The 57,671-nt window shown below is 71.9% G+C and carries 44 protein-coding genes and 1 pseudogene (2 of these 45 only partly in view); 23 read left to right on the top strand and 22 right to left on the bottom strand.

The window, feature by feature from the left end; translation table 11 throughout:
• Both B072_RS0140300 and B072_RS0140295 read right to left on the bottom strand, forming a co-directional pair.
• Window positions 1–934, bottom strand: partial view of a protein phosphatase 2C domain-containing protein gene (locus B072_RS0140300; protein WP_026246838.1) — the 5' portion only. It extends 788 nt beyond the left edge of the window; the window shows 934 of its 1,722 coding nt (coding positions 1–934); the start codon lies at window positions 932–934; its stop codon lies beyond the left edge, outside the window.
• A 139-nt stretch (window positions 935–1,073) separates the two neighbouring features.
• Window positions 1,074–4,826: a S8 family serine peptidase gene (locus B072_RS0140295; RefSeq protein ID WP_026246837.1), complete on the bottom strand. Its 3,753-nt coding sequence runs from the start codon at window positions 4,824–4,826 to the stop codon at window positions 1,074–1,076.
• Window positions 4,827–5,017: 191 nt separating this feature from the next.
• Between B072_RS0140295 and B072_RS0140290 the strand changes: the two genes are divergently transcribed.
• From B072_RS0140290 to B072_RS0140275, 4 genes are all read left to right on the top strand, one after another.
• The gene (locus B072_RS0140290) at window positions 5,018–5,998 is read left to right on the top strand and encodes a winged helix-turn-helix transcriptional regulator (protein ID WP_018535683.1); all 981 of its coding nucleotides are present in this window, start codon (window positions 5,018–5,020) and stop codon (window positions 5,996–5,998) included.
• A gap of 48 nt (window positions 5,999–6,046) precedes the next feature.
• Complete coding sequence (locus tag B072_RS0140285; protein WP_018535682.1) at window positions 6,047–6,529, top strand: DUF456 domain-containing protein; 483 nt, start codon at window positions 6,047–6,049, stop codon at window positions 6,527–6,529.
• A 312-nt stretch (window positions 6,530–6,841) separates the two neighbouring features.
• Window positions 6,842–7,513 carry a DedA family protein gene (locus tag B072_RS0140280; protein WP_018535681.1) on the top strand — a complete coding sequence of 224 codons (672 nt, stop codon included), beginning with the start codon at window positions 6,842–6,844 and terminating at the stop codon, window positions 7,511–7,513.
• A gap of 83 nt (window positions 7,514–7,596) precedes the next feature.
• Window positions 7,597–8,280, top strand: coding sequence for a 4'-phosphopantetheinyl transferase family protein (locus B072_RS0140275; protein ID WP_063746492.1), 684 nt, complete (start codon window positions 7,597–7,599; stop codon window positions 8,278–8,280).
• 2 nt (window positions 8,281–8,282) lie between these two features.
• Here B072_RS0140275 and B072_RS0140270 read toward each other — a convergent pair whose 3' ends face one another.
• The 7 genes from B072_RS0140270 to B072_RS48910 form a co-directional block, all read right to left on the bottom strand.
• Window positions 8,283–8,792, bottom strand: coding sequence for a methylated-DNA--[protein]-cysteine S-methyltransferase (locus tag B072_RS0140270; protein ID WP_018535679.1), 510 nt, complete (start codon window positions 8,790–8,792; stop codon window positions 8,283–8,285).
• 5 nt (window positions 8,793–8,797) lie between these two features.
• Window positions 8,798–10,186, bottom strand: coding sequence for a bifunctional transcriptional activator/DNA repair enzyme AdaA (locus tag B072_RS0140265; protein WP_018535678.1), 1,389 nt, complete (start codon window positions 10,184–10,186; stop codon window positions 8,798–8,800).
• A 200-nt stretch (window positions 10,187–10,386) separates the two neighbouring features.
• The gene (gene rsgA / locus B072_RS0140260; protein ID WP_018535677.1) at window positions 10,387–11,496 is read right to left on the bottom strand and encodes a ribosome small subunit-dependent GTPase A; all 1,110 of its coding nucleotides are present in this window, start codon (window positions 11,494–11,496) and stop codon (window positions 10,387–10,389) included.
• A gap of 227 nt (window positions 11,497–11,723) precedes the next feature.
• Window positions 11,724–12,998 carry an MFS transporter gene (locus tag B072_RS45110; protein WP_051127400.1) on the bottom strand — a complete coding sequence of 425 codons (1,275 nt, stop codon included), beginning with the start codon at window positions 12,996–12,998 and terminating at the stop codon, window positions 11,724–11,726.
• Window positions 12,995–13,507 (bottom strand): hypothetical protein, encoded by a 513-nt coding sequence (locus B072_RS0140250; RefSeq protein WP_018535675.1) that lies wholly within the window; start codon window positions 13,505–13,507, stop codon window positions 12,995–12,997. Before B072_RS0140250 ends, B072_RS45110 begins: the two co-directional genes overlap by 4 nt.
• Window positions 13,508–13,536: 29 nt before the next feature.
• The gene (locus B072_RS0140245; protein WP_018535674.1) at window positions 13,537–14,787 is read right to left on the bottom strand and encodes a hypothetical protein; all 1,251 of its coding nucleotides are present in this window, start codon (window positions 14,785–14,787) and stop codon (window positions 13,537–13,539) included.
• Window positions 14,788–14,966: 179 nt separating this feature from the next.
• Entirely contained in the window at window positions 14,967–15,122 is a 156-nt protein-coding gene (locus B072_RS48910) for a hypothetical protein (protein ID WP_018535673.1), read from the bottom strand.
• 428 nt (window positions 15,123–15,550) lie between these two features.
• On the opposite strand from B072_RS48910, the gene B072_RS0140230 reads away from it, so the two are divergent.
• Window positions 15,551–16,285 carry a hypothetical protein gene (locus B072_RS0140230; RefSeq protein WP_018535671.1) on the top strand — a complete coding sequence of 245 codons (735 nt, stop codon included), beginning with the start codon at window positions 15,551–15,553 and terminating at the stop codon, window positions 16,283–16,285.
• A gap of 45 nt (window positions 16,286–16,330) precedes the next feature.
• On the opposite strand, the gene B072_RS0140225 is transcribed toward B072_RS0140230, so the two are convergent.
• On the bottom strand, window positions 16,331–16,780 hold the full coding sequence (locus B072_RS0140225) for an Lrp/AsnC family transcriptional regulator (RefSeq protein WP_018535670.1): 450 nt from the start codon (window positions 16,778–16,780) through the stop codon (window positions 16,331–16,333).
• 161 nt (window positions 16,781–16,941) lie between these two features.
• Here B072_RS0140225 and B072_RS0140220 point away from each other — a divergent pair, with 161 nt between their 5' ends.
• A complete protein-coding gene (locus tag B072_RS0140220) occupies window positions 16,942–17,964 on the top strand; it encodes an asparaginase (RefSeq protein ID WP_018535669.1) in 1,023 nt (340 codons plus the stop codon).
• A 39-nt stretch (window positions 17,965–18,003) separates the two neighbouring features.
• On the opposite strand, the gene B072_RS0140215 is transcribed toward B072_RS0140220, so the two are convergent.
• From B072_RS0140215 to B072_RS45105, 6 genes are all read right to left on the bottom strand, one after another.
• On the bottom strand, window positions 18,004–19,326 hold the full coding sequence (locus B072_RS0140215; protein WP_026246834.1) for a radical SAM protein: 1,323 nt from the start codon (window positions 19,324–19,326) through the stop codon (window positions 18,004–18,006).
• A gap of 60 nt (window positions 19,327–19,386) precedes the next feature.
• Window positions 19,387–20,082 (bottom strand): pyridoxamine 5'-phosphate oxidase family protein, encoded by a 696-nt coding sequence (locus B072_RS0140210; protein ID WP_018535667.1) that lies wholly within the window; start codon window positions 20,080–20,082, stop codon window positions 19,387–19,389.
• A gap of 156 nt (window positions 20,083–20,238) precedes the next feature.
• A complete protein-coding gene (locus B072_RS0140205; RefSeq protein WP_018535666.1) occupies window positions 20,239–22,242 on the bottom strand; it encodes a beta-galactosidase in 2,004 nt (667 codons plus the stop codon).
• Window positions 22,243–22,433: 191 nt separating this feature from the next.
• Window positions 22,434–23,561, bottom strand: coding sequence for a glycoside hydrolase family 53 protein (locus B072_RS0140200; protein ID WP_026246832.1), 1,128 nt, complete (start codon window positions 23,559–23,561; stop codon window positions 22,434–22,436).
• A gap of 134 nt (window positions 23,562–23,695) precedes the next feature.
• Entirely contained in the window at window positions 23,696–24,862 is a 1,167-nt protein-coding gene (locus B072_RS0140195; protein ID WP_043245573.1) for a glycoside hydrolase family 53 protein, read from the bottom strand.
• A gap of 84 nt (window positions 24,863–24,946) precedes the next feature.
• Window positions 24,947–26,965, bottom strand: a complete 2,019-nt coding sequence (locus tag B072_RS45105; RefSeq protein ID WP_018535665.1) for a beta-galactosidase — start codon at window positions 26,963–26,965, stop codon at window positions 24,947–24,949.
• 313 nt (window positions 26,966–27,278) lie between these two features.
• On the opposite strand from B072_RS45105, the gene B072_RS0140185 reads away from it, so the two are divergent.
• From B072_RS0140185 to B072_RS47185, 9 genes and pseudogenes are all read left to right on the top strand, one after another.
• Window positions 27,279–28,616 (top strand): ABC transporter substrate-binding protein, encoded by a 1,338-nt coding sequence (locus B072_RS0140185; protein WP_018535664.1) that lies wholly within the window; start codon window positions 27,279–27,281, stop codon window positions 28,614–28,616.
• Window positions 28,613–29,611, top strand: a complete 999-nt coding sequence (locus tag B072_RS0140180; RefSeq protein WP_018535663.1) for a carbohydrate ABC transporter permease — start codon at window positions 28,613–28,615, stop codon at window positions 29,609–29,611. The genes B072_RS0140185 and B072_RS0140180 overlap by 4 nt, the downstream gene beginning before the upstream one ends.
• Window positions 29,608–30,495: a carbohydrate ABC transporter permease gene (locus B072_RS0140175; RefSeq protein ID WP_018535662.1), complete on the top strand. Its 888-nt coding sequence runs from the start codon at window positions 29,608–29,610 to the stop codon at window positions 30,493–30,495. Before B072_RS0140180 ends, B072_RS0140175 begins: the two co-directional genes overlap by 4 nt.
• A 113-nt stretch (window positions 30,496–30,608) precedes the next feature.
• Window positions 30,609–31,646: a LacI family DNA-binding transcriptional regulator gene (locus tag B072_RS0140170; RefSeq protein WP_018535661.1), complete on the top strand. Its 1,038-nt coding sequence runs from the start codon at window positions 30,609–30,611 to the stop codon at window positions 31,644–31,646.
• A 259-nt stretch (window positions 31,647–31,905) separates the two neighbouring features.
• Entirely contained in the window at window positions 31,906–33,159 is a 1,254-nt protein-coding gene (locus tag B072_RS0140165) for an FAD-binding protein (RefSeq protein ID WP_018535660.1), read from the top strand.
• A 146-nt stretch (window positions 33,160–33,305) separates the two neighbouring features.
• A complete protein-coding gene (locus B072_RS0140160; protein ID WP_026246830.1) occupies window positions 33,306–34,511 on the top strand; it encodes an ROK family transcriptional regulator in 1,206 nt (401 codons plus the stop codon).
• A gap of 72 nt (window positions 34,512–34,583) precedes the next feature.
• Window positions 34,584–37,427, top strand: a complete 2,844-nt coding sequence (locus B072_RS0140155; RefSeq protein ID WP_018535658.1) for a glycoside hydrolase family 2 TIM barrel-domain containing protein — start codon at window positions 34,584–34,586, stop codon at window positions 37,425–37,427.
• A complete protein-coding gene (locus tag B072_RS0140150; protein ID WP_018535657.1) occupies window positions 37,424–38,614 on the top strand; it encodes an MFS transporter in 1,191 nt (396 codons plus the stop codon). Before B072_RS0140155 ends, B072_RS0140150 begins: the two co-directional genes overlap by 4 nt.
• A gap of 155 nt (window positions 38,615–38,769) precedes the next feature.
• Window positions 38,770–39,672, top strand: a pseudogene (locus tag B072_RS47185) (phosphotransferase family protein); the annotation flags it as partial.
• 13 nt (window positions 39,673–39,685) lie between these two features.
• On the opposite strand, the gene B072_RS0140140 reads toward B072_RS47185, so the two are convergent.
• Window positions 39,686–41,170, bottom strand: coding sequence for an MFS transporter (locus tag B072_RS0140140; protein WP_043245571.1), 1,485 nt, complete (start codon window positions 41,168–41,170; stop codon window positions 39,686–39,688).
• A gap of 110 nt (window positions 41,171–41,280) precedes the next feature.
• On the opposite strand from B072_RS0140140, the gene B072_RS0140135 reads away from it, so the two are divergent.
• Together B072_RS0140135 and B072_RS0140130 are read left to right on the top strand one after the other, a co-directional pair.
• The gene (locus B072_RS0140135; protein ID WP_026246828.1) at window positions 41,281–41,847 is read left to right on the top strand and encodes a TetR/AcrR family transcriptional regulator; all 567 of its coding nucleotides are present in this window, start codon (window positions 41,281–41,283) and stop codon (window positions 41,845–41,847) included.
• A 45-nt stretch (window positions 41,848–41,892) separates the two neighbouring features.
• The gene (locus B072_RS0140130) at window positions 41,893–43,944 is read left to right on the top strand and encodes an NAD(+) synthase (RefSeq protein ID WP_018535653.1); all 2,052 of its coding nucleotides are present in this window, start codon (window positions 41,893–41,895) and stop codon (window positions 43,942–43,944) included.
• Window positions 43,945–44,002: 58 nt separating this feature from the next.
• Here B072_RS0140130 and B072_RS0140125 read toward each other — a convergent pair whose 3' ends face one another.
• Complete coding sequence (locus B072_RS0140125) at window positions 44,003–45,001, bottom strand: GlxA family transcriptional regulator (protein ID WP_018535652.1); 999 nt, start codon at window positions 44,999–45,001, stop codon at window positions 44,003–44,005.
• Window positions 45,002–45,070: 69 nt separating this feature from the next.
• Here B072_RS0140125 and B072_RS0140120 point away from each other — a divergent pair, with 69 nt between their 5' ends.
• The 3 genes from B072_RS0140120 to B072_RS0140110 all read left to right on the top strand — a co-directional run bounded on the left by B072_RS0140120 (window position 45,071) and on the right by B072_RS0140110 (window position 48,387).
• A complete protein-coding gene (locus B072_RS0140120; RefSeq protein ID WP_018535651.1) occupies window positions 45,071–46,063 on the top strand; it encodes an NADP-dependent oxidoreductase in 993 nt (330 codons plus the stop codon).
• A 168-nt stretch (window positions 46,064–46,231) separates the two neighbouring features.
• Window positions 46,232–47,152 (top strand): SAM-dependent methyltransferase, encoded by a 921-nt coding sequence (locus tag B072_RS0140115; RefSeq protein ID WP_018535650.1) that lies wholly within the window; start codon window positions 46,232–46,234, stop codon window positions 47,150–47,152.
• Window positions 47,153–47,229: 77 nt separating this feature from the next.
• The gene (locus tag B072_RS0140110; RefSeq protein WP_018535649.1) at window positions 47,230–48,387 is read left to right on the top strand and encodes a serine hydrolase domain-containing protein; all 1,158 of its coding nucleotides are present in this window, start codon (window positions 47,230–47,232) and stop codon (window positions 48,385–48,387) included.
• 12 nt (window positions 48,388–48,399) lie between these two features.
• Here B072_RS0140110 and B072_RS0140105 read toward each other — a convergent pair whose 3' ends face one another.
• The gene (locus tag B072_RS0140105) at window positions 48,400–49,461 is read right to left on the bottom strand and encodes a rhamnogalacturonan acetylesterase (protein ID WP_018535648.1); all 1,062 of its coding nucleotides are present in this window, start codon (window positions 49,459–49,461) and stop codon (window positions 48,400–48,402) included.
• Window positions 49,462–49,672: 211 nt separating this feature from the next.
• Between B072_RS0140105 and B072_RS0140100 the strand changes: the two genes are divergently transcribed.
• Complete coding sequence (locus B072_RS0140100; protein ID WP_018535647.1) at window positions 49,673–51,370, top strand: rhamnogalacturonan lyase B N-terminal domain-containing protein; 1,698 nt, start codon at window positions 49,673–49,675, stop codon at window positions 51,368–51,370.
• Here the strand turns inward: B072_RS0140100 and B072_RS0140095 are convergent.
• On the bottom strand, window positions 51,367–53,079 hold the full coding sequence (locus B072_RS0140095; RefSeq protein ID WP_026246826.1) for a stealth family protein: 1,713 nt from the start codon (window positions 53,077–53,079) through the stop codon (window positions 51,367–51,369). The two genes, B072_RS0140100 and B072_RS0140095, sit on opposite strands and share 4 nt — an antisense overlap.
• Window positions 53,080–53,344: 265 nt before the next feature.
• Window positions 53,345–54,040, bottom strand: coding sequence for a TetR/AcrR family transcriptional regulator (locus B072_RS0140090; RefSeq protein WP_018535645.1), 696 nt, complete (start codon window positions 54,038–54,040; stop codon window positions 53,345–53,347).
• 166 nt (window positions 54,041–54,206) lie between these two features.
• Between B072_RS0140090 and B072_RS0140085 the strand changes: the two genes are divergently transcribed.
• Both B072_RS0140085 and B072_RS0140080 read left to right on the top strand, forming a co-directional pair.
• A complete protein-coding gene (locus B072_RS0140085) occupies window positions 54,207–55,124 on the top strand; it encodes a carbon-nitrogen hydrolase family protein (protein ID WP_018535644.1) in 918 nt (305 codons plus the stop codon).
• On the top strand, window positions 55,121–56,500 hold the full coding sequence (locus tag B072_RS0140080; RefSeq protein ID WP_018535643.1) for an APC family permease: 1,380 nt from the start codon (window positions 55,121–55,123) through the stop codon (window positions 56,498–56,500). The genes B072_RS0140085 and B072_RS0140080 overlap by 4 nt, the downstream gene beginning before the upstream one ends.
• Here the strand turns inward: B072_RS0140080 and B072_RS0140075 are convergent.
• Window positions 56,472–57,671, bottom strand: partial view of an RICIN domain-containing protein gene (locus tag B072_RS0140075; RefSeq protein ID WP_026246825.1) — the 3' portion only. Its footprint extends 210 nt past the window's final position; 1,200 of the gene's 1,410 nt are visible here — the last part of the coding sequence; the start codon falls outside the window, past its right edge — the gene reads right to left on this strand; it ends in the stop codon at window positions 56,472–56,474. The genes B072_RS0140080 and B072_RS0140075 overlap by 29 nt on opposite strands.

Raw genomic sequence — 57,671 nt, 5'->3', positions numbered from 1 at the left:
GCTCGCCGCGGTACCGCGCGGAGTCGCCGCGCACGGAGGCCGCCCGCAGCACGCAGGCGCCGTAGCGGGCCCCGTCGAGCACGGTGTCGGCCACGAGGTCGTCCAGGTCCTCGGGGTCGGCGGCCGGCAGCGCGGTGGGCTCGGCGTCGTAGGTGGGCGGCCCGTCGCCCACGTACGGAACCGTGCGCGCGGCGGGCTGCGGTGACGGAACGGTCGACCGCTCCGGCTGAACGGGCGCAGCGGCCGGGACGGGCGGGACCACCGGGACGGGTGGTGTGGTGGGCGGGGCCGGGGGCGGGTCGGCCGGCGGCCGGGTGGGGAGCTCCGGGGCGGGACTCCGGTCGGGTGGACCGGTGACGGGCACGGCGGACGCGAGACTCCGGCCCGGTGGACCGGTGACGGGCACGGCGGACGCGGGACTCCGGCCCGGGCCGTCGTCGGAGCCTCGGCCCGCCGTGGGCCCTTCGGGTGCCGGAGGGGCGGCCGGGATCTCCCTGCCCGGCAGGGGCTCCCAGCGGGTGGGCTCGGAGGCGACGGCGTCGGAGACCTCGGGTTCGGCCCTGTCGGGCGTCGCCGGAGGGCCGGTGCCGTCCGGTGCGCCAGCAGGTCCGCGACCGCCCGCCCTGGGCGGTCCGACCGTGCCGGGACGCAGCGGTGGGAGAACTCCGGTGTCGTCCTCGACCGCGCGTGGGCCGCCGGAGGCCGGGCCGGGATCGTCCGGGGTGAGAGCGGCCGTCTCCGCCGGATCGGTGGCCCGCTCACCGGGTGGTGTCGCCACCGCCCCGGCCGAGGCGAACCGGTCGTCCAGGGTGTCGCGCGCCGGAGTCGCTCCGGTGTCGGCGGCGGCGACGGCTTCGTCGTGCTCGTACAACTGCCCCCACCAGTCGTCCTCCTGGGTCCGGCGTCCGGTGGGCCTGTCCCCCTGCTGACTCATGCCCTTATTGTCCACGGCACGGGCCGTACGAAAACGGGGCATCGGGAAAATCCCTGGCACGAAAGATCCGCCGGGCGGCGCCACCCCCACGGGAAGGCCACCCGGCGGACCGGATCAGGTGATCGTTCGAACCCGCGAACTAGCGCACGTCGTAGGCCCGTTCCACGGTCTGGCTGACCGCGTTCCCGTGGCTGTCCGTGAGCTGCGCCCTGACCGTGACCTGCTCGCCGGAGGCGCCTGCGTGGTCGACGGTCGCCGTCCACTTCCCGTTCCGTCGCGAGGTCGTCGCCTCGGTCCAGGTCTCTCCGCCGTCGTAGGAGTAGGAGAGGGACACCTTCGTCAGGTCGCCGGGCCGGTAACCCGCGTGGCCCGTGACCGAGACACCGATCCGCTGGCCGTCGCGTGCCGCCAGCGTCTTGAGGCCGTCCTCGGGGAGCGTCAGGTGCGGGAAGAGCAGCGGGATGCCCTGCGAGTAGACGTCCTCGTCGAGGTGGGAGCGGAACGACCACGTGGTGGCGGTCTGCGGCGAGCGGCTCCACACCTTGGAGCCGATCTTGGCGGTCGCCAGGGTGAGTTCGTACGCGGAGTCGTCGGCGGGGACGTCGAACACTCCGAACGGCCAGCCGCTCTCCCCGATCACCTCGCCGTCGCGCTTGAGCTGCACGCTGCCGATGTCACCGAACGAGCCCTGGAACCCCTGGTGCTGTCCGTCGCCCCAGAAGCCGGGCGCGACCCCGATCAGGTTGCCCTGCCGTTCGGCGGCGAGGGCCTCCTCACCGGTGGCCGTCAGCGGGGTCGTGGGCGCCATCACGCCGCCGTACCACTCCTCGGTCCGCCGCTCGCCCTTCTCGTACGTGCGCGCGGGGTCGCTCATGAACTCGCCGAACGGGAAGGAGCTGGACACCTCGTGCCCGAAGCCGGTGTCGCCCGTGGAGTACAGCTCGGTGCGGGTGGACGGCGCGGCGATCGTCATGAGGTCGCCGAATCCGGCGGACAGGCCGGTGGGGCGGGTCGCCGAGGGGTAGTCGATGTAGTCGGTGGCGGTGCCCATCGCGCGGTACGTCGCCGTGTTCGCGGCGAGGTCCTTGTCGGCGACGCGGTAGGTGCGGTCGCCGCGGATCTGGCCGCTCTCGGGGAAGGCCAGCGTGTAGGTGTACGGGCTGTTCGCCGTGGCCTTCCAGTGCAGCGTCGTGGCGCCGGAGGCGACGCGCGCGGCGAGCGCGGTGCCCTCGGCCGTCTCCAGGGCGAGCATCGGCAGCGGCGCGCCGGTGAAGCCGACCGCCGGGTACCAGCGACCCGCGGTCCCGCGGTACAGGACGACGCCCTTGACGCCCTCCTTGGCCGCGGCCTGCGCGACGGCGGAGGCGCTGCCCCCGTCGGGCAGCTTGACGAGGGCCAGCTTGCCCTTGGCCGCCGCCAGTTCGTCGGCCGTGCCCGCACCGCCGGAGACGATCTGGGAGCTGCCGGTGCCGTCGAGGTTCGCGGAGCTGGTGGAACCGGTCAGCGGGTGCAGGTCCGGGCCGCCGCGCACACCGAACTCGCTGATCTGCGGAGCGGCGGCGCGCCAGAAGCTGTCGAACTCGAACGCGCCGTTCTTCGCGCGGCCCTGGACGTCGGCGTAGTAGGCGCCGACCGTGCGCGAGCCCTGGATGGTGGCCGCGTGCACCCAGTTGTCCGTGCCGAAGGTGCGGGCGAAGCCGAGCGAGGCGCCGCGCACCTCGCTCGCCCGGTCCGTCCTGATGTCCAGCCGGTGGGCCTTACGGGCGTCGAGGACGACGGTGGTGTCCTTGGTGAGGTCCACCTGCGGGCGGCCGAGGAAGGTCGCCGAGTCGACGAGCGTGCCCTGCGCGTCGGGGGTCGCGACGAAACTCGACACGAAGTAGGCGCCGGGGCGCAGTCGGTAGGTCTGGTCGGTGGCGCCGTCGTTGACGCGTCGCTCGCCGGAGGCGTCGTCCAGGCCGATGACGTCGAGCGAGGAGGCGCCGGATGCCGGTTCGCCCTTCCGGTCGACGACCTTGACGCGCAGGGTGACCGTCTCGGGCTGCACGTACAGGGAGAACGGGGTGCTCAGGTGCACGCCGCCCGGCCCGGTGGCCAGGACGCGGCCGGTGACGTCGCCGTACTGGGCGGCCTTGAGGTGCGCCGCCGGGTCGAGCTTCAGCGGGACGTGGACGGTGCCGCCCGCGGGCACGGTGACGGTGCGCGCGTCGAGTCCGGCGACGTTCGAGCGGACCGTGGAGCCGTCGTTGCCGGTGACGCGGGCGACGGACAGGCTCAGCTTCACCGGCTTGCCGGTGGTGTTGGTGTACGGGACCTGGACGGTGGTGCGGTCGCTCTTGTCCTGCGGCCAGTTGAAGGTGCCGCCCTGGACGGCGTCGGCGCCGAGGACCGTCTGGTCGATGGCGGCCTTCACGTCGAGGCGGCCGCCGCCGGTCTCACGCACGTCGCCGGGTATCTCCGCGTCGGCGGAGGAGACGAGCGCCTGCTTGATCTGCTGGGCGCTCCAGTCGGGGTGGCGCTCCTTGACGATGGCGGCGGCGCCCGCGACGTGCGGGGTCGCCATCGACGTACCGCTCATGGACTGGTACGCGTACACGCCCCGGCCGCCCGCGGCGGCGGCGGAGATGGCGACGCCGGGGGCGGCGATCTCCGGCTTGAGGGTGTGGGTGCGCTGGACCGGGCTGCGGCTGGAGAAGCTCGCGGTGGAGTCGTCGCGGTCGACGGCGCCGACGGTGAGCACCTCGGGCACGCAGCCGGGCGAGGAGACCGAGTTGAGGGTGGGTCCCGCGTTGCCCGCGGCGATCACGAAGAGCGTGTCCTTCGCGGACCGCGCGAGTTCCTGGGTGGCCTCCGCCATCGGGTCGGAGCAGTCGAGCTCGGAAGGGTTGCCGAGGCTCATGGAGACGACGTCGGCGCCCTCGTCGACGGCCCACTGCATGCCGGCGATGATCCACGAAGTGGCGCCGGAGCCGCTGTCGTTGAGGACCTTGCCGTTGAGCAGGGTCGCGGCGGGCGCCACGCCCTTCTTCTTTCCGCCGCTCGCGGCGCCGGTGCCGCCGACGGTGGAGGTGGTGTGGGTGCCGTGGCCCTGGTGGTCGTCGGCGTCGGCGGAGTCGGTGAAGTTCTTCGACTCGGCGACCCGGCCCTTGAGGTCGGGGTGTTCGGTGTCGACGCCGGTGTCGAGGACGGCGACCTTGGTGCCCTTGCCGTCGTAGCCGGCGGCCCACGCCTGGTCGGCGTGCACCTGCTTGGTCGACCGGTCGAGCAGCGCCTTCACCTTGGCGTCGAGCCAGAGCTTCTTCAGGTCGCCCGCGGCGCGGGAGCGGGGGCTCGTGACGTCGGCCCAGAAGTCGGCGGCCTTCTTCTTGTCGGCCTTGAGCGCGACACCGCCCACCGGGTCGAGGACGAGTCCGCGCTCGGCGCCGCGCGGGGTGGCGGGCACGCCGCGGGCGACGTCGACCGAGGAGTCGTAGGTCGCGATGAGCGGCAGGGTGGCGCTGTGCGCGTCGTCGTAGCCCTGCCGGATCAGGCCGGTGACGTTGAAGAGTTCCTCGTCGACGCGGCCCGCGGCGAGCGCCTGCGCGGCGCCGTCCGGGTAGACGTACAGGTCCTTGCCCGTGCGGCGGGTCTGCAGCAGCGGCACGGAGCCGTCCTCGGCGGGCAGGGCCGTGGCGGTGGTCCGGCCGTCGGCGCCGGTGGTGACCAGGACGCGGTCGCCGGTCACCAGAGTCACCGTCGCGGTCGTGGACTTCGCGGCCGCGGCGGCGCTGCCCACGAGTGGACGGCCGCCGTCCGGGGCGCTCCCCTCCACTGCCCCGGACGGCACGGCCACCGTGACGGCCAGGGCGGCGGCGGTCGCCGCCACCAGGGCCGTACGCGATATCGGGCGCATCGCTCTCCCCAAGTGAATGCGCAGGTGAATACAGGGCAAAGCCCGTATTCCCGGCGGGTGTTGGTGCTGCGGTGGCGCCACATTGGCAGAGTGGCGGAAGGTACGGGGAAGATGAGCGCGGCGGGAATGTGCCGTGGCTGTTTCCCGCCACGGGGGTGACGGAGTGCGCGATCAGGGAGGGGCGTCACCGGATGCTGGGTGCGATAGGTCTGGACGAGGTGGACGAGTCGGCGTACTGCGCCCTGGTGGCGGTGGGGGCCGCCGACGTACCGGATCTCGCGCAGCGGCTCGCCCACGCCGAGTACGAGACCGAGCGGATCCTGCGCCGCCTGGAGCGGCACGGTCTCGCCGCGCAGTCGTCGGCCCGGCGCGGGCGCTGGGTGGCCGCGCCGCCGGGGATCGCGCTCGGCGCGCTGCTCGCCCAGCACCGGCACGAGCTGGAGAAGGCGGAGCTGACGGCGGCGCGGCTCGCCGAGGAGTACCGGGCGCAGGCGTCCGAGCCCACGGTGCACGACCTGGTGGAGGTGGTCACCGGAGCGGCCGCCGTCACCCAGCGCTTCCTGCAGATCCAGCTCGGGGCGACCGAGGAGGTGTGCGCCCTGGTCACCGACAACCCGGTCGCGGTCACCGGCACGGACAACGCGGCGGAGCAGCAGGCCGTCAGCCGGGGGGTGGGCTACCGGGTCGTCGTCGAGCGCGAGGTGCTCTCGCTGCCCAGGGGTCTGACGGAACTGTCCACGGCGATCGGCCGCAACGAGCGGGTGCGCATGGTGGACCGGGTACCGACGAAGCTGGTGATCGCCGACCGGTCGCTCGCCATGGTGCCGCTGACCTCACGCTCCGCCGAGCCCGCCGCCCTCGTCGTGCACGCGAGCGGACTCCTCGACTCGCTGAGCGGGCTCTTCGAGGCGGTGTGGCAGCAGTCGCTCCCGCTGCGCCTCGGTGAGGACGGCGGGGTGATCGAGGACGGCCCGGACGGGCCCGACGCGACCGACCTCGCGATCCTCTCGCTGCTGCTGGCGGGGCTGACCGACGCGAGTGTGGCGAAGCAGCTGGACCTGGGCCTTCGGACGGTGCAACGGCGGGTGAAGAGACTCATGGAGCTGGCGGGGGTGACGACCCGGCTGCAGCTGGGGTGGCACGCGTTCGAGCGGGGCTGGGTGTCCCGGTAGAGCCTTTCTGGCCGTGCCGGAGCGGCATGGTCATGGCACGCTGAGCGCATGGGAGCGTGGGAACTCCTGCTGGTCGGGGCCGTTCTCGCCCTCGGTCTGTGCGGGGTCTTGGTGCCGGGAGTGCCCGGGTCGTGGCTGGTGTGGGCCGGGGTCGCGGTGTGGGCGCTGCGCGAGCCGAGCGGCCTCGCCTGGGGTGTCCTCGTCGGCGCCACCGTCGTACTGTTCGCCTCCTTGGTCCTGCGCTGGCAGCTGCCGCCGCGCAGGCTGCGCCAGGCCGGGGCGACCCGGCAGCTCGGGCTGTGGGCGGGGCTCGGGGCGCTCGTCGGGTTCTGCGTGGTCCCGGTGATCGGTGCGATTCCCGGCTTCGTCGGCGGCATCTACGTCTCGGAGCGGCTGCGGCTCGGCAGCCACGGCGACGCGGTGGCCTCGACCCGGACCGCCATGCGGGCGGGCGGCTCCAGCGTGCTGGCCGAGCTGTTCGCGTGCCTGTTGATCGTGGGGGCGTGGCTGGGAGCGGTGATCTGGGGCTGAGGCGCTGCCGCGCGCCTGCCGGGTTGCTCGTTCGTCGCAGGGTGTGGGTGGTGGGTGGCTGGTCGCGCAGTTCCCCGCGCCCCTGAAGGCATGCGCTGCGCGCAGCCTTCCCCTGAAGCGAGCGGAGCTCGCTGCCAGGGGCGCGGGGAACTGCGCGAGAAGCCCCACCGGGCCCGCACCCGCCCACCCTGCGGAGAACCGCACTTTGCCAAACGGTTACCCTCGTAGGGGTGCTGAGCTGTCATTTCCAGCCTGGGTGGAGTCCGGGCAGCGGGCTCGGACGAATCACATCGCCCCTGCCAGGAGACCCCCATGCACCTCGTGACCTCGGCCGCCTCCTCCGCCGAGCCGACCAGCGGCATAGCGGGCTGGGCGGCCCGTCTCGTCGACACGCTCGGCGGCCCCGGCGCCGGCCTCGCCATCGCCCTGGAGAACCTCTTCCCGCCGCTGCCCAGCGAGGTCATCCTCCCGCTGACCGGCTTCGCGGCGGGCCAGGGCGCGATCAGCCTCGCGTCGGCCCTGTTCTGGACGACGCTCGGCTCGGTCGTCGGCGCGGCGGCGCTCTACGGCATCGGCCGCGCGATCGGCCGCGACCGCATGTACGCGCTGTGGGCCCGCCTCCCCCTGGTCAAGGTCTCCGACCTGGAGAAGACGGAGGCCTGGTTCCAGCGTCACGGCACCAAGGCGGTCCTCCTCGGCCGGATGATCCCCATCTTCCGCAGCCTGATCTCGATCCCGGCGGGCGTGGAGCGGATGCGCCTGCCCGTGTTCCTCTCCCTCACCACGATCGGCTCGTTCGTCTGGAACACCGTGCTCGTGCTCGCCGGGTACGGGCTGGGCGACCAGTGGGACCTGGTGGAGAGTTACGTGGGCGTCCTGTCGAAGGTGGTGCTCGGGGCGGCGCTCGTCGCGGTCGTCGCGTACGTGGCCGTAAGGATCCGGGGGCGTAAACGGGGCGGACACCGGGTCGGACAGGACCGGTAGGCTCGCGGCGCCCCGTGCGGCCCGCCACCGGGCACAACCGGCGGATCCTGGCCGTGCCGCGCTACCTGGAGGCGTGACAGATCATGAACAGCTCGTGGGCACCCATGCGTGACGTGAGGGAGTTGCCGCCGCAGGGGCGGGTCCGGCTGTGGCTGGCGCGGACGGACGACGAGGCGGGTTCCGGGGACGGGACCGGCGTCCTGGACGAGACCGAGCTGCGCCGCGCCGCCGGGTTCCGCTTCGCGCGGCACCGGGAGCGGTACGTCGCCGCGCATCTGGCGCTGCGCGGTGTCCTCGGCGAGCACCTCGGGTGCGCCCCGGGCGACGTGCGCTTCGTCCGCCTGGCCTGCCCGGGATGCGGCGAGCCCCACGGCCGCCCGGCGCTCGCGGACGCACCGGACGTGCACTTCTCGCTCTCCCACAGCGGCGACCTGGCCCTGATCGCCGTCGCGCCCGCGCCGGTCGGCGCCGACGTGGAGGAACTCCCCTCCGCCGAGGTGGCCCAGGACCTGTCGGCCGTCCTGCACCCGCGCGAGCGGGCCGAACTGGCCGCTCTCGACACCCCGTCGGCCCACCGCGCCGCCCTGGCCCGCGCCTGGGTCCGCAAGGAGGCCTACCTCAAGGGGATCGGCACGGGCCTGGCCCGCGCGGCGGACCTCGACTACGTCGGCACGCTGACCGGCTCGCCCGGTGCGCCCGGCGGTTGGGTGGTCCGGGACGTTCCGGCGCCGGACGGGTACACGGCGGCCGTCGCCGTCGCCCCCTGACGTCAGAGGTTCCCTTCCAGGGTCAGCAGCTGGACCTTGCGCTCCAGGCCGCCCGCGTACCCGGTGAGGGAGCCGTCGGCGCCGATCACCCGGTGGCAGGGGCGCAGGATCAGCAGCGGGTTGGCGCCGACCGCGCCGCCCACGGCCCGCACGGCGGCGCGCGAGGCGCCGATGCGGGCGGCGACCTCGCCGTACGTGGTGGTGGCACCGTAGGGGACGTCGTCCAGCGCGTCCCACACCTTGCGCCGGAACTCCGTCCCCTCGGGCCTCAACTCCAGCGTGAATTCCTTGAGTTCACCGGCGAAGTAGGCGGCGAGCTGCCGTCGCGCCTCGGCGAACCGGGCCGGGTCACGCACCCAGCCGTCCTGGACCGTGCGCCCGCCCTTCTGCCCGGGGACGGACAGGGACGTCAGGGCGCCGGACGCGTCCGCGGTGAGGAGCAGTTCACCGAGCGGACTGTCGAGGGTCGTGCAGTACGTGGTGGTGGCAGCGGTCGCCGCGGTGTCGTTCATGGGGGTCACAACTGTCCTTCTACGTCGAGGTGTTGACGCGCGTACGACCGCCAGGGCCGCCATGCGTCGCTGTCGCTGAAGTGCCGGTCCCCCGGTACCGCGGTGTCGGGGTCGCCGAGCGCGCGCAGCCGGATCAGGGCGGCGGTGCGCGCGTCCATGCCGGGAAGGCCACGCAGTCCGGCCTCGGCGTCGTCGCGGTCGGCGCCCGCGTCGAGGCGCAGGGTGCCGTCGGCGAGCGCGCGGGCGAGGGCGCCGAGCGTGCCGGGTTCGCCGGCGAGGGCGTCCGGCGCGGGGAAGAGCCGGGCGAGTCCGCCGCAGGGCGCGTCGAGCCGTTTTCCGTACCGCTCGACGAGGCGCGCCGCCTCGGCGCGGCCGACGAGGATGCGTACGGCCAGTTCGTCGGGGTCGGCGGCGCCGGGCGAGCGCAGCCCCGGGCGGGCGGTGACGAGCGGGGCGAGCCGGGGGTCGGCGCGGAGCCGCTCGTCGATCGCGTACGGGTCGGAGTCCAGGTCGAGGAGGCGGCGCAGCCGGCCCACGGCCGTCGTCAGGTCCCGCAGGTCGGTGAGGTGGATCCGGGCGTCGAGCCAGCCGCCCCGATGCTCGGCCCGCGCGCCGGGCTGCTCGTGCCCGGCCTCGTCGACGGAGACGATGCCGCTGCCGTAGGGCAGCCGCAGGGTGCGCCGGAAGATCCGCGACCCGCTCGCCCCGGTCAACTCCTCCACCCCGTCGATGAGTTCACGTCCGAGCAGGTCGAAGACGGGCCCGGCCTGATAAGCGCCCCGGTGGGCGAGGCGCAGCGGGATACCGGCGGTGGCGGCGACGGCCCTGCTCCGGTCCGGGGCGTCGGCGCGCAGTTGCGTGGGCGTACGGGCGTACACCTCACGGATGGTGTCGTTGAACTGCCGCACGCTGGCGAAACCGGCGGCGAACGCGATCTCCGTGACCGGCAGTGGCGTGGTCTGCAGCAGGACGCGGGCGGTGTGCGCGCGCTGGGCCCGGGCGAGCGCGACCGGGCCCGCGCCCACCTCCGCGGTGAGCTGGCGCTGCACCTGGCGGGCGCTGTACCCGAGCCGGGTGGCGAGCCCGCCGACGCCCTCCCGGTCGACGACCCCGTCACCGATCAGCCGCATGGCGCGGCCCACGACGTCGGCCCGTACGTTCCACTCGGCGGACCCGGGCACGGCGTCGGGACGGCACCGCCGGCAGGCCCGGAAACCGGAGCCCTGCGCGGCGGCGGCCGTCGCGTAGTACCGCACGTTCTGCCGCTTCGGGGTGACCGCGGGACAGCTCGGACGGCAGTAGATCCCGGTCGTCTCGACGGCGAAGAAGAACTCCCCGTCGAACCGGGCGTCGCGGCTGCGCACGGCCTCGTAGCGCGTGTCCTGGTCGATCATCACGCTTCCCAGTGTCGCGGGTGCGGGCCGCTCTGGCTGGCGGGAATCGGACACAGCGTTGCCCCTGGGGGTTTCGTCGCCGGGCGCGGGCCGGTGGGGCTTCTCGCGCAGTTCCCCGCGCCCCTGAAGCATGCGCTGCGCGCGGCTTCCCCTGAAGGCCGTAGGCCTTTCAGGGGCGCGGAGAACTGCGCGACCAGCCCCTACCTCAGGCGCCCCCGCTTGGCCTCCATCGCGGCGCGGCCCTCCTGCCCGCGCTGCTTCCAGACCTTGAGCATCTCGCCCCGCAACCTGGCATCCGTACGCGCGGCGAGCCGCTGGTTCTCCCGCAGCAGCTTGCGGTAACTGTCGAGCCGCCGCTGCGGAAGCGTCCCGTCGTCGAGCGCGGCCAGCACCGCGCAGCCCGGCTCCGCGTCATGCGCGCAGTCGTGGAACCGGCACCGCTCCGCCAGCTCGGCGATCTCGGCGAACACCTGGCCGACGCCCGCCTCGGCGTCGTACAGACCGACCCCGCGCAGCCCGGGCGTGTCGATGAGTACGCCGCCGCCGGGCAGCACGAACAGGTTGCGGGTGGTCGTGGTGTGCCGGCCCTTGCCGTCCATGTCCCGTACGGCCTGGACCTCCATGACGTCGGCGCCGATCAGCGCGTTGGCGAGGGTCGACTTCCCGGCGCCGGACTGGCCGAGCAGCACGGACGTGCCGCCCGCGACGACGGCCCGCAGGATCTCGATCCCGGCGCCGTCGAGCGCGCTGACGGGCACCACCTCGACGCCGGGCGCGGTGGTCCGCACGTCGGAGACCAGGTACGACAGGCCGACCGGGTCGGGCACGAGGTCGGCCTTGGTGAGGACGACGAGGGGCTGGGCCCCGGACTCCCAGGCCAGGGCGAGGAACCGTTCGATGCGGCCCAGGTCGAGTTCGGCGGCCAGCGACACGGCGATGATCGCGTGGTCGACGTTCGCGGCGAGGACCTGTCCCTCGGACCGCTTGGACGAGGTGGACCGCACGAACGCGGTACGGCGCGGGAGATACGCCTGGACATAGCGGGGATCGGCGCTCTCGGGATCAACGACGGCCCAGTCCCCCGTGCAGATGACCTTCAGGGGGTCGCGGGGCACGACGAACTCGGTGTCGGCGCGCACCACACCGTCGGCGGTGGCGACATCGCACTGCCCGCGGTCGACACGGATGACCCGGCCGACCACGAGACCGCGCTCGGCGTACGGGCCGAACTCGGCCTCCCACTCCGCGTCCCAGCCGTGCGGGGCGAGCGGGTGCGAGGAGACCGAGCCAGAGAGAGAAGAGGAAGACAAGGGGTGACCCTTCACATGGGTGGCCCCGGCACCGCGCACACAGACGCGGAAGAGAAGAGGTGTCAGCCGGCGGCCACGGAGGTGGACTTGACGAACTGCTGGTTGCGGGCAACGCCCGTCGCGACGACAGTCATCGGTCAACACCTCCCGGATCACACACTCAGCTGCGGCAGCGGCCGCTCGAACAGTGACGACCATAACCACTCGCCCTGCCGCCCTCAACCGATTTAACTCTTGTCCTCCGCGGTGCGGAACCGCGGCGGCGGCCGGAGCACCCCCACGGCGAACGCCACCGGCACCAGCGCGAGGGCCAGCGCCGCTCCCCCGGCCGCGAGCACGGCGTATCCGGAGGCGGCGACGACCAGTCCCGAGGCCATGCCCCCGGTGGCGCCGGCGACGGCGACACCGACGTCGGCGAGGCCCTGCGCGGCGGCGCGGTGGGCGGGCGGTACCGCGGCGGTGACGACGGCGGTGCCGCCGATCAGGCCGAGGTTCCAGCCCAGGCCGAGCAGGACGAGGCTCGCGGCGACGGCGGGCAGGGAGTCCAGGGGCGCCGCGGCGGCCCCGGCTCCGGCCGCGAGCAGGACGAGGGCCGAGAGCATGAGGACCCGTGGACCGCCGATCCGGTCGACCAGCAGGCCGGTCAGCGGGGACGGCAGGAACATCGCGCCGACGTGCAGGGCGATGACGAGCCCGGCGGCCTGGGTGCCGTGCCCGTGAGCGCGCAGGTGGACGGGGGTCATGGTCATCACGGCGATCATGACGAGCTGGGCGAGGGCCATCGCGGCCGCGCCGAGGAGCAGGCCCCGCGAGAGCCCCGCCCGCGCCGTGCCCTGCGCCGTGTCGGCGGGCTCCGGCGCCGCGGCCCTGGCCGGCGGCAGCGGGTCCGGGCGCAGGAAGAGCACGAGGACGGCGGCGGCGAGCGCGTAGGCCACGGCCGCGAGGAGGAAGGGGCCGGCCAGCCGGGGCACGTGCCACTGGTGGGCCACCTCGCCGGTGGCGTCGGCCAGGAAGGGGCCCGCGACCGCGCCGAGGGTGGTCGCGAACAGGACGGTGCTCATGGCGCGGCCCCGGCGCTCGGGCGCCGCCAGGTCGGCTCCGGCGTACCGGGAGAGCAGGTGCGCCGCGGTGCCCGCCCCGTACACGGTCAGGGCGATCAGCAGCAGGACGGGGCTGTCGGCGACCGCGGCCGTGACGACACCGAGGCTGCCGACGGCCGCGGCGGCGTACCCCGCCGCGAGACCGGGCCGTCGCCCCCGGAGCTGGCACAGCCGGCCGATCCCGGCGGCGCCGGCCGCGGAGCCGCCGGCGAACAGCAGCGCGGGAACTCCGGCGAGGCCGGTGGAGCCGAGCATGTCCTCGGCGATCAGCGCGCCGACCGTGATCCCCGCGGTGAGTCCGAGTCCGCCGATGACCTGCGAGATCACCAGGACGGTCAGGACCCTGCGCTGCCGCGGGAGTTCGGGGTCCGTGGCCGTCGCGGCCACCGGGGCCGTCGTCAAGGAGTCTCCGCCGCGTCGAGCGCCGCGATGTCCGCCAACGGCATGCCGAGCTCCTCGTGCAGGAACCGCACGATCGTCCAGTGCGGCAGCGCGCCCTCGTCGAACGGGCCGAACTCCCTTACGTACAAGGGGATCCAGCGCAGCGCCTCGTCGATCGCCCGTTCCCGGCCCGGCTCCTGCTGGTACGCCTCGTAGGCGATGCTGCGGTGCTCGATGAAGTACCCGCCGGGCAACCGCTGTTCGCACAGGGTGCGGTACTCGCGGGTCTGCAGGATGAGGTAGTGCCAGATCTCGTCGATGTCCTGTTCCACCGGCAGGAAGAGCCCGCCGAGCCGGTCGCGGTGGCGCGAGACGAGGTAGAGGTAGCGCAGGCACTCGGTGACCTGCCGCGTGACGAAGTCCGGTGCGGCGCCGGTCCTCTCGACGAAGTACGCCACCACCTCGGCGTGCAGCTCGTCGCCGATCAGCGCCGTGAGGTCGCCCTCGGACAGGTGGACGTGCGTGGTCATGGTTCTCCTCCGGCTGTGTCGAGGGTGGGTCAGCGCCCGTCGCGCGCGAGCCAGGCGTACTTGCCGGACTTGCCGACCGGGATGTGCGTACGGTGCTCGGCCCGGCAGCTCAGACCGGTCAGGTCCGCGACGGCGGCGGCGAGTTGGGCCGAGCGTCCGGGCTGCGGCGTACCGTCGAAGGTCGTGTAGACGAGGAGGGCTTCGCGCTCCCCCTCGTCCGGTACGTGGAGCTGGTGCAGGAAGACCTCGGGCGCGACCTCGCCGACCCGGTCGTCCAGGTCCCCCTGGGAGACCGGCCCGTGGGCCGTCGTGAGCAGTTCCTTCTCGCGTCCGCAGAAGCGCACGATCCTGTCCGGATCCGGCGTCCCGTCCGCGGTGCGGACGCAGTCGCCCGAGCGGTACCGGATCAGCGGCATGTACGGGTTGCGCACGCTCGTCACGATGAGGCTGTGGATCGCGCTGCCGGGGTGGACCGGGATCAGTTCGACGCCCATGTCGTCGAGGTACGGGTGGTACCGGCCGGTGCGGTCGCTGTAGTAGAGGTAGCCGAGTTCGGTGCTGCCGAACAGGTCGATCACCGGGCAGGCGAAGTGCCGCACGAGGAAGCGCCGGACGGTGGCGGGCGTGTACTCGTAGGCGTGGATGATGCTCGCGGGCGGCGGGAAGTCGTCCCACAGCCCCCACTGCTTCGCCTTGAGCACCAGGTGCGCCAGGTGGTGGGCGGAGCAGTCGAGGTGGTACAGGCCCTGCGGGTGCGCGCGTTGTTCGTCCCGGATCTCGCCGATCATGCGCTCGACCTCGTGCCGCTCCCACAGTGCGGGATCGAGCCGCAGGTTGAGATAGACCGTACGGGCGTCGAGGCGCCGTTCGTCGAGGGCGGGCACCGGATCCGGTCGCGTCCCGCGCTTCTTGGCGTTGACGCGGGCGACGTGCTCGGTGGCGAGGACCGTGGTGAGGGAGACGCGGCGGCAGCCCTGTTCCCAGGTGAAGGCGATGTCGGGGTGCTCGCTCCACAGCCGGTAGTAGGAGTTCAGCAGGAAGTACGGGGGCCGGATGATCTGCATCCGGGCGTGGTTGGTGCCGGTGGAGAGCACGTACTCGGCCTCGCCTGACTCCAGCGCGGCGGCGAGCCGCGGGGTCATCCAGTTGTCGGGGAAGCCGCGGGCGATCTCGGGCTTGTCCAGGACGGGGAAGTGCCCGCGTCCGGCCGACGTGCGGTAGATCGGTATGTCCCTGATCCGGTCGACGACTTCGGGGGTCGGCTGACCCTGCGTCAGCACCGTTCGTGGGCTGGGCAAGCGGAAACCTCCAGGAGCGCGAAGGAACGCGAAGAGACGCGAGGAGACGCGAGGAGACGCGAGGAGACGGGAAGGGGCGGGCCGGGAAAAGGGCCCGGCCCGCCCCGGTGGCACGTCCGGTCAGCCGGTCGGAAGCCGGCCGGCCGGTGGGCCGGTCGCGGTCACGAGATACAGCCGGACTTGGGCGTCGCGCTGATGCATCCGCTCTTCGGGGTGGCACTGATGCAGCCGTCCTTGGCGGCCGTGCCCGAGGAGTTGGCGGCGACCCAGCGCTGCCAGACGTCGTCCTGGGCCATCTTCCGGATCAGCTTCTCCATCGTGAACCTCCGTCACGTAGGGGGTGTCGATCACGCGGACGTCGCGCCGCTTGAAGGTAAAGCGATTACCAAGTAACCGTCAAGAAATGACCATACCCTCATGATCGATTTCGAGCCACGCCCGGAGCGCCCACTCGGGTGCCACTTCGAGAGGAGCGCCTGGAGGTCGTCGAGCAGGAAGACGACGTCCTGCTCCACCGAGCCGGGGACGACCCCGGCGTCGCGCACGCGAGCGGACGGCCGCCCGTCACATTCAGGCCACGAATTCTTCGCGGCCGAGACACCGTCAGGGAGGCAAAGGGGACGTAAACCGAGGTCGCGCACACTCTTTTGACGCGACATATCCCTCTACAGCGGCACACTCCCGGACCTTCGCACGCCCGATCGAGTCGTCATGACCCCGCACAGCCTCCACTTACGCTGCCCTTATGCGCGTCTCAAAGAACCTCATACCGCTGGCCGCCGTCGCGGTGCTCGCGGTCGGCTGCAGCTCCGGGAACGACTCCGACTCCGACTCGGGTTTCCCGTTCCCGTCGTCCGCACCCTCGTCGTCCTCGTCGACCGGCAGCGGGGCCACGGAGGCCGCCGCCCCGCAGAAGGCCCTTCCCGTCCAGGTGACCGGACCGAACAAGGCCGTCCTCGCCGACAGTTCCGACCCGAAGCTCGAGGTCACCCCGGAGCCGGCGACCGACGCCTCCTTCACGGAGAAGGTCAAGCACAAGCTGCGCGAGGACGTGCTGCGGCAGGTGAAGGTGCCCGGCAAGACCAGCGCCGACTGCCCCAAGGGCATCACCCTGAAGGCGAACGCGGTCAGCACCTGCAACGTGACCTACGAGGGCGCCACCGTCCCGTACGAGGTCAAGATCAGCAAGAGCTACAAGCCCGGCTCCTTCATGACCTTCTACAACAGCACCCCGAAGAAGGGGCTGCTGGTCGCCGACGCCGCCTACGGGCGCCTGTGGGAGACGTACAAGTCCCGGTCCGACGCGAGCAAGATCTCCTGCGAGGAGCTGCCCGCCGCCAAGGCGTTCGACTTCGGCAAGGACACCGGGCTCCGCTGCCAGTACTGGAGCGAGTACGGCGGCGACAACGGTGACGGCGGCTTCAAGGGCCTCGGCGTCAAGGTCGGCACCTACGGCGTCGACTTCTACGAGGTCGACTGAGCGCTCGACCGACGGGCCGGCCGGTGAGCGGGCGGCCGGCCCGGGCTACACAGGCAGCCCTCGATGCTCCTTCACCCGCTTCATGATGATCTGGGAGTTCACCTCGGTGACCCCGTCGAGCGTGGTCAGCCGCTCGATCCACAGGCGTTCGTACGCGGCGAGGTCGGCGACCGCGATGCGCAGCAGGCAGCCGGGGCTGCCGAAGAGGCGGTAGGCCTCGATGACGTCGGGGATGTCCTGGAGCGCGCGCTCGAACGCCTCGACGGACTCGCGGTCGCGGCGCACCTCGATGGAGACCAGGACCTCGAAGCCCCGCCCGACGGCCTCCGGGTCGACGATCGCGCGGTAGCCCTGGATGACCCCGTCCTGCTCCAGCTGCCGGACGCGGCGCAGACACGGGGACGGACTCAGACCCACGCGCTGGGCCAGCTCCTGATTACTGAGGCGGCCGTCCTGCTGCAGCTCGCGCAAGATGTGCAGGTCAATGCTGTCCATGGCGCAATTATCCACCACGGTTTCCGCGTTCCCGGGTCAGGATTGGCAATCCGATTGCGCCGTTTTCGACCTATCCTTGCGGTGATCGAATGTGTATGCGCACGCCGCACACCCGGCGCAGCCGCAGCACTCCCCCCACCTGACCCGCGAGGCACCTCTTCATGAAGCGCATCACGCTCATCAGCACCGGCGGCACCATCGCCAGCCGCTGGCAGGGCACCGGCTACGCCGCGGACGCCGGCGGGGACACCGTCCTGGCCAGCGCCGCCGTGCCGGACGGCGTGGCGGTGAAGGTCGTCGACCTGTTCAACATCAACAGCTCGCAGATGACCACCGAGCGGCAGCTGACCCTGCTGCGCGCGGTGCGCGAGGAGCTCGCCGACCCCGACGTCGACGGCATCGTCGTCACGCACGGCACGGACACCCTGGAGGAGTCCGCGTTCCTGGTCGACCTGTACCACGACGACCCGCGCCCGGTGGTGTTCACCGGTGCGCAGAAGCCGCTCGGCGCGACCGACGGCGACGGTCCGGGGAACATGTACGACGCGCTTCAAGTCGCCTCCTCCGTAAAGGATCTGGGCGTCCTGGTCGCGTTCGACGGCAAGGTGCACGCCGCGCGCGGCACGGTGAAGACGCAGACGCTCGCCGCGAACGCGTTCGGCGACCCGTCGCGGCCCGAGGCCCTCGGGCGGCTCGGCTTCGGCCGGGTCGACGTCCGCCGCACCCCGGAGCGCCCGGCCCCGCTGGCCGCGCCCGCTCCGGACGGCCGGATACCGCGGGTCGACATCGTCATGCACCACAGCGACGCCGATCCCGCGCTCTTCGACGCCGCGATCGAGGCGGGCGCGCGGGGCATCGTGCTCGTCGCCACCGGCGCCGGGAACGCCACCCCCGCCTTCGCCGCCGCGGTCGCCGACGCCGTGCGCCGCGGGGTGCTCGTCGCCGTCTCCACCCGGGTCCCGGCCGGGCCGCTCGCCGAGATCTACACCGGCGGCGGCGCCGTGGACCTGGTCGCCGCGGGCGCCGTCCTCACCGGCACGCTCCGCGCGGGCCAGGCCCGGATCGCGGTGCTCGCCACGGTGCTCGCGGGCGCGGGCGCGGATCTGCTGCGCACGCTCGTCGCGGCACCGGCACCGGTCACCGAGAGCGCCGGCACCACCGACGAGCAGGCCGCTGCCGCGTAGACGTCCTGGTCGGGTGCGCGTCCCGTGGGGACGCGCGCCTCAGACCTCCACGGCCTCCTGGTTCGGCGCGAGGCTGTCCATGAACGAGCTGACCGAGAACACGGCCCGGCCGGCACCCGACGGCCCGTATCCGGGCGGGGACGACAGACCGAACTCGTCCATGGTCGAGCGGTAGGCCTCCAGCAGCCGGATGTGGTACTCCAGCGGCGCACCGTTCGGGTTCTCCTTGCCGAGCGGCGTCGTCGGCTCCGGGCACCACGTGGTGAAGCGCGGCGTGATGCCGTTCGACATGAAGAAGCGCAGGCCCTCCGTGGTGGAGGCGATGGCCTCGTCGACGGTCTTGAAGCCGAAGGGCTCGGCCATCTCGACGCCCGCGACGAAGTTCGGGATCACATTGCGGGCGCCGAAGACGTCGCGCGAGTCGAGGATGCGCTTGTGCCACTCGTCACGGCCGACGTAGCGCTCCTTGCCCGGGCAGTACATCTTGAACAGGTACTCGTCCCACACCTCGTAGTTGGGGTGGTAGATCTGCACGCCGTAGTCCTTGAACCGCTGCACGTCGTCCTTGGGCAGCGCCTGGGCCACGACCTTGCCGATCCAGCGGCCGGGGAAGTGCTCCTCGATGGCCTTGGCGTAGCGCCCGTAGAAGTCCGCCTCGTCCAGTCCCTGGACCTTCGACGTGATCGCGCCGCCGGTGAGGGTGTACGCGGTCGACGCCTTCGCGGTGTCGTACTGGTCGATGATCGAGAGCGCCTCGAGGACCTCGTCGACGTCCTTCACGCCCGTGTAGGGGCGGCCGGCCGCCTTGTGCTGGCGCCAGTTGTGGTTGATGTCGCAGTACTGGCACTCCTCCTTGGCGCCGAAGTACTGGCAGACGCGGAACGCGGTCAGGTAGATCAGGTAGCCCCACTGGATCGTCGGGGCCACCTCCATGACCGACTTTCCGTTGGAGAGCTTGTGGCGGTAGTACTCCGGCATGGGCGGCACGCCGACGTCGGAGATCCGCTTGCCGTCGAGGTAGAGGCCGAGCATGCCGGACTCGTCGGCGGCGACGCGGTACGGCGACGACGGGTTCACGCGGACCGAGACGACCGTGCGGCGCAGGTCGTAGGGGCCGCCGGTGAGGACGATCTCCTCGGGCGGGCGGCGCAGCGCGGCCTCGCCGAGCTCGGGGAGCGTGCCGTGGTCGAAGGAGAAGATGAAGTACGACTTCGGCTTCACCTCGCCGTCCTCGTTGTCACTGAGCGCCGAGGCGTCGAAGGCCACACCGCCGCGCAGCAGGTCCTCCTTGAAGACCGCTTCCCTCGGAACGTGCGGGAAGCGCTCCATCAGGTCCTCTACCAGCGCCGTGCGGCTCTGCATCCCGTTCTCCTTGCTCATCCGACGGTCACAGCTCTCCCCACGGTATCCCCCGCCCGCGGGTCAGCCCTGGCGGGTCCCCGCTCGGGCCACGACGTGGGCGGGCGCGGTGATTCCGGCGGGCAGCACCGGGTCGGCGGTGGGCGCGCCCCAGCGGGAGGTCAGCGGGAGGGTTCCGGCCCACAGGCCGAGGGCGGCGTCGGCGGAGTCGCCGTCGTCCGGCGGGCCCGCGCTGATCTTGACGGAGGCCTCGTCGAGCGGCAGGGCGAGGACGGTGGTGGCCGCGAGCTCCTTGCGGCTGGGGCGGCGCGCGTAGTCCCACTGTCCCGGCGCCGTGTGCTCGGTGAGAATGCGCAGGGCCTCGGTCTTCTCGGCGTCGTCCGTCAGTCTGCGCGGGACGCCGTAGAGCATCGCGCAGCGGTAGTTCACGCCGTGCTCGAAGACGGAGCGGGCCAGGACGAGGCCGTCGACGTGGGTGACGGTGACGCATATCGTCGCGTCCGGATCGGCCGCGAGGCTGCGGCTGGCCACGGACCCGTGCACGTACAGGAACCGCTCGTCGCGTCCGTACACCGTCGGTACGACCATGGGGACGCCGTCGACGGTCACGCCCAGGTGGCAGACGAAGCCCGCGTCGAGGACGGCTTCCAGGTCGGAGCGCTCGAAGGACGCGTTCTCCTTGAAGCGGCGCAGGCGTGTGCGATCGGTCGGCGTGAGCGTGCGGGGCAGATCCGTGTGCGGAGGTTCCGTGTGCGTCATGCGCCGGAACAGTACTCCCGGGTGATCACCGCGGCCGCGGGCAGGGGCTGGGGCGGTGCCGCGCCCAAGGCTGGGCGCGGCACCGCCGCCGTCCGGCCGGACTTCCCCCACGGAACCCGGCCGGAGTCGTTGCCCGACACGTGACCTGATCTGCGGTCAGGCGTCCAGGCGCACCACCCGGACCGTCCCCGCGGGGACGGCGAACGTGCCGGTCACGGGCTGCCCGGTGCCCATGTCGGTGCCGGGCGCGGGCAGCGGTACCTTGGCCTCGTCGGCGGTGTGGTTGATCGCGAAGAGGTACGTGCCCGAGTCGCCGGTCCGTGTCACCAGCTCGACGTCGCGCGGGAGTTCGGGGCGGGGCGTGATCCCGGCGTCCGCGGCGGCAGCGGCGAGGATCGCGTCGAGGTCCGCGGCGGACAGCCGCGTCGAGACGTACCAGGCGGTGCCCCGCCCGTACGTGTGCCGGGTGACGGCGGGGCGGCCGGCGGCGAGCCCGTCCGCGTAGGTCCACACCGGTTCGGCGCCGCGGGGGACGACGAACTCGGTCCATACGTCGCCGGTGAGTTCGGAGCCGTCGGGGGCGCCGATCCGCACCGACTCACCGGCGAGCAGCGGGCTGAACTCCTCGACGGTCAGGCCGAGTACGTCGCGGAAGGCGCCCGGGTAGGGGCCCTCGTGCACGGCGTCGTGCTCGTCGACGATGCCGGAGAAGTACGAGACGACGAGCGTGCCGCCGTTCTCGACGTACTCGCGGACGTTGAGGGCCGCGGCCTCCGTCGCCAGGTAGAGGGCGGGGACGACGACCAGGGGATACGCCGACAGGTCGGCTTCCGGGTGGGCGAAGTCGACGGTAAGGTGTCGGTCGTAGAGCGCCTCGTAGTACGCGTCGGCGCGCTCGCGGGCGTCGTGGTCCTCGCTCGGGCGCCACTGAAGGTTCTGCGCCCACCAGGAGTGCCAGTCCCACAGCAGCGCGGCGTCGGCGACCGTGCGCGTCCCGGCGACGCCTCCCAACTCCTTGATCGTGGCACCGAGTTCGCACACCTCGCGCCACACCTTGGTGTCGGTGCCGCCGTGCGGAACCATCGCCGAGTGGAACTTCTCGGCGCCGCGCCGCGACTGCCGCCACTGGAAGAACATCGCGCCCTCGGAGCCGCGCGCCACGTGCCCCAGCGAGTTGCGGGCCATCTGGCCGGGGGCCTTCGCGGGGTTGCGGGGCTGCCAGTTGACGCCGGACGTGGAGTGTTCGAGCAGCAGCCAGGGGGCGCCGCCCGCGACCGAGCGCGTGAGGTCTGCGGCCATGGCCAGGTTCACGTGTGTCCGGCGGCCGTCGGTGATCAGGTAGTGGTCGTTGGTGGCGAGGTCGACCTCGCGGCCCCAGGCCCAGTAGTCGATGGAGTCGCACTGGCTGAGCGCCGTCATGAAGTTGGTGGTGACCGGGGTGCCGGGGGCGAGCCGGTGCAGGATGTCGCGCTCGCGCACGAAGTTCTCGCGCAGGGTGGCGTCGGCGAAGCGCCGGTAGTCGAGCTGCTGCGCCGGGTTGCCGACGGTCGGGGTGGTGCGCGGCGGGTCGATCTCGTCGAAGGAGGCGTAGCGCTGACCCCAGAAGGCCGTCCCCCAGGCGTGGTTGACGCTGTCGACCGTCTCGTACGTGGCGGAGAGCCAGCGGCGGAAGTGGGCGGCGCAGCTCTCGCAGTAGCAGGCGCTGACCGGGACGCCGTACTCGTTGTGGACGTGCCAGAGTGCGACGGCCTCGTGCTTGCCGTAGCGGCGGGCGAGCTGCTCGGTGATGCGTGCGGACGCGTCGCGGTAGGCCTGGTTGCTGTGGCAGATGGCGCCGCGCGAGCCGAAGTTGAGCCGGTTGCCGTCGGCGGTGACCGGCAGGGCGTCGGGGTTGCGGTCGTAGAACCACTTGGGCGGGGCGACGGTGGGCGTGCCGAGGTCGACGGCGATGCCGTTCTCGTGCAGCAGGCCGATGACGCGGTCGAGCCAGCCGAACTCGTAGGCGCCCGGGGCCGGTTCGAGCAGGGCCCAGGAGAAGATCCCGACGCTCACCATCGTCACGCCGGCCTCGCGCATCAGCCGCACGTCCTCGTGCCAGACGGCCTCCGGCCACTGCTCGGGGTTGTAGTCGCCGCCGAAGGCGAGCCGGTGCTGCGTCATGAGGGGTCTTCTCCTGGGGATCCGGAACTTCGGCGCACGCTCCCCGCTGTCGTCGCTGTCGTCAGCGTCGTTCTGGGAGCGTGCACACATGAGATCGCACGGCGATGCGCCAAGATAAACGCATGCGATTGATCATTGGCAAGTAAGGTGACCGATTCGTGCTGTAACCGGTCACAGATGCGGACAGAGGCTCAGGCGCGGTACGAGCCGATGGAGTAGAGCGCCGGGAGGGCCACGCTGTTGTAGTCGAACAGGGCCTGGTTCTCCCAGTTGTTGCCGGACGCCGAGTTCGTCGGGTCCCAGCCGTTGCCGGTGGTGGCGGTCCAGAAGCCCTCCCAGTAGCAGTAGCCGAGGCCCCTGCTGTTCGGGGTGGCGGCCACGGTGTCCGCGATCGCCTTGACCCAGGCGTTCTGGCCGGTGGAGGTGGCCGGGTAGCCGGAGGTGAGCTGGCTGCTGGAGTTGACCAGGTTGGCGAAGCCGTCCTTGTCGTTCAGCGTCCACGGGTAGGCGGTCTCGGCGACGAAGGCCGGGGTGCCGTAACGGCTCGTGACGTAGGCGAGGTTCGCGGCCAGGTCGGCGAGGGTGCCGTGCCAGTACGGGTAGAAGGACATGCCGATGACGTCCCAGGCCACGCCGCGTGCCCGCATGGCGTCGAAGAACCACTGGTAGAGGCTCTGCGTACCGCCGTTGGCCAGGTGCAGGACCGTACGCACGCCGGGGGTGGTGGCGCGGGCGGCGTTGATGCCGGAGGTGAGGAACGCGGCGAGGTTGTCGAGGTTGTTCCAGTTGCCGGTGTCCCAGAGCATGCCGCCGTTGATCTCGTTGCCGATCTGCACGAGGTCGGCGGGGGTGCCCTGGGCGGTGAGGGCGCCGAGGACGTCGGCGGTGTGGTTGTACACGGCGGTGCTGAGCTGGGAGACCGAGTAGTTCGCCCAGGCGGCGGGCTTGGTCTGGTTGCCCGGGTCGGCCCAGGTGTCCGAGTAGTGGAAGTCGATGATGGTCTTGATGCCCCAGCGGTTCAGGCGCACCGCCATCGGCAGGATCCGGGCCTTGTTGTTGTAGCCGTCGGCCGGGTTGACCCAGACCTTCAGGCGGGCGTGGGTGATGCCGGCGCGGGAGAGCAGCTGGACCGGGTTGATCTGGGTGCCGTCGGACTGGTGCCAGACCGCGCCGAGGGCCTCCGCCTTCGCCACGGAGGAGAAGTCGATGCCGCGGATGGAGAGGGAGGTCGCGGCGGAGGCGGGGGTGCCGGTCGCGGTGAGCAGGGTGGGCGCGGCGACGCTTGCCGCGGCCGCTTTGAGGAGCGTGCGTCTTTGCATGGCGTGTTCTCCTGTGTGCGGGTGGTTGGTGTGCGCCGTTGGATGTGCCGCCTTGTGCCGTCTGGCGGGTGCGGGTCGTTTGTGGCTGGTCGCGCCCACGCGGCGGAGCCGCACATCGATACAGCCCCGCGCCCCTACGGGGCGCGATATCCGCCCAGGACGTCGAGAGCCGGAAGCGCCCTGTCCTCGAAGTCGAACAGGGCGAGGTTCTCCCAGGCGTTGCCGGACGTCGGGTCGGCCGGGTCCCAGCCGTTGCCCTCCCGGTACGTCCACACGCCTTCCCAGTAGCAGTAGCCGAGGCCCTTGCCGTTCGGGACGTTCGCCTGCAGGTCGGCGACGGCGCGCAGCCAGGCGGCCTGGCCGGCCGGGGTCGCGGGGAAGCCCTCGGTGAGCTGGGACTCACTGTTGAGGATGTCGTTGGTGGCGTCCTCGCTCCGCAGCGTGAACGGGTACGCGGTCTCGGCGATCACGACGGGCTTGTCGTAACGGGACGACAGATCGGCGAAGTTGGCGGCCGCGGTCGCCAGGTCGCCGTGCCAGAAGGGGTAGTACGACTGGGCGATGATGTCGAAGTCGAGGCCGTACGTGGTGACCGCGTTGTCGAACCACCAGCGGGAGGTGGCGTTGTCGCCGCCCGAGGCGATGTGCAGCATCGTGCGGACGCGGGGTGTCGTGTCGCGGGCCGCCTGGAGTCCGGCCTCGAGGAAGGCGGCGGTGACGTCCCAACCGCCCGAACCGTCGCCCCAGTTCTTGCCCTCGGGCCACAGCAGGCCGCCGTTGATCTCGTTGCCGACCTGGACGAGGTCGGCCGGGGTGCCCTGCCTCCTGAGCGCGCCGAGGACGTCGGCGGTGTGGTCGTACACGGCGCGGGTCAGGCCCGTGACGTCGAGGTCGGCCCAGGCGGCGGGCTTGTACTGCTTCGACGGGTCGGCCCAGGTGTCGGAGTAGTGGAAGTCGACCCAGATGCCGATGCCCGCCTCCTTGAGGCGGCGCGCCAGCGGCAGGATCCGCCGCTCGGTGTTGTAGCCGTCGGCCGGGTCGAGCCAGACCTTCAGCCGGGCGTGCGTGACACCGGCCCGGGCGAGGATGCGCACCGGGTCGTCCTTCTTGCCGTCGGGACGCCGGTAGACGGCACCGGACGCCTCGTCCTTGGGCAACGAGGAAATGTCACAGCCCCGGATCTCCAGGCCGCGGTGCCCCTTCGATCCGGTGCCGCTGCTCGCCAGGGCCGGGGTCGCGCCGAGGACGGGCGCGGCGATGACGGTGGCCGCGGCGGCGGTCAGGACGGTTCGTCTGCGCATGGTGGGGTGGGTTCCCTTCGCGGGGTGGGTGGTGGGGAAGGTGGTTCGGGGGGGCAGGGCAGGGAGGGCGAGGCGCGGGGCCGCTCACCGCGGCACCCGCCACACCTCCACCCCGCCCGGGGCCACGACGGCGTGTGTGCCGTCCGGCAACGGGATCTTGGTTTCCGTGTCGGTGTGGTTGAGGGCGAAGCAGAAGGCGCGGGTGTGGGAGTCGGACTCGCTCTCCCTGACGACCAGTTCGACGTCGCGCGGCAGGTCCGGCGGGGTGATGCCGGCGTCGTTGAGCGCGCGGTCGACGACAGTGGCGAGGGCGTCGCCGGTGAGCCGGGTCGCCAGGTACCAGGCCGTGCCGGCGCCGAGCGCGTGCCGGGTGAGGGCCGGGTGGCCCGCGGCGACGCCGTCGGTGAAGACCCCTTCGGTGGTGCAGCCGGCCGGGACGACGATCTCGGACCAGAGGTCGGCCGGTTGCTCCACGCACCGGTCGCCCTGCCCGATGCGGACGGTGGTCCGCTCGTCGGGCAGCAGCGGGCTGAACTCCTCGACGGTCAGGCCGAGTACGTCGCGCAGGGCCCCGGGGTGCGGGCCCGGGTGGAAGGTGTCGTTCTCGTCGACGATGCCGGAGAAGAACGAGACGAGCAGGGTGCCGCCGCGGCGGACGTACGCCTCCAGGTCGGCGGCGACCGACGCCGGGGCCAGGTACAGCTGGGGGACGACGAGGAGCGGGTGCCGCTCCGGGTCGAGGGCGGCGAGGCCGTGCGGCGCCAGGAAGTCGACGGTGAGGTGACGGTCGTACAGGGCCTCGTAGAACGCGTCGAGGCGCTCGCGCGCGTCCAGGTCGCGGCTGGGCCGCCACTCCAGGGACTGCGCCCACCACGACTCCCAGGACCAGACCATGGCGACGTCGCCGCGCGTGCGGGATCCGCGCAGGTCGGCCAAGTCGGCGACGCGGGAGCCGAGTTCGTTCACCTCGTGCCAGATCCGCGTGCCCGTCCCGCCCTGCGGCAGCATCGCCGAGTGGTACTTCTCGGCGCCGCTGACCGACTGCCGCCACTGGAAGAACATCGCGCCCTCGGAGCCGCGCGCCACGTGCCCGAGCGAGTTGCGGGCCATCTGGCCGGGGTGCTTGGCCGGGTTGTACGGCTGCCAGTTGACGCCGGACGGGGCGTGTTCGAGGAGCAGCCAGGGGGCGCCGCCCGCGAGCGAGCGCGTGAGGTCTGCGGCCAGGGCGAGGTTGACCTGCGTGCGGCGGCCGTCGGTCATCAGGTAGTGGTCGTTGGTGACGAGGTCGACCTCGTCCGCCCAGGCCCAGTAGTCGAGTTTGTCGCCCTGGCTGGGGGCGGTGGTGAAGTTCGTGGTGACCGGTGTGCCGGGCGACAGGCGGTGCAGGATGTCCCGTTCGGCCACGAAGTTGGCGCGGGCCTGCGCGTCGGCGAAGCGGCGGTAGTCGAGCTGCTGCGCCGGGTTGCCCGCGCTGGCCGTCACCCGGGGCGGGGTGATCTCCTCCCAGTCCCCGTACCGCTGGCCCCAGAACGCCGTCCCCCAGGCCGAGTTGAGGGCGTCCAGCGTTCCGTGGCGTTCGCGCAGCCAGGTGCGGAACGCGGCCGCGCACAGCTCGCAGTAGCAGACCAGGGACGGGCCGTCGTACTCGTTGTGGACGTGCCAGAGCCGGAGGGCCGGGTGGCTGCCGTAGCGCTCGGCGAGCTGTTCCACCACGGCCGTGGCCGCCGCCCGGTAGGCGGGGTGGGAGTGGCAGATCGCGCCGCGTGAGCCGAAGGCGAGCCGCACGCCCTGCCGGTCGACGGGCAGGGCGTCGGGGTGGGCGCGGTAGAACCAGGCGGGGGGCGCCGCGGTCGGCGTTCCGAGCGCGATGCCGATGCCGCCCTCGTGCAGCAGGCCGATCACCTCGTCGAGCCAGTCCCAGGCGAACTCCCCCGGTCGTGGCTCCAGCTCGGCCCAGGCGAAGACGCCGAGGCTCACCAGGTTCACCCCGGCCTCCCGCATGAGGGCCACGTCCTCGCGCCACACCTCGCGCGGCCACTGCTCGGGGTTGTAGTCGCCGCCGAAGAACAGGGGCGTGCCGGTGTGCGGGGCGGTGCGGGTCATCACAGGGCTCCCAAGGGTGTGACGGGGCTGCCGGAACTGCGCCGCCGGAACGCCGAGTTCAGCTGTGCTTCGGCTGTAACCGGGCACAGGATTCGAGGGCAGCGACATCTGTTGGCAACAAGTAAGTAACCCTCAAGCCCGCGCATTGACAAGGGGGCGAAACAATTCTCTACTGTGCACGATCACAGAACAGCACGGCCCATCGTGCACAGCCGCCCGGCCTTCCTGCCTCTCGTGCCCACGCCTTCTCCGGCGCGGAGCCCCCCACAGGGGCCCTCAGGGACACCCGGCGCGGACCCGTCTTCCAGGGGAGATGAAGATGTCGATCCACCGTCGCGAACTCCGCAGGCGTTCCGTCCTCGCCGGCGCCCTCGCCACCGGCCTCGCCGGCACCCTCGCCGCCTGCGGCGACTCCGACGACAGTGATTCCGGCAAGACCTCAGGTCCGGTCAAGCTCACGTACTGGTCGTGGGCGCCGAACATGGAGAAGGTTGCCGCGATCTGGAACAAGAAGAACCCCGACATCACCGTGACGGTGTCCAAGCAGGCCAGCGGCGGTGAGATCGTCACCAAGCTGATCACCGCGAAGAAGGCGGGCAACGCCCCCGACCTCATGCAGGTCGAGTACCAGTCCCTGCCCACCCTGGTCTCCAACGACGTCCTGGCCGACCTGGCCAAGGAGGCGAAGGACACCAAGGGCAAGTTCGCCGAGGGCACCTGGGGCATGGTCACGCTGGGCACGGACGCGGTCTACGCGATCCCGCAGGACTCCGGGCCGCTGATGTTCTACTACCGCGAGGACCTGTTCAAGAAGCACAAGCTGTCCGTCCCGAAGACCTGGGACGAGTTCGCGGAGGTGGCCCGCGCCGCGAGGAAGGCCGACCCCGACGCCTTCCTGACCACGTTCTCCTCCAACGACTCCGGCCTGTTCGCCGGTCTCGCCCAGCAGGCCGGCGCCCGGTGGTGGACCGTCGACGGCGACGGCAAGTGGACCGTCGCCATCGACGACGCGGCCACCGAGAAGGTCGCCGGGTTCTGGGGCGGGCTCGTCGAGGAAGGGGTCATCGACAACCAGAAGATGTACACCCCGCAGTGGAACAACGCCCTCAACAAGGGCACGCACATGGCCTGGGTCTCGGCCGTGTGGGCGCCCGGCGTGCTGGTCTCCTCCGCCCCCGACACCAAGGGGAAGTGGCGGATGGCGCCGCTGCCGCAGTGGAGCGACGGGGAGAACAAGACGGGCAGCTGGGGCGGCTCCTCGACCGGGGTGTCCACGGACTCCGAGAACAAGGAGGCCGCGGTCAAGTTCATCACGTGGCTGAACACCGACCCGGAGGCCCTGGCCGCCCTGGTCAAGTACGCCGGCATCTACCCGGCCGCCACCGACGCCCAGACCGGTGACGTGCTGGAGACCCCCGAGTTCTTCCCGAACCAGAAGGACTTCTACGCCGACGCCGCGAAGATCTCCGACACCGCGGTCGCCTCGGCCTGGGGTCCGAACGTCCAGACCTGCTACGACGCCTTCACCGACAACTTCGGCAAGGCGTGCAAGGCGAAGAAGAAGTCCCAGTTCGTCTCCTCGGTCGGCGCCATGCAGGACAAGACGTACGCCGACATGAAGAAGCAGGGATTCAAGGTGGCCGCCGGATGACCAGCACTCCGCTTGAGGGCTCCGTCCGCACCGCGGACGGGCCCCGGGCGGGCGGCGCCACCCGGGCCGCCCGCCCCGACCGTCCGGTCCGGGTCCGTCGCCGCGGCCGCAGCGCGCCGTACTGGTTCCTGATGCCGACGCTCGCCCTGTTCGCGGCGTTCACGATCGTGCCCATCGGCTACGCGATCTGGATCAGCCTGCACAAGGTCGAGGTGCAGGGCGCGGGCCTCGGCTCGGGCGCCCGCAAGGAGGTGTGGAACGGCATCGCCAACTACACGGCGGTGCTGCAGAACTCCGAGTTCGGCCACAGCGTCCTGCGCGCCTTCGGCTACGGCCTCATCGTCATCCCGACGATGCTCGGCCTCGCCCTGGTCTTCGCCCTGATGCTGGACACCCCGAAGCTGCGCGCCGGCGCCTTCTCGCGGCTCGCGATCTTCCTGCCGTACGCGGTGCCCGGCATCATCGCCGCGCTGATGTGGGGCTTCCTCTACCTGCCGGACGTCAGCCCCTTCTACTACGTCCTGCGGGCGCTCGACCTGCCGCAGCCGGACCTGTTCAGCGGCGGCACGCTCTACCTGTCGTTCGCCAACATCGCGGTCTGGGGCGGCACCGGCTTCAACATGATCGTGATCTACACGGCCCTGCGCGCCATCCCGCAGGAGATCTACGAGGCGGCCCGGATCGACGGCGCCTCCGACGTCATGATCGCCCTGCGCATCAAGATCCCGATCGTGCTGCCGTCCCTCGTCCTCACCTTCTTCTTCTCGGTGATCGCGACCCTCCAGGTCTTCACCGAACCCAAGGCCCTGCAGCCGATCAGCAACGGCATCTCCAGCACCTGGAGCCCGCTGCTCGCCATCTACAACGCCGCGTTCGGCACGAACGACCTGTACGGGGCCTCGGCCACCGCGGTGGTCCTCGCCGCCGCGACCTTCCTCCTCTCGTTCGCGCTGCTGCGCGTCTCCGACCGCTTCACCCGGGAGGACCGGGCATGACGTCCCTGACCCTGACCGCCGGCGCCACGGACGCCCGTACGGCCCGCGCCTCCGGCCGGCGCACCGCCTGGATCCCCACACTCGTGCTGATCCTCGGCGCGCTGTACTGCCTGGTCCCCATCGCCTGGGTGGTGATCGCCGCCACGAAGAGCCGCGCCGAGCTCTTCTCGACGTTCACCTTCTCCCCCGGCTCCGGTCTCCTCGACAACCTGCACGACCTGTCGACGTACCGCGACGGCATCTACTGGCAGTGGATGGCGAACTCCGCCTTCTACGCGGGTCTCGGCGCGCTGCTGTCCGCGATGGTTTCGGCGGCCGGCGGTTACGCGCTCGGCCGGTACGCCTTCCGCGGCCGGGAGTTCATCTTCAAGCTGATGCTGGCCGGTGTGCTCGTCCCCGGCATCGTGCTGGCCGTCCCGCAGTACCTGCTCCTGTCGAAGCTGGACCTGGCCGACTCGTACTGGTCGATGCTGCTGCCGTCGATCCTCTCCCCGTACGGCGTGTACCTGATGCGCGTCTACGCGAGTGCGGCCGTGCCCGCCGAGCTGCTCGAGGCGGCGCGGATGGACGGCGCCGGCGAGTTCCGCATCTTCACCCGGATCGCCGTCCCGATGATGATGCCGGGCCTGATCACGGTGTTCCTCTTCCAGTTCGTCGGCATCTGGAACAACTTCCTGCTGCCGTACGTGATGCTGGCCGACGACACCAAGTTCCCGCTCACCCTGGGCCTCTACACGCTGCTCGCCCAGGGCGCGTCGCAGCCCGCGCTCTACACTCTGGTCATCACGGGGTGTCTGCTGGCGATCCTGCCGCTGATCGGTCTCTTCCTGGTGATCCAGCGGTTCTGGTCTCTCGACCTGCTGAGTGGTTCCATCAAGGCGTGAGCCGCTGGTCCGGACCTTCCCGGGGCGGGGCCCGTCCGGACCGGCACGGCCGCATGATCGTACGTACGCGGAACACCGCCCCTGACCGCACCACCCCGGCACAATCGAGGACCATGACCACCAGCCCGAATGAACGCCGCAAGCCGCCCACCATCCATGACGTGGCGCGGGTCGCGGGGGTGTCGCGCGGCACCGTCTCCCGCTATCTGAACGGCGGGCACTACGTCTCCCCCGCGGCCCGGCAGTCGGTCGAGGTGGCCATCAAGAAGACGGGCTACGTCGTCAACCGGCATGCCCGCAGTCTGAGCACGGGCCGCTCGGACTCGGTGGCGTTCCTGCTGACGGAGCCGCAGGAGAAGTTCTTCGAGGACCCGAACTTCAACGTGCTGCTGCGTGCGTGCACCAAGGCGCTCGCCGAGCGCGACATCACGCTGCTGCTGATGATCGCCGGGACTCCGGACGAGCGGCGGCGCAACCTGCGCTACATCACCTCCGGGCACGTCGACGGCGTGCTGCTCGTCTCGTCCCACTCCGGTGACCCGGTCGCGGCCGAACTCCGCGACGCGGGCGTGCCGTTGGTGGCGTGCGGGCGGCCCATGGGGATCGGCTCGCCGGGTTCGAAGGTGAGTTACGTCGCCGCGGACGACCGGGACGGGGCGCGCGACATGGTGCGGCACCTGCTCTCGCTCGGGCGGCGCCGGATCGCCACCGTCACCGGGCCGCTGGACACCCCGGGCGGGGTGGACCGGCTCTCCGGGTACCGGGAGGTGCTCGCCGAGGCGGGCATCGCGGTCGACGAGCGGCTGATCGTCACCGGTGACTACAGCCGGGCGAGCGGTGAGGCCGCCGCCGCGAGGCTCCTCGCCGAGGGAGTGGAGTTCGACGCCATGTTCGTCGCCTCCGACCTGATGGCGCAGGGCGTGATGAGCGCCCTGGCGCAGGCGGGGCTCCGGATCCCGGAGGACGTCGCGATCGGCGGCTTCGACGACTCCCCCGCCGCCCTGGCGACGCAGCCGGCGCTGACCACGATCCGGCATCCGCTGGACCGGATCAGCTCCGAGATGGTGCGGGTGCTGCTCGCGCAGATCAGCGGGGAGGATCCGGCCGCGGTGATACTGCCGACGGAGCTGGTGCGGCGGGGGTCCGCCTGAGGCGCGGTTCATGGTGCCGGGTGCGCTTTCGTTCGCGGCTGCGGCCCGGTGGGGGCTGGTCGCGCAGTTCCCCGCGCCCCTGAAGCGAGCTCCGCTCGCCCAGGGGAGGCTGCGCGCAGCGCATGCCTCAGGGGCGCGGGGAACTGCGCGAGAAGCCCCCACCCACCCGCGCCCGCGAACGCGACCGCACCCGGCACACGGACCGGCGTGATCCAATCGCTGGTAGGCGATAGGCACGCCGCGCAGAAAGGCAGCACCCGTGAACGACACCGCCCCCACCAACTGGGCCCGCAACATCACCTTCTCCGCCCCCGGAGTACACCGCCCGGCCTCTCGGGACGAGCTGCGCGCGCTCGTGGTCAAGAGCCCGCACATACGCGTCCTGGGCTCCGGCCACTCCTTCAACCGGATCGCCGACGTGGACGCCGACCGGGACGGCGTCCTCGTCTCGCTCGCCGGGCTGCCGGGCGGGATCGAGGTCGACACCGGGGCCAGGACCGTGCGGGTCGGCGGTGGCGTGCGCTACGCCGAGCTGGCCGCGGAACTGCACGCGCACGGGCTCGCGCTGCCGAACATGGCGTCGCTGCCGCACATCTCGGTCGCCGGGTCGGTGGCCACCGGCACCCACGGGTCGGGGGTCCGCAACCGGTCGCTGGCCGAGGCGGTGCGGGCCGTCGAACTGCTCACCGCCGAAGGGGAAGTCGTCACGATCGCCCGCGGCGACGAGGGCTTCGAGGGTGCCGTCGTCTCGCTCGGGGCCCTCGGCGTCGTCCTGTCGCTGACCCTGGACGTGGAGCCCACGTACGAGGTGGCGCAGCACGTGTTCCGTGAGCTGCCGTTCCAGGGGCTCGACTTCGCGGCGGTGTCCTCGGCCGCGTACAGCGTGAGTCTGTTCACCAAGTGGCGCGGGCCGCACTTCGACCAGGTGTGGGTGAAGCGGCGCGTGCCCGAGCCCGTCGACTTCCCGTGGGCCGAGCCCGCCGTGGACAAGCAGCATCCCGTGCCCGGCATGCCGGCCGTCCACTGCACCGAGCAGTTCGGCGTGCCCGGCCCGTGGCACGAGCGGCTGCCGCACTTCCGGGCCGAGTTCACCCCGAGCAGCGGGGACGAGCTGCAGTCGGAGTACCTGCTGCCGCGCGAGCACGCGGTCGCCGCGCTGGGCGCCCTGGATGCCGTACGGGACCGGATCGCGTCCGTGCTGCAGGTGTGCGAGGTGCGGACGGTGGCCGCCGACGCGCAGTGGCTGAGTCCGGCGTACGGGCGGGACACCGTCGCCCTCCACTTCACGTGGGTGGCGGACGCGGGGCGCGTACTGCCCGTCGTGTCGCTGGTCGAGGACCGGCTGCGGGACCTCGACGCGCGGCCGCACTGGGGGAAGGTGTTCACCGCCGCCCCGGACCGGGTGATCACGCGCTACCCGCGGGCCGACGACTTCGCCGCGCTCGCCGGGCGGCTCGATCCTGCCGGGAAGTTCAGCAACACCTTCGTGCGTGCCCTCTTGCCGTCCCGCTGAAAACCCTTGTCCGCACTCGTTCTTGCTGGACTTTCGCGGGCGCGCTTGGACGTGGGTCGAGGACTTTCGTGTCTCTTGTTGGACTTTCGCCACCACTTCTTCCAACCCCTTGGTGAAGTCGTTTCGCGGCACCTAGCGTGACGTTCATGAAGCGCACGGCCCGTGACATCCGCACCGCGAACCGGTACGAAGTGCTGCGGCACTGCATCGGTCGCGGCGCCGTGTCCCGGCAGGAGCTGGCCGCCGCGACGGGACTGAGCGCGGCGACCGTCGCCACGCTCGTCGGGGAGCTGCTCGACCTCGGGATCCTCACCACGGGCGGGTTCCAGGACTCGGCGGGCGGGCGGCCGCGCGGGCTCGTCGAGGTCGACACCGGCCGGGGCGCCCTGGTCGGCGTGGACGTCGCGGAGACGTACGTGCACGCCGAGCTGTTCGATCTGGCGCTGCGGGTCGTGGGCCGCGCCGACCGCGAGCTGTCTCCCGGCAGCCCGGGCCGGTACCGGCCCGAGGCCGTCGCCGACGTCGTCGCGGACGCTGTCACGGAGGTGCTCGGACCGTACCCGGGCCGGGTGCTCGGGGTCGGCGTCTGCATGCCGGGGATCGTCGACCGGCGTGACGGCGTCTCCGTGTACGCGCCGAACTGGGACTGGCGGGAGGTGCCGCTGCGCGCGCTGCTCGCCGAGCGCGTCGAGCTGCCGCTGTACGTGGACAATCCGCTGCGGGCGTGCACCGTCGCCGAGCTGTGGTTCGGCGCGGGGCGCGGCCGTGACGACGTGGTCGTGGTGAACCTCGGGACCGGTGTCGGCGCGGGGCTCGCCCTGGGCGGCACGCTGCACCGGGGGGTCAGCGACAGCGCCGGTGAGTGGGGGCACACGACGCTGGTGCTCGACGGCCGTCCCTGCCACTGCGGCAACCGCGGCTGTGTGGAGGCGTACGTCGGCGCACCCGGCATCATGCGAACCCTCCGGGAACTGGACCCCGCTTCGCCTCTCCTCCACCCCGACGACCAGACCGCGACCATCGACGCGCTGGCGCGTGCCGCGGCCGCGGGCGACCCGCGGGCCCTCGACGTCCTGCGGGTCACGGCCCACTACCTCGGCGCGGCCGTCGCCGATCTCGTCAACCTGCTCAACCCCGAGGTCGTCGTCCTCAGCAGCTGGGTGGCCGGCAAGCTCGGCGATCCGTTCCTGGCCGAGGTCCGCCGGGCCGTCGGCAGGCGCGCCCTGGCCGGGCCGCTCGCCGCCACCGAGATCGTGCTCACGCCGATCCCCACCGATCCGGTCAGCCTGGGCGCGGCCACGTTCGCCCTGGAGGGCGCGCTCGCCTCCGGCGGCAGCCGGATCCGCACCTGATCACAGCACTCCGCCGGTGCCCCGCTCCTCGATCGTCACAGGGGCTTGCCTTGCCTACCTTTGGGAGACTCCATGTCCTTCGAGTACGTCACTGATCCGCTGCCCGGCGACGGTGCCCTGCCGCCGCGCACCTGGTACGCCGAATCCTCCGCCGACTCCCTTTCACTGAACGGCAGTTGGCGGTTGCGCGTCTCCCCGACCGTGGACGCGCACGACGAGTCCTTCGCCGCCGAGGGGTACGACGCCGGGGACTGGGCCGAGGTGGCGGTGCCGGGTCACTGGGTGCTGCAGGGCGAGGGAGCCTTCGGTTCGCCGATCTACACGAACCACCTCTACCCGTTCCCCGTCGACCCGCCGCACGTGCCGACCGAGAACCCGACCGGCGACCACCTGCGCACCTTCGACCTGCCCGACGACTGGCCGGACGCGGACGAGGGCGGCGGGGCCGTGCTCCGCTTCGACGGGGTGGAGTCGTGCGCCCGGGTCTGGCTGAACGGCACGGACATCGGCGAGTTCAAGGGCAGCCGTCTGCCGCACGAGTTCGCGGTCGGGCATCTGCTGAAGCCCACCGGGAACGTTCTCGCGGTCCGCGTCCACCAGTGGTCGTCGGGCTCGTACCTGGAGGACCAGGACCAGTGGTGGTTGCCCGGCATCTTCCGTGACGTGACCCTGCTGCACCGGCCCGCCGGGTGCGTTCTCGACTTCTTCGCGCACGCCTCGTACGACCACACGGCGGGCCTGGGCACGCTGCGCGTCGACAGCGACGTGGACGGCCGGGTCACGGTGCCCGAGCTGGGGATCGACGTGGCCACCGGCGAGTCGGTGTCCGTGCCGGTCGAGCCGTGGACGGCGGAGACCCCGCGTCTGTACGCGGCCGTCCTGGACACGGGCGGCGAGAGCGTGCCGCTGCGGATCGGGTTCAGGACGGTGGTCCTGGAGGACGGTCTGATCAAGGTGAACGGCACGGCGGTGCTGTTCAAGGGCGTCAACCGGCACGAGTGGCACCCCGAGCACGGGCGCGCCCTCGACCTCGAAACGATGCGCCGCGACGTCGAGTTGATGAAGAGGCACCACATCAACGCGGTGCGCACCTCTCACTACCCGCCGCATCCGGCCTTCCTCGACCTGTGCGACGAGTACGGCCTGTGGGTCATCGACGAGTGCGACCTGGAGACGCACGGATTCGTCGAACAGGGCTGGCGGGACAATCCTGTCGACGACGGGCGCTGGACCCCGGCCCTCCTCGACCGGGCCGCCCGGATGGTGGAGCGCGACAAGAACCACCCCTCGGTGGTGATGTGGTCGCTCGGCAACGAGGCGGGCACCGGGCGCGGTCTGACCGCGATGGCGGAGTGGATCCGCGGCCGCGACCCCGAGCGTCTCGTGCACTACGAGGGCGACATCAACTGCCGTGACACGGATGTCTATTCACGGATGTACGCGGATCACGCCGAGGTCGAACGGATCGGGCAGGGCCTGGACGGCGGCCCGGAGCGACGGCGCGCGCTGCCCTTCGTTCTGTGCGAGTACGCGCACGCGATGGGCAACGGTCCGGGCGGACTCGCCGACTACCAACGGCTGTTCGAGACGTACGACCGGCTGCAGGGCGCGTTCGTCTGGGAGTGGATCGATCACGGGATCTCCGACGAGCGGTTCGGGTTCGCGTACGGCGGCGATTTCGGCGAGGAGCTGCACGACGGCAACTTCGTCTGCGACGGTCTGCTCTTCCCGGACCGGACACCGTCGCCCGGCCTGGTCGAGTTCAGGAAGGTGATCGAGCCGGTCCGGATCGCGGTCGACGGGCCGTCCGGCACGGCGCGCGTGACGAACCGCTTCGACTTCCGCGACCTGTCGCACCTCTCCTTCGAGTGGTCGTACCAGGTGGAGGGCGAGACGGTGGAGGCGGGCGCGCTGGTCGTGCCGCCGCTCCGGCCGGGCGAGTCCGCCGAGGTGAAGCTGCCGGCGCCGCCCGCCGACGGCCGGGGCGCGGAGACGCTGTGGACGGTGCGGGCGCTCGACGGGGACGATCACGAGGTGGCCTGGGGGCAGGCGGTCGCGGCGCCGCGGCCCGCGCCCGCCGGGGTGTTCGACGACCGTCCGGTCCCGGGGCAGCGGCTGATCACGCTCGGCCCGGCCGCGTTCGACGCGCGCACCGGCGCGCTGCGCACCATCGGTGGGGTCGAGGTCGTCGCGCCGCGGCTCGACGTGTGGCGGGCGCCGACGGACAACGACAACGGGGCGAGCTGGCAGGACGGCGAGCGGCTCGGCCTGCGCTGGCGGGAGTTCGGTCTGCACCGCATGCAACACCGCCTGGACGGGGTGGAGTTGGGTGCGGACGCGCTGACGGTGCGTACGCGTGTCGCTCCGGCGGGCCGGGACATCGGCCTGCGCGCGGTCTACCGCTGGACCGCTGACGCGCGCCGGTTGCGGCTGACGGTGTCGGTGGCGCCGGACGGCGACTGGCGGCTGCCGCTGCCCCGGCTCGGTGTGCGGCTCGGCCTGCCGCAGGGCGCGGACCGGGTCCGCTGGTTCGGCGGCGGTCCTGGCGAGGCGTACCCCGACACGAAGGAGGCCGCGGCGATCGGCCTGTGGCACTCCGATGTGGACGGGCTCCAGACGCCGTATCTGCGGCCGCAGGAGAACGGGGCGCGGGTGGACGTCCGCTGGGCCGAGATCGGCCGCCTGCGCGTCGAGGGCGACCCGAACTTCGGCTTCACGGCCCGGCGTTGGACGACCGAGCAGCTGGACGCGGCCGAGCACCTCACCGACCTGACGGCCGGGGACACGGTGTGGGTCAACCTCGACCACGCCCAGCAGGGCATCGGCTCGCAGTCGTGCGGCCCGGGTGTCCTTCCGCAGTACCGGCTGACCCCGGCTCCGGCCGAGTTCTCGTACCTCTTCAGCGAGGTGAAGTGACGGCGACGGAGACGGAACCCGCCCTGGGCGAGCGGCTGTTCACGCGGGCGGCGACGGTCGCGTCCTGCGTGGCGTTCGTCCTGATCGGCATGCTGCAGGCCCTCTACGGGCCTGCGGTCCCCGGTCTGCGCGACGAGTTCGGCCTCTCCCCCGCGGGCGCGGGCCTCGGTCTGAGCCTGCACTTCACGGGCGGTGTGGCCGGGGTCCTGGTGTTCAACGCGATCCACTCCCGGATCAGCAACAGAACGCTGCTCGGGGCGAGTTACGCGCTGATGGCGCTCGGCGGCGCGGGTGTCGCGCTCGCCCCCGACTGGCCCCCGGCGCTGGCCGCGGCCTTCCTCGGCGGCCTCGGCTTCGGCGGCATCGACTACGGCCTCAACCAGCTCTTCGCGGTCGGCTTCGGCAGCCGCTCGACGGCGATGCTGAACGTCCTCAACGCCCACTTCGGCATCGGCGCGGTCCTGGGCCCCGCGCTGATCGCCTGGCTGGGCCCGGACGGCTACGGGTACGCGTTCGGGGTGTGCGCCGTGCTCTCCGCGGCGCTGATCCTGTGCACGGGTGGGGTACGGGACGCGGCCGCTCCGGCTACGGGCCTGAAATCACAACCGGTGTCCGCGCAGGGCAGGTTGGTGCCCCGCGTCCTCATCGGGTTCCTCGCGCTCTACATCCTCAACGTCGCCGTGGAGGCGGGCGTGGGCGGCTGGGAGCCGACCCATCTGGAGACGGTCGGCCACAGCGTGACGGTCGCCGCCTCCGCCACCTCGGTGTACTGGCTGATGATGACGGTCGGCCGCTTCCTGGTCGTGCCGCTCACCCTCCGGTACGCGCCCGAGGTCATCCTCACCGTGTGCGCGGCCGGCATGACGGGCTGCCTGCTCCTGGCCCTGGTCCCGGGCGCGGCTCCGTACGCGTACGCGGGGGTCGGCCTGTTCATCGCGCCGGTCTTTCCCACGGGCCTGCCCTGGCTGAACCGGGCGCTGCCCGGTGCCGCGCGGGCGGGCGCGTGGGTCATCGCGGCGTCGATGATCGGCGGGGTGGTGGCGCCGCCGCTGCTCGGTGCGGGCATCGAGGCGTCGGGCATCCACGCGGTGCCGTGGGTGCTCGCGGCGCTGTCTGCGGCGTCACTGGTGGCGACGGTGCGGCTGAAGGTCCGTACTCGTACAGCGGTTGCGCACAAGGGGAGTTGAGGGGCCGGGGCGGCGGTCCCGTACGCCGCCCCGGCGTGGGCGACGGCCGGCATCGCCGGGGGCGAGGGGCGCCTGTGTGACGATGCCGGTCGTCATACGGTGTGTCGCCGCCGGAGCCGAAAGGGTTGCCGCTCCCGGAGATTCGGTGTGCCACGATGCGCGCACGGGTTCCCGGCACGGATGCGAGGAGCACGATGAGCGGCGACAGCGGCACCCAGGAGCGGCTCGTGGCAGCGGTCTCCGCCGCGGGCGTCGCGTGGGACGAGGTCTCCGCGTACCGGGAGTTGACCGGCGGCACCTTCAACTCGGTCTTCCACGTGGTGACGTCGGACGGCACGGCGCTCGTCGCCAAGCTCGCGCCCGGCGCGGACATGCCCGTACTCCGTTATGAGCGGGACATCCTCGCCACCGAGGCCCGGTTCTACGAGCGCGTGCGCGACGCGACGAAGGTGCCGGTTCCGGAAGCGCTGACCCCGGCGTCGGACACCGGGCACCTGGTGATGACGTACTGCCCGGGCCGGCCGTGGTCCGAGCCGGACATCGAGGTCAGCCCGAGCGAACGCCGCACCGTGCGAGCCGAGTTGGGTCGCCACGTCGCCGCGCTGCACTCGATCGCCGGGGAGGGTTTCGGCTACCCGGCCCGGCCGATGGGTCCCCTGCGGAGCGGCTGGCGCGAGGCGTTCCTCGGGATGGTCGGGGCCGTGCTGGACGACGCCGTGCACTTCGGCGTCGCGCTGCCCCGCCCGGTCGACGAGGTGCGTGAACTGTTCACCGCCCAGGGAGAGTTGCTCGACGAGGTGACCGTGCCGCGGCTCGTCCACTTCGACCTGTGGGACGGCAACATCCTCGTCGACCGGGCGCCGGACGGCCGCCCGTACGTCAGCGCGCTGATCGACGCCGAACGGGCCTTCTGGGGGGACCCGTTGGCGGAGTTCGTCTCCCTCGCGCTCTTCGACGACATCGAGCGGGACGAGGACTTCCGCACCGGGTACCGGGACGTCGGCGGCCCCGCCGCCATCGACGGGGCCGGGCGGCGACGGCTCGCGCTCTACCGGGCGTACCTGCACCTGATCATGTGGGTGGAGGCGGCACCGCGGCGCTACGACGCGGGGCGGGTGGAGTGGCTGCGGCGGCAGGTGCTGGAGCCGTTGGCCGCGACGCTCGACGGGCTGGCCTCGACCTCGCCAGCCACAGGCCGGTGAACGCGGCGCCGACCAGGGTGACCACTCCGGCCGCGACGAAGGCGCTGTCGAGGGCGCCCTCGAAGGAGGCGCCGCCGGACTGCCGGGTACGGACCACGGCGCCGAGCACCGCCACGCCGAGCACCGCGCCGATCTGCCGTGTGGTGCTGCTGATGCCCGAGGCGAGGCCGCTCTCCCGGGGATCGACCGCCTGGATCGCGGCGCCGGTCAGCGGGGACATGGCCAGGGCGAAGCCGATGCCGACCGTCGCGAGGCGCCACCAGACGTTCGCGTAACCGGTGTCGGCGTGCACCGAGCCCAGCGCGAGGAGCCCGAGACCGGCCAGCGCCAGGCCGATGGCGACGACGCCCCGGAAGCCGTATCGGGTGGCCAGTCGGCCCGCGAACGGGCTGACGACCACCATGGCGAGGGAGGTCGGCAGCGTCTGCAGTCCGGCGAGGAGGATCGAGCTGCCCCGGACGTAGACGAAGAACTGGGAGAAGAAGAACGTCGACCCCGCGAGCGCGAATCCCACGACGACCATGGCGGTGTTGGAGACGGTGAACAGTCGCTCACGGAACAGCCGCAGCGGCAGCATCGGAGCGGAACGCCGCCCCTCGACGGCGACGAAGGCGGCGAGAAGGGCGGCCGCGACGGCGAAGCAGCCCAGGATCACCGGTGAGGTCCAGCCGCGCGAACCGCCCTCGATCAGGGCGTAGGTCAGGACGCCCACGCCCAGGACGGACAGGACCGTCCCCGGGATGTCGATGGCGGGCGCTTCCGGGTTGCGGGACTCGCCCAGGGTGCGCCACCCGGCCAGCAGCAGGACCACGCCGATGGGCACATTGACCAGGAAGATCGCGGGCCAGCCGAAGGCCTCCGCCAGGACGCCTCCGGCCACGGGCCCGGCGGCCAGGCCGATTCCGCTGAGCCCGGCCCACAGCCCGATCGCCCTGACCCGTTCCCGGGGGACGGGATGAGCGGCCACCAGCAGGGCCAGCGAGGCGGGGCTCAGCGCCGCGGCCCCGATCCCCTGCGCCACGCGTCCGGCCACCAGCCAGCCGACCGAGGGGGCCACGGCGCACAGGAGCGACGCGGCGGTGAACACCGCGACGCCGCTCAGGTACACCCGCTTCCGGCCGAAGCGGTCGGCGAAGACGCCGCCGGACAGCAGCAGCATGGCGACCAGCAGGACATACGCGTCGACGATCCATTGCAGGCCGGTCAGCCGCGTGTGCAGCCGGTGCTGCATGTCGGGCAGAGCCGCGCCGACGATCGTGTTGTCGAGCAGCACCATGAACTGTCCCAGGCAGGTCACCGCCAGCAGGACCGCCCGGCGCGATCGACCGCCCGAGAACACAGACGCCTCAGTCAAAGCGTCCCTCCCTCTCACCCTCGCCCTAACGCAGCGAACAGCTGCGTTAGTCGGGACCATAGAGGAACCCGTCACGCAAACGCAAGTGCTGACTGCGTTAAGGTGGGGGCATGGACGAGCAACAGCGATCCCGACGGCCCGGCGGGCGTAGCGCTCGCGTCCACGCGGCGGTGCATCAGGCCGTCACCGAGCTGGTCGGCGAGCGGGGGTACAGCGGCTTCACCGTCAGCGAGGTCGCGGCCCGCGCGGGCGTGGCCGACACCACCGTCTACCGGCGCTGGGGAAGCCTGGAGGCGCTGCTCACCGACGTGACGCTGACCCGCCTCGACGCGCGGTCGCCGATGCCCGACACCGGCACCCTGGCCGGGGACCTCCGCGCCTACGCGGCCCAGGTGGCCCGCGAGATCACCGGACCCGACGGCCTGGCGGTGCTGCGTCTGACCGTCGCCCTGTCCGGCACCGGGCCGGAGGGCCTGCGGCTGCGGGACGACTTCCTCGCCGAACGGTCCCGGCAGATGCAGGTCATGCTCGACCGCGCCCGCGACCGCGGCGAGCAGCCGTTGGACGCGCTGACCGCCCTCGACCACGTCATGGCCCCGATGTACATCCGGGTCCTGTTCGGCGCGGGCCCGCTCACCCCTGACTACGTCGACGGTCTGGTCGACCGTCTGCTGTGACGCCCGGGCGGGCCCGGCGCGCAGTGGCTACGGCCGGTTGACATCATGGAGGGCGTGAACTTCCGGTCGATCTACAGTCAAGGTTTCGCGCGGGTAGCGGCATGCACCGGCCACGCCGCCATCGCCGACCCGCATGCCAACGCCGAGTCGATCCTGCGGCAGTCCCGGCAGTGCGCCGAGGACGGGGTGGCCGTCGCGGTCTTCCCCGAGCTGGGGCTCTGCGGCTACTCCATCGAGGACCTGCTCCTCCAGGACGTCGTGCTCGACGAGGTCGAGGAGGCGCTGGCCGCCGTCGTGGCCGGGTCCGCCGACCTGCTGCCGGTGCTCGTCGTCGGCGCCCCGCTGCGCCACCGCGACCGCATCTACAACTGCGCCGTCGTCGTGCACCGCGGCCGGATCCTCGGCGTCGCCCCGAAGTCGTACCTGCCGAACTACCGCGAGTTCTACGAGCGCCGCCAGATCGCGGCCGGTGACGCGGAGCGCGGCGGGACCGTCCGGATCGGCGGGGCCGACGTCCCGTTCGGTGTCGATCTGCTGTTCGCCGCCGAGGACGTGGCCGGGCTCGTGCTGCACGTCGAGATCTGCGAGGACATGTGGGTGCCGGTGCCGCCCGCCGCGGAGGCGGCCCTCGCGGGCGCGACGGTCATCGCCAACCTGTCCGGCAGCCCGATCACCGTCGGCCGCGCCGAGGACCGCAAGCTGCTGTGCCGGTCGGCGTCGTCGCGCTATCTCGCCGCCTACGTGTACGCGGCGGCCGGGCTCGGTGAATCGACCACCGACCTGGCGTGGGACGGGCAGACGATGATCTACGAGAACGGGTCGCTGCTCGACGAGACTGAGCGGTTCCCGCTGGGCGACCGGGCCGCCGTCGCCGATGTCGACCTGGATCTGTTGCGCCAGGAGCGCCAGCGCCAGGGCACCTTCGACGACAACCGGCGTACGCACGCGGCCCGGACCGGCGACTTCCGGCGGGTGTCCTTCCGGCTCGACGCCCCGGCCACCGACTTCGGTCTCCGGCGCCGCCTGGAGCGGTTCCCGTTCGTGCCGGCCGACGCCGAGCGGCTCGCGCAGGACTGCTACGAGGCGTACAACATCCAGGTCGCGGGGCTCGTACAGCGGCTCGGCGCGATCGGCGGCCCGAAGATCGTCATCGGGGTGTCCGGCGGGCTCGACTCGACCCACGCACTGATCGTCGCCGCGCGGGCGATGGACCGGGCGGGACGGCCCCGCAGCGACATCCTGGCCTTCACGATGCCCGGCTTCGCGACCGGTGAGCACACGAAGAACAACGCGCACGCCCTGATGAAGGCCCTCGGCGTGACCGCCGCCGAGCTGGACATCACGGACACGGCGCGGCTGATGCTGAAGGAGATGGACCACCCGTTCGCGGGCGGTGACCCGGTCTACGACGTCACGTTCGAGAACGTGCAGGCGGGCCTGCGCACCGACTATCTCTTCCGGCTCGCCAACCAGCGCGGCGGCATCGTCCTCGGCACCGGTGACCTGTCCGAGCTGGCGCTCGGCTGGTGCACGTACGGCGTCGGCGACCAGATGAGCCACTACAACGTCAACGGCGGTGTGCCGAAGACGCTGATCCAGCACCTGATCCGGTGGGTGGTCAGCAGCGGGCAGTTCGGCGACGAGGCCGGGGAGATCCTCACCGCGATCCTCGACACCGAGATCAGCCCGGAGCTGGTGCCCGGCGAGGAACTGCAGTCGACCGAGTCGAAGATCGGGCCGTACGCGCTGCACGACTTCACGCTCTTCCACGTCCTGCGATTCGGCTTCCGGCCCACGAAGATCGCGTTCCTGGCGTGGCACGCGTGGCGGGACGTCGCGGCGGGCGCGTGGCCGCCCGGCTTCCCCGAGGCCGACCGCAACGCGTACGACCTGGCCGAGATCCGGCACTGGCTGGAGTACTTCTGCCGCCGCTTCTTCCAGTTCGCCCAGTTCAAGCGGTCCGCGATGCCGAACGGGCCGAAGGTGTCGGCCGGTGGTTCGCTGTCGCCGCGCGGCGACTGGCGGATGCCGTCGGACAGTTCGGCGCGGGCCTGGCTGCGGGATCTGGAGCGCTGGGACCCGGCGGACGTGGAGTGACCGACGTGCAGGAGGTGCGGGGCGGGGGTCCGTGCGAAGCGCCCCCGCACCCGTCACTTCAGACTGACGCGACCGCGCCCTCCCCCGCCCTGAACGTCCGCCGATAGGCCCGGGGCGACACCCCGATGGCCGCCTGCAGGTGCTGCCGCAGCGAGGTCCCCGTGGCGAACCCCACCTCCGCGGCGATCCGGTCCACCGGCAGGTCACTGGTCTCCAGCAGGTCCCGCGCCCGCCGCACCCGCTGCTGGATGAGCCAGCGCCCCGGGCTCGTCCCGGTCTCCTCCTGGAACCGCCGCGCGAACGTCCGCGGGCTCATCCGGGCGTGCGCCGCCAACTCCCGCAGCGCCAGGGGCTGTTCGAGGCGCTCCAGGGCCCATGCCCGGGTCGCCGCGGTGCCGGTCTCCCCTTCGTCCGGCACGGGCTGCTCGATGTACTGGGCCTGGCCGCCCTCCCGCCACGGCGGCACCACACAGTGCTTGGCGACCCGGTTCGCGACCGCGCTGCCGTGGTCGGAGCGGACCACGTGCAGGCAGACGTCCACGCCGGACGCGGCGCCCGCCGAGGTGAGGACGTCGCCGTCGTCGACGAACAACACATCGGGATCCAGGGCGACTTGGGGGAACATGCGACGGAACAGGTCGGCGAGCGCCCAGTGCGTCGTCGCGGGCCGCCCGTCGAGCAGCCCCGCCGCGGCGAGTGTGAACGCTCCCGTGCAGATGGAGACGATGCGGGTGCCGGGCCGGATGCGGGCGAGCGCGGCGCGCACCGGCTCCGACAGCTCGGCCGCCAGGAAGCGCAGGTCGAACGGCGGCACGACCACCGTGTCCGCCGTGTCCAGGGCCTCCGGGCCGTGCCCCACGGTGACGGTGAAGTCGGCGTTGGTGGCCACCGTGCGATCGTCCGTCGCCGCGCAGGTCACCACGTCGTACGCGTCGGGGACGAGCGGGAAGACCCGGTTCGGGATGCCCAGCTCGAAGGGGTACACGCCGTCGAGCGCGAGGACGACGACACGGTGCGGCGGGGCCGGACGGAGGGTGAGCGACTGCGAGGAGGGCATGGCACGATTCTATCGGTTACTGACCATCTTGCCATTGTCCGGGTCGGAGCCCTGCCGCAGGCTGGAGACATGACCACGAACACCAGCGCCCAGACCACCCAGCCGACTCAGCCGACCCAGCCCACGATGAAGGCCGTCCGGCAGGACGTCCTCGGTGAACCCGACGTGCTCCGGGAGACGGAGATCGCGCGGCCGCAGCCCGGCGTCGGCCAGATCGTCGTCGCCGTGCACGCGGCCGGGGTGAACCCGACGGACTGGAAGCACCGCAGGTTCGGCGCCTTCCTGGGCGAGCCGCCGTTCACCCTCGGCTGGGACGTGTCGGGGGTCGTCGAGGCGGTCGGGCTCGGCGTCGCCCTGTTCCAGCCGGGCGACGAGGTCTTCGGCATGCTGCCGTACCCGTACGGCGCCGGTGCGCACGCGGAGTACGTGGCCGGGCCCGCCCGCGCCTTCGTGCCCAAGCCCGCCGCGCTCGACCACACCGAGGCGGGCGCGCTGCCGCTGGTCTCCCTCACCGCATGGCAGGCCCTCGTCGACGTCGCGCGGGTGCGGCCCGGGCAGCGGGTCCTCGTGCACGCCGCGGCCGGGGGCGTCGGACACGTCGCCGTGCAGATCGCGAAGGCGCGCGGCGCGTACGTCATCGGCACGGCGTCCGCCGCCAAGCACGACTTCGTGCGCGGACTCGGCGCGGACGAGATGATCGACTACCGCACTCAGGACTTCGTCGCCGAGGCCCGTGACATCGACGTCGTCCTCGACCCGCTCGGCGACGAGATCCGGCTGCGCTCGCTGGAGGTCCTGCGGCCCGGCGGCATCCTCGTCTCGATCCTGCCGAACGGTTTCGAGGACGTCCCGGCCCGCGCCCGGGAACTGGGTGTGCGGGCCGCGACCATGCTGGTCGAGCACGACCAGGCCGGCATGGCGGCGATCGCCGAGCTCGTCGAGTCCGGCCGGCTGCGGGTGCACGTCTCCGAGACGTACCCGCTCGCCGACGCCGCGAAGGCGCACGCGGAGGGCGAGACGGGTCGTGTCACGGGCAAGCTGGTGCTGACGGTCCGCCCGTAGCCGGGACACCGGCGGCCGGGACACCCGGCCGCCGGGTCGGCGGGTTCCACCGGCTCCGTCAACGTACGCTCTCGGCCCGGGAGTTGACCGCACAGGTCTCAGGGTTACCGTGTGCCCTGCCCGGCACACACCCCTCCCGTGCTCCACCGAACGCGACAGGGACACCCGATGACCGACGCCGCCCGCACCGACGCCACCACCGGCGACGGCCCCGACACCGACGCCGCCGCCCGCATCCGCGACCGCATCGACACCTCGCGTCCGCACCCGTCCCGGGTCTACGACGCGCTCCTCGGCGGCCGCAACCACTACCCCGTCGACCGCGCGGTCACCCTGAAGTCCCTGGAGCGCAACCCGCGCGGCTATCTCGACGTCCGGCACAACCGGGACTTCATCCGGCGCGCGGTGCTGCACCTGACGCGCGAGCACGGGCTGCGCCAGTTCCTCGACATCGGCACGGGGCTGCCCACACCGCCGAACGTGCACGAGATCGCCCGGTCCGCCGCCCCCGCGTCACGGGTGGTGTACGTCGACCACGACCCGGTGGTCCTGGCGCACGCCCGCGCACTGCTGCACGGCGGTCCCGAGGGCAGCACCGCCTATCTCGACGCGGATCTGCGCGACCCGCACGCCATCCTCTACGGGGCCCGGGCCACGCTCGACCTGGAGCGGCCCGTGGCGCTCGGCCTCGCGGCGATCCTGCACTTCGTGGAGGCTCCCGCGGCGTACGACATCGTGGCGACGCTGCTCGACGCCCTGCCGTCCGGCAGCGCCGTGTTCCTCACCCATCTGACCGCCGACCTCAACCCGGAGCGGCTGCTGCCCGGTCTGAAGGCGACGGGCCTGAACTTCACGCTCCGCTCGCGCGAGGAGTTCCTGCGCTTCTTCACGGACAACGGCCTGGAGCCGGTCGAGCCGGGCGTGGTCCCGGTCCACCGGTGGCACCCGGACGGCACGTGGGACGCCACCGTCCTCGAACCGGAGGACGTGGCGGGGCAGGACGCCCTGGAAGTGGCCGCGCGGCGCGGCATCGGCGACGTACGGGACGAGGACATCAACATCTACGGGGCGGTCGCGCTCAAGCCGTAGCGGACCGGCGGGAATACCCGGCGCGGGGCACCGGTTCGATCATCCCGTAACGCCAACTCACCGAGGGGCAGCGGAAGATGAGCGGCAACGGGGTACAGGTGCACGGCACGGTCGCGGACGGCTTCGAGGACGTGCGCGAGGAGTTCGCGGCCGTCGTCGCCGAGGAGAACGCGGAGCCCGGGGCGCAGTTGGCCGCGTACCGGGACGGGCGGCAGGTCGTGGATCTGTGGGCCGGTGACGGAATGACGGGCTCGACGCTGACCGGCATCTTCTCCAACAGCAAGGGCGCCGCCTTCCTCACGGTGGCGCTGCTCGTCCAGGAGGGCGCGCTCGACCTGGACCGTCACGTCGCCGCGTACTGGCCGGAGTTCTCGCCCGACGGCACGGACCGGCTGACCGTGCGTGAGCTGCTCGCGCACCGCTCGGGCCGGATCGGCGTCGACGGCGGATTCACCGTGGAGGAGCTGGCGGACGACCGGGTGATCGCCGAACGGCTGGCGGGGCAGCGGCCGTTCTGGGAGCCGGGGACCGCGTACGGCTATCACGCGCTGGTTATCGGCGCGCTGGTCGGCGAGGTGGTGCGCCGGGCGACCGGCAGCACCCTGCAGCAGGTCTTCGAGGAGCGCGTCCGCGCCCCGTACGGCCTCGACGTGTGGCTGGGGCTGCCGGAGTCCGAGGAGGCGCGGTTCGCGCCGGTCCGCCCGATGGCGCCGACCTCCCGGCAGCAGGCACTCCTGGACATGAACACGCTGCCGTCCGACAGCCTGCTGCCCGTCGCCTTCAACCGCGCGGCCGACCCTTCCTTCTCCGTCGTCGACTACGCCAACTCCCGTACGGTGCGCGCCCTCGGGCCCGCGTCGGGCGGCGGCGTGGGCAGCGCGCGAGGGCTCGCCCGGATGTACGCGGCCGCGCTCAGCGGCGTCGACGACCGGCCCGCCTTCCTGAAGCCGGAGGCCGTCGCCGAGTTCACCCGGCGGGAGTGGACGGGCCAGGACCGGGTGACGGGCGAGACCGACCACTTCACACTCGGCTTCGAGACGGAGGGGCTGCGGTACGCGCCGCTGGGCCCGGACGCGTTCGGTCACTCCGGGGCCGGCGGTTCGGAGGCCTTCGCGGACCCGCGCTCCGGCCTCGCCTACGGCTACACGCGCCGCCGCATGGGCTTCCCCGGCGGCGCCGGTCCGGAGAACCAGCGCCTGGTGGCGGCGCTGGTCCGGGCGTCCGTCACGGCCTGACGGCCCGCCCTCTCAGCGCACGAGCCCTGCCGGGACGAGCTTCTGCTCGCGCAGGGCGTCCCGCACGAAGGCGGCGTACTCCGTCGCCCCCCGTACCGACGTGTGGGTGTTGTCCTTCTTCTCGTTGTAGAGGTACAGCGCCTTGGAACCCTCCACGCCCAGTTCCTCCACCCGCGCCTTCGTCAGCGCGGTCAGGTCGATCAGCGGTACGTCCTCGGCGGCGGCCAACTCCCTTATCACGGCGGGGTGGTTGACGCCGAGGCCGTTGACGAGGAGGGCGGTGTCGTTGTTCAGGGTGCCGTCGGTGTTGAACCAGCGCCGCACGATCGGTGTGACGAGGACCGGGCGGCCGCCCCGCGCCCGTACCCCGTCGAGCAGTGTCTCGAGGTTGGCGCGGTAGGTCGCCGCGTCGGTCGTCTTGTCGTTGTGCGCGAGCTGGACGAGGACCAGGTCGCCCCGCCGGATCAGCGGCTGCACGGTCGGGAACAGCGCGGGATTCTCCAGGTACGTCACCGAACTCTCCCCGGAGTCCGCGTAGTTGGCGACGGACACGCCCCGCTTGAGGAACTGCGGCAGCTCCTGGCCCCACCCGGTGTACGGCTCCGCAGGCTGGTCGCACACGGTGGAGTCGCCGACGAGGAAGATCCGCGGGGTGCCGTGTGACGCCGTCCGCGCCGGCTTGATCTGAATCGATGCAAGCTCGGGCGCGGAGCCCGCGAACGTGAGGTCGAGCCCGTCGTTGCCCGCGGGGCCGGTCGGCTCGCCCTCCGGGGTGCGGACGTCGACCGTGAACGAGCGCCGCACGGTGTGCCCGGCGGCCGTCGCCGTCTCCGCGAGCAGCGCCCGCCGCGTCTCGCCGCTGACCGAGGTGCTGCCCTCCGCGACCCCGCCCAGCTCGACGCTCACGTCGTAGTCTCCGGGCGCGACATCGAAGTGGCAGGTCACGGGCGCGGTCCCGGTGCAGTGGTCGAGCCCGCCGGATGCGGAGGCGGCGGGCGCGGCGGACACCGGGGTCAGCGCCCCTGCGGCGGCGACGGCGACGACGGCCAGGGCCAGGGTGACGGCACGTCTCATGGCGGGTGCTCCTCGGAACGAAGACGGGTGCGGGCGACGGCGCAGGACCCTAGCCGACGGGGCAAGCGCTTTCTAGTCTTCTTGCAACGATTCAAAGAAACGGGCGGAAATCTCAAGTCGCTTTCGCCGCAAGGGCTTTCGCGAACGCCGTTCGACTGTCACGCTGCCGAATCACCCGCACCTCCCACCCCACCCTCAGGAGGGCATCGCCATGCCCGAAAACTCTCTCCACCGCTCCGTCGCCCGCCATTCCGTCGCCCGCCGTTCCGTGCTCGCCGGAACGGCCGCCACCGCCGCGGTCGCCGCCCTGGCGGGACCGCTGTCACCGAAGGCGGCCGCCGCGTCGTTCGGCTACAGCGACGACGGCTCGAACTACGTCGTCGACACCGGCGCGAACCTCGTCCTCAAGGTCAGCAAGACCAACGGCGACCTGACCTCGCTCGTCTACAAGGGCACCGAGTACCAGGGCTACGGCGGCAAGAACTCGCACATCGAGTCCGGGCTCGGCACGTCCACCGTGTCGATCGAGCAGTCCGGTTCGACGATCCTGATCTCGGTCGCGTACGGCACGCTGAAGCTGTACTACGCGGCCCGCAGCGGCGAGAACAACGTCTACGTCTGGACCAACAAGGCCGACACCTCGGTCAGCGCCACGCGCTACATCCTGCGTGTCAAGGCGGGTCTGTTCCTCAACGACGAGCCGGACTCGTACACGTACGCGCCGACGACGATCGAGGCGTCCGACGTGTTCGCGAAGGCGGACGGCCAGACCAGATCGAAGCACTTCTCGAAGCTGCGCGTCATCGACTACGACTACATCGGCTGGACGACGGGCAGCGTGGGCCTGTACATGGTCCGCTCGAACCACGAGAAGGCGTCCGGCGGCCCGTTCTACCGCTCGCTCCTGCGCCACCAGAGCGCGGACGGCGGCGGGTTGTACGAGATCCTGTACTACGGCCAGAACCAGACGGAGAGCGAACGCTTCGGCCTGCAGGGTCCGTACGTCATCGCCCTCACCGACGGCGGCGCCCCGTCCTCCGCGCTCCACTCCGCGAACCTCGACACGTCCTGGGCGGACTCGCTCGGCCTGTCCGGCTACGTCGCCGCGAGCGGCCGCGGCCGGGTCGCGGGCGTCGGCATCACGGGCCGCGACACGTCGTACGCGTACACGGTCGGGCTCGCCAACTCGGCTGCCCAGTACTGGGGTTCGGCCCGCGCCTCGGACGGCTACTTCTCGATCGCGAAGGTTCTCCCCGGCACGTACACGCTCACCGTCTTCAAGGGCGAACTCGCCGTCACCACGCAGTCGGTGACGGTCACCGCGGGCGCGACCACGACGCTCAACTCGCTCGCGATCCCGTCCTCGAACGACCCGTCCAACGCCCCCGCGATCTGGCGCGTCAACGACTGGAACGGGACCCCGGGCGGCTTCAAGAACGCGGACCTGATGACGTACGCGCATCCCTCCGACGTCCGCGCCGCGTCCTGGACCGGCAACGTCGTCATCGGCAGCGGCACCGAGACCTCGGCCTTCCCCTGCTACCTCTGGAAGGACGTCAACAGCGGCCTCACCGTCTACTTCAAGCTGACCGCCGCGCAGGCCGCCGCCGCGCACACCCTGCGCATCGGTGTGACGACGGCGTACGCGAACGGGCGGCCGCAGGTCGTCGTGAACGACGCCTGGACGTCGGCGATCCCGTCACCACCCACGCAGCCGGCCACCCGCTCCCTGACGAACGGTTCGTACCGCGGCAACAACCACACGTTCACGTACTCCGTGCCGGCGTCCGCCTGGCTGACGGACACCGGCGCGTACAACACGCTGAAGATCTACGTGGTGAGCGGCTCGGGCACGACGTCGTATCTCAGCGCGGGCACGGCGGTGGACGCGATCGACCTGCTCGTCTAGGCGTCGCGCTCGAAGCGGCTGGGGAAGGGGAAGTAGCCCTCCAGGAAGGCGTGGATCTTCCGGTGGATCTCCTCCTGCTGCTCGGCGGGGCTGTTGACGTCGTTGAGGCAGAAGAAGTCGAACCGGCGGTTCGTCAGGAGCTCGGCGAGCCGCTCGTCGGCGTCGCCCCGGGCCACGTCCACATAGCGCGTCTTGTACGTCCCGGGCACCGCGCGACCGGTGAGAAACGCCTGGTGGTGGTGGAAGGAGGCGCCCATGGCGATGTCGGTCGGAGCGCGGAACCGGGACCGGCTGGTGCGGTCCACGTCCGCCGCGTAGCGCTCCTCGATCTCCCGCATCACGGCGCGGATCTGAGGGTGCGGGGTGTGCGCGAACTTGTTCACCGTCATGCGCCCGTGGTCCTCGCGCAGCAGGCGCCGGACGTTCTTGCCCGCCGAGTTGGGGGCCGCCTCGTCGGCGTGCGGTGCCCCGAGACCGAGCTGGGAGGGCGAGAAGGGCACCTTGGCGATGCCGTTGCCGTGGAAGAAGTGCCCCGGGGTCACCGGACGGCCGAGGAAGACGTCGTCGTTGAAGTACAGGTAGTGCTCGGCCAGGCCGTCGATGTGGTGCAACTGGGTACCGATGGCATGGGAGTTGAAGACGGGAAGCGCGTCCGGGTCCCGGAATATCTCCTTGTGGTCGACCACCCGGATGCCGGGGGCCGTGATGTCCAGCCACGACGGGGTCTGCCCGTCGGTGACGATGTAGATGTTCCGCAGGAACGGGGCGTACATGTCCAGCGAGCGCAGGGAGTACTTGAGCTCGTCGTGGCTGGTGTAGCGGGAGGCGCCCGCCTCCCGGGACCGCGCGTCCGGCGCCCGGCCGGTGCGGTGGGCCTCGCGCTTGGCGGCCAGCACGGGGTCGTCGCCGTCCACCCACGTGTAGACGGCGTCCAGGGGGAAGGTGACCTCGTCGATGCCGGGCACGGTGAAATCGGCGAAGGTGGGGTGGGCCGTGCCCCCGATCGTGCGGGTCGCGGGCGTCCGGGCCTCGGCCGGTACGACGTCGGAGACCGCGTTGGGACGGGGGCCCACCAGCGCGCCGTCCAGGAGGGCGGGCGGCGCCTGGAAGCGCAGGCCACCGAGGATCTCGGCGGCCCGGGCGTCGCCCTCCTCGCGCTGCTCCACGAGCGGGCCGCCGTCGCGCCAGAACTCCACGTCGCAGCCCCTGACCAGGCCGGCCAGCACCTGTCCTGCCGGGCCGAGGAGGATCTCGCCGAACCGGATGACCGGGCGTCGCTTGAGCTCGACGGGCAGGGCACCCTCGGCGTACAGGGCGGCGGTGGCGGGCCAGATGTCCGACACCGGCTCCGCCGCGTAGAGCGCCGTTCCCGCGTACAGCTCACGCAGCGCGCCCAGCAGCGCCTTGCGGTCGGTCAGCCTGACCCCGACGACGTACCGCTGCACGGAGCGCCCGGGCACCATGAAGTACTCGACGCCCGCGTGCTCGAGGGCGGCCGTGACCAGGCCGAGGTTGCGCTCGGCCGCCCGCCCGTCCTCCAGGCCGCTCACCCGGCGCCCCACCCAGGTGCGCCCGTCGGCCGTCACCTCGCCCAGTGCCGGGTCCCCCGCCAGCAGCTCGCCACGCCGGTCCACCGTGACCACCTCGGGTGCGGGCCCGCGCCGGGTCTCTCGGCGCAAGCGGGACAAGAGGGGTCTGGGCGTCGCCATTACAGGTCCGATCTTTCAGGCGTCACAACTGAGGCATCAGCACACGCATGTGCCGCGGGAGGCCACCTCAGACTAAATCGGCAGGACGCATGTTCGACCGGTGCGCATGTCTGGCGGGCAAGCGTGAGCCAGACGTGACGGATTCTCTGCCAAACGGCAGCCTGACCTCGTACAACCTTTTCCGGAGACCCCTTTCCCGGCGACTTTCCGGCGACCGGTGCCCGCCGGACGTCAGCCGCCCCGCGCCCTGTGAACCGGCCGGAACCTAGCCGGCCGCGACGGCCCGTTCCGTCGCCGCGATCAGCGCCTCGACCGCCGTGTCGTAGAGCGCCTTCGGATCGACGGCGGCGAGCGCCTCGACATGGGCCCGGGTCACCGGGTAGTCCGCCTCGGACTGCCGCGCGTAGATCCGGGTCCACGTCGTGGCGTCCTTCTCCTGCACCGCGGGGCCGAGCTGGTCCAGCGTGGCCGCGTGGGCGCACAGGCCGAGGGCCGTGTCCACGAACGTCCGGTACAGCAGCACCGCCCGCTCCGGCTCGGCGCCCGAGCGGGCGAAGGCGGCGAGCAGCAGTTCCACCATCCGCTGCTCGGCGGGCCCGCCGGTGGTGCGGGCGAAGGTCAGCGCGGTGATCGCCGGGTAGCGGGTCTGGATCTGCCAGGTCGACGCGGCGAACCGGCGCAGCGTGTCCTGCCAGGCCTCCTCCTCGGGCGTCCGCTCCATCTGCTGCATCTGCTCCAGGGAGAGCTCGATGGTGCGCTCGCAGACGGCGAGCAGCAGTTCGTCCTTGTCGCGGAAGAGGCGGTAGAGGACGGTCGCGTCGACGTCGAGCTCCTGGCCGAGCCTGCGCATGGTCAGGCCCGCGGCCCCGTCGCGCTCGGCGAGCCGGAACGCGGCGGCGACGGCTGCCTCCTGGCGCAGGGTTCTGCGCTCCCGGGCCGTGCCGGCCGTCTTCTTGGTCATGGATCTCCTCGGGTGCGTCGGCCGACGACCCTAGCAACGGCCTCCGACCGTTACCAGCGGGCATCAACGGCAGGGACAACAAAAATGACAACACCGTTGACAACAGTGTTTCGCATCGGGTTCCGTGTCCCGCGTCACCCGATCCGACCTCACCCACAGGAGCCCCATGAGCCGGCATCTGCGCCTGGCCCTCGTCCAGGAACGCGCCCAGACCCTGGAGCAGTTCGCCGCGGGCCTGCGCCTGCTGATGAAGTCCCCCAACGCGGCGCGGCTCGTCGTCTACCCCGAGGCTCACCTGTACTCGGTGGGCGCGGAGTCGCTCTCGGAGCAGGAGATGTACGACACCCACGCCGAGCCGCTGGACGGCCCGCGCGGCACGGTGCTCAGCGGCCTCGCGCGGGAGCTGGGAATCTGGCTGATCCCGGGGACGGTCCTGGAGCGGGACACGGAGACCGGCGATGTGTACAACACGGCCGTGGTCTACGGCCCGGACGGCGAGCTGGTCGCGCGCTACCGCAAGATCTTCACGTGGCGCCCCTTCGAACCCGTCTGCGCGGGCCGCGAGTTCGTCGTCTTCGACATGCCGGGGTACGGCAGGGTGGGCCTGTCGATCTGTTACGACAGCTGGTTCCCTGAGGTGTCCCGCCATCTGGCGTGGCTGGGAGCCGAGTTGATCGTGAATGTCGTCCAGACGCCGACGGCGGGCCGGGCCCAGGAGATCCCGGTCAACCAGGCCAACGCGATCGTCAACCAGGTGTGGGTGGCGAGCGTGAACGGGGCGTCGCCCACCGCGCAGGGGCACAGTCTGCTCATCGACCCGGAGGGGCAGATCCAGGTCTCCGCGCCGGGCATGGAGTCGACGACGCTGAGCAGCGTGGTGGACTTCGACCGGGTGTCGGCGGCGCGGAAGTTCGGCACGTGCGGCGATTCCTGGCCGTGGAACCACTTCACCGACGGCGACCGCCCGCTGGAACTGCCGCTCTACAACGGCCGGATCGATCCGGCGACCTGGCGTCCCACGACGCCGCCGCAGACCCCTGAGGGCCTGCGTCCGGCCGGTCCCGCCTCCGGCGCGGCGTCGTGACGGGCGAACGGCCGGCCGAGCTCACCGGACGGCTCTCGCTCGCGTCGGTGGTCACCTTCGGGCTCGCCTACATGGCGCCCAGCCTGGTCATGGTGGTCTTCGGAGTGATCGCGGCGGCCAGCGCGGGCACGGCGCCCACGGCGTTCCTGGTGGCGACGTGCGCGATGTTCCTGACCGCTCTGAGCTACGCGAAGATGGCCCGCCACTATCCGGTCTCCGGCTCTGCGTACTTCTACACACGCAAGCTGATCGGCGCCCCGGCCGGATTCCTGGTCGGCTGGGCGGTGCTGCTCGACTATCTCTTCCTGCCGATGGTCGCCTGGCTGGTGCAGTCGGTGTATCTGAACGCCCAGTTCCCGTCGGTGCCGGTGTGGGCCTGGATGCTGCTGAACGCAGGGCTGACGACACTCATCAACATCGTCGGTCTCGCCCTCACCGACCGCGTGAACAAATTCCTCACCTCCATCGCGGTGTTCCTGGTGCTCCTGTTCGTCGCCTACTGCGTCGTCCATCTCGGCGGGCACGCCCCGGCGTCGTACACCGCGCCGCTGTGGAACGACGGCAGCAGCCTCAACGGCATATCGATCGCCGCCGCCGTCGCCGCGTACTCGTATCTCGGCTTCGACGCGGTGACGACGCTCTCCGAGGAGACCCGGGACGCCGAACGCACCATCCCGCGTGCCGTGATCCTCGTCGTCGCCATCGGCGGGCTGCTCTTCGCGGCGGTCGCCTACGTCATGCAACTGGTGCATCCCGGAGGGCGGTTCGCGGATCCGGAGATCGCCGCGTACGCGATGTCCGTCGAGGTCGGCGGGCAGACGTTCGCCGACTGGACGAACCTCGCCGGCATCGTCGGCGGCTTCGCGTCGGGGCTCGCCGTGCAGCTCAGCTCCAGCCGGCTCATGTTCATCATGGGCAGGGACGGGGTGCTGCCGCGCCGCGTCTTCGGCGTGCTGCACCCGCGCACCGGGACACCCGTCCTGTGCCTGCTCCTGACGGGCGCCATGTGCCTGGTGGGCCTGAACATCTCGGTGGCGACGGCGACGTCGTTCATCAACTTCGGGGCGTTCCTCGGCTTCACCGTCGTCAATGTGGGCGTGATCGTCTTCTACGTGCGGTATGGGCGCGGCGGCGCGGGTGTCGGGGCGCTCGGGTACGTGGTCGTACCGGCGCTCGGCGCCTGCGTCACCGTGTATCTGATGACGCGGCTCAGCGGGGTCGCGCTGACCATCGGCGGCTGCTGGCTCGCCGCCGGATTCTGCTGGCTGCTGTGGCTCACGCGCGGGTTCCGCCGCCCCACGCCGGAGCTGGCTCCCGACGACGACGGCGGGGCGGCGGAGGAAGACGTCAACTGCCGCGCGTCCACTGCTGGTTAGTGGCCCCGCTGCAGCTGTACGTGATGATCGCGGCGGAGTTGTCGGCGGACGCCCCGTTCACATCGAGGCACTCGCCGGTGGTGCGGGCCTTCAGGGTCCAGTAGCCGCCGGACGAGGTGGCGGTCCACTGCTGGTCGGTAGCGCCGGTGCAGGTCTCCTGGGTGACGTTCGTGGCGTTCTCCGTCAGGCACAGGGAGCCGGCCCGGCCGACCAGTGCGGAGTAGCCGCCGCCCAGGTCCTTGAACCAGAACTTCTGGTTGCCGCCGCCGTTGCAGGTGTACTGGGTGACGGCGACACCGGTGAGGAGGGACTGGTTCGGGACGTCGACGCATTTGGCGCTGTGCCGGGCGATGAGCGTGTTGTACGTGGCGCTGGTGCCCGTGACGGTTCCGGCGGCCGTGTCGACACCGATCTCCGGGGACCAGCTCATGCTCATGGTGGTGGAGTTCGAGAACGTCAGCGGCAGCCACACGTAGCGCGAGCCGTTGACGTCGGTGCCGAAGGAGTTGCCCCAGCGGTCGCCCATATAGAGGTAGCCGGTACCCGCGCTTCCCTGGACGGGGAGGACGTAGGCGGTCTGTGAGCCGTACGCGGTCGAGTCGCCGATGTTCTTCATGGCACTCCACGGGCCCGCGAGGGAGGTGGCGGTGGCGTACTGCTGCTGGTTCGGGCTCCAGCCGGTCGCGCCGGAGGTGAGCATGAAGTAGACGCTGCCGCGCTTGAAGAGGGCGGGGGCCTCGCGGTGGCCGCCGGGCCAGGGGTTGGCGACGAGGCTGTCGATGGCGGTGTAGTCGGCGGTGAGCCGGTAGATGTGCAGGTCGTAGTTCTCGTTGGCGGCCGAGACCATGTAGCCGGTGCCGTCGGTGTCCGTGAAGACGGTGATGTCGCGGGACATGTGCTGGCCGAGCGGGCGGAAGCTGCCCCGGTAGGTGTAGTTCCCGTCGACGGTGTCGGAGACGGCGACTGCGGCGCGGGCCTCGCTGTAGTCGCTGCTGCCTTCCTTGTGCATCCACATCACGAACTTGCCGGTGGCCGCGTTGTACATGACCTTCGGGCGTTCGATGTTCGCGGAGGCGAGCTCGCTCGCGCTGGACCGGGTCAGGACGTGGTTGCGGAACTCCCAGTTCTTCAGGTCGGTGGAGCGGTACGCGTCGACGTACTGGAAGGTGTT

The organism is Streptomyces sp. HmicA12, assembly GCF_000373565.1.
In the GTDB taxonomy this organism is placed as follows: Bacteria; Actinomycetota; Actinomycetes; order Streptomycetales; family Streptomycetaceae; genus Streptomyces.
This window is presented reverse-complemented; position numbering and strand designations above follow the sequence as displayed.

What these genes read in the sequence shown, in the direction of transcription:
- B072_RS0140155 (WP_018535658.1), top strand. Translation starts at nt 34,584, where the DNA reads ATGTCCTTCGAGTACGTCACTGATCCGCTGCCCGGCGACGGTGCCCTG.
- B072_RS0140110 (WP_018535649.1), top strand. Translation starts at nt 47,230, where the DNA reads ATGAGCGGCAACGGGGTACAGGTGCACGGCACGGTCGCGGACGGCTTC.
- B072_RS0140185 (WP_018535664.1), top strand. Translation starts at nt 27,279, where the DNA reads ATGAAGATGTCGATCCACCGTCGCGAACTCCGCAGGCGTTCCGTCCTC.
- B072_RS0140085 (WP_018535644.1), top strand. Translation starts at nt 54,207, where the DNA reads ATGAGCCGGCATCTGCGCCTGGCCCTCGTCCAGGAACGCGCCCAGACC.
- B072_RS0140250 (WP_018535675.1), bottom strand. Translation starts at nt 13,507, where the DNA reads ATGACCACGCACGTCCACCTGTCCGAGGGCGACCTCACGGCGCTGATC.
- B072_RS0140180 (WP_018535663.1), top strand. Translation starts at nt 28,613, where the DNA reads ATGACCAGCACTCCGCTTGAGGGCTCCGTCCGCACCGCGGACGGGCCC.
- B072_RS0140090 (WP_018535645.1), bottom strand. Translation starts at nt 54,040, where the DNA reads ATGACCAAGAAGACGGCCGGCACGGCCCGGGAGCGCAGAACCCTGCGC.
- B072_RS0140275 (WP_063746492.1), top strand. Translation starts at nt 7,597, where the DNA reads ATGAACAGCTCGTGGGCACCCATGCGTGACGTGAGGGAGTTGCCGCCG.
- B072_RS0140220 (WP_018535669.1), top strand. Translation starts at nt 16,942, where the DNA reads ATGAAGCGCATCACGCTCATCAGCACCGGCGGCACCATCGCCAGCCGC.
- B072_RS0140200 (WP_026246832.1), bottom strand. Translation starts at nt 23,561, where the DNA reads ATGCAAAGACGCACGCTCCTCAAAGCGGCCGCGGCAAGCGTCGCCGCG.
- B072_RS45105 (WP_018535665.1), bottom strand. Translation starts at nt 26,965, where the DNA reads ATGACCCGCACCGCCCCGCACACCGGCACGCCCCTGTTCTTCGGCGGC.
- B072_RS0140095 (WP_026246826.1), bottom strand. Translation starts at nt 53,079, where the DNA reads ATGGCGACGCCCAGACCCCTCTTGTCCCGCTTGCGCCGAGAGACCCGG.
- B072_RS0140105 (WP_018535648.1), bottom strand. Translation starts at nt 49,461, where the DNA reads ATGAGACGTGCCGTCACCCTGGCCCTGGCCGTCGTCGCCGTCGCCGCC.
- B072_RS48910 (WP_018535673.1), bottom strand. Translation starts at nt 15,122, where the DNA reads ATGGAGAAGCTGATCCGGAAGATGGCCCAGGACGACGTCTGGCAGCGC.
- B072_RS0140230 (WP_018535671.1), top strand. Translation starts at nt 15,551, where the DNA reads ATGCGCGTCTCAAAGAACCTCATACCGCTGGCCGCCGTCGCGGTGCTC.
- B072_RS0140175 (WP_018535662.1), top strand. Translation starts at nt 29,608, where the DNA reads ATGACGTCCCTGACCCTGACCGCCGGCGCCACGGACGCCCGTACGGCC.
- B072_RS0140100 (WP_018535647.1), top strand. Translation starts at nt 49,673, where the DNA reads ATGCCCGAAAACTCTCTCCACCGCTCCGTCGCCCGCCATTCCGTCGCC.
- B072_RS0140290 (WP_018535683.1), top strand. Translation starts at nt 5,018, where the DNA reads ATGCTGGGTGCGATAGGTCTGGACGAGGTGGACGAGTCGGCGTACTGC.
- B072_RS0140130 (WP_018535653.1), top strand. Translation starts at nt 41,893, where the DNA reads ATGGAGGGCGTGAACTTCCGGTCGATCTACAGTCAAGGTTTCGCGCGG.
- B072_RS0140280 (WP_018535681.1), top strand. Translation starts at nt 6,842, where the DNA reads ATGCACCTCGTGACCTCGGCCGCCTCCTCCGCCGAGCCGACCAGCGGC.
- B072_RS0140215 (WP_026246834.1), bottom strand. Translation starts at nt 19,326, where the DNA reads ATGCAGAGCCGCACGGCGCTGGTAGAGGACCTGATGGAGCGCTTCCCG.
- B072_RS0140270 (WP_018535679.1), bottom strand. Translation starts at nt 8,792, where the DNA reads ATGAACGACACCGCGGCGACCGCTGCCACCACCACGTACTGCACGACC.
- B072_RS0140225 (WP_018535670.1), bottom strand. Translation starts at nt 16,780, where the DNA reads ATGGACAGCATTGACCTGCACATCTTGCGCGAGCTGCAGCAGGACGGC.
- B072_RS0140125 (WP_018535652.1), bottom strand. Translation starts at nt 45,001, where the DNA reads ATGCCCTCCTCGCAGTCGCTCACCCTCCGTCCGGCCCCGCCGCACCGT.
- B072_RS0140265 (WP_018535678.1), bottom strand. Translation starts at nt 10,186, where the DNA reads ATGATCGACCAGGACACGCGCTACGAGGCCGTGCGCAGCCGCGACGCC.
- B072_RS0140195 (WP_043245573.1), bottom strand. Translation starts at nt 24,862, where the DNA reads ATGCGCAGACGAACCGTCCTGACCGCCGCCGCGGCCACCGTCATCGCC.
- B072_RS0140160 (WP_026246830.1), top strand. Translation starts at nt 33,306, where the DNA reads ATGAAGCGCACGGCCCGTGACATCCGCACCGCGAACCGGTACGAAGTG.
- B072_RS0140135 (WP_026246828.1), top strand. Translation starts at nt 41,281, where the DNA reads ATGGACGAGCAACAGCGATCCCGACGGCCCGGCGGGCGTAGCGCTCGC.
- B072_RS0140170 (WP_018535661.1), top strand. Translation starts at nt 30,609, where the DNA reads ATGACCACCAGCCCGAATGAACGCCGCAAGCCGCCCACCATCCATGAC.
- B072_RS0140295 (WP_026246837.1), bottom strand. Translation starts at nt 4,826, where the DNA reads ATGCGCCCGATATCGCGTACGGCCCTGGTGGCGGCGACCGCCGCCGCC.
- B072_RS0140210 (WP_018535667.1), bottom strand. Translation starts at nt 20,082, where the DNA reads ATGACGCACACGGAACCTCCGCACACGGATCTGCCCCGCACGCTCACG.
- B072_RS0140115 (WP_018535650.1), top strand. Translation starts at nt 46,232, where the DNA reads ATGACCGACGCCGCCCGCACCGACGCCACCACCGGCGACGGCCCCGAC.
- B072_RS0140120 (WP_018535651.1), top strand. Translation starts at nt 45,071, where the DNA reads ATGACCACGAACACCAGCGCCCAGACCACCCAGCCGACTCAGCCGACC.
- B072_RS0140285 (WP_018535682.1), top strand. Translation starts at nt 6,047, where the DNA reads ATGGGAGCGTGGGAACTCCTGCTGGTCGGGGCCGTTCTCGCCCTCGGT.
- B072_RS0140205 (WP_018535666.1), bottom strand. Translation starts at nt 22,242, where the DNA reads ATGACGCAGCACCGGCTCGCCTTCGGCGGCGACTACAACCCCGAGCAG.